This window comes from Flavobacterium aquatile LMG 4008 = ATCC 11947 (genome assembly GCF_000757385.1).
GTDB classification, from domain to species: Bacteria; Bacteroidota; Bacteroidia; order Flavobacteriales; family Flavobacteriaceae; genus Flavobacterium; species Flavobacterium aquatile.
The window spans coordinates 230,686-288,356 of record NZ_JRHH01000002.1; the positions used below are offsets into that span (position 1 = coordinate 230,686).

Genomic DNA, 57,671 nt, shown 5'->3' on the forward strand with positions numbered 1-57,671 from the left:
TGCTTTCGATGAATTAGGTTTGAAAACACTTCAAATTATGGCGCACAAAACCAATTTTGGAAGCATAAAAGTGGCAGAAAACAACGGATTTGTTTGGCAAAGAACCTCGGTAAACGAATTTACACCAGTTAATGAAGAACCATTAGACATGGAATTATATGAATTATACAATGAAAAATAAATTCTACCAATACATACAAAATCTTCAAGACCAAATTGTTGCCGGATTGGAAGCAGTCGAAGGTCAAGCCAAATTTCGTGAAGATATTTGGGAACGTCCAGAAGGTGGCGGTGGAAGAACTCGTGTAATAGAAAACGGAAAAATAATCGAAAAAGGTGGTGTAAACATTTCGGCAGTACACGGAAAATTACCAGAAGCCATGCAAAAAATGTTCAACGTTGGTGAAGCCGATTTCTTTGCCTGCGGATTGAGTTTGGTAATTCATCCGAGAAATCCTATGGCACCAACGGTTCATGCCAATTGGCGTTATTTCGAAATGTATAATGAAAATGGAGAAATTATAAATTCATGGTTTGGAGGCGGACAAGATTTAACTCCATATTATTTATTTGAAGAAGACGGAAAGCACTTTCATCAAACTTGTAAAACAGCTTGCGATAAACACAATCCAGAGTTTTATCCAAAATATAAAAAACAATGTGATGCCTATTTTTGGAACGCACACAGAAACGAAGCTCGTGGACTTGGAGGATTATTCTTCGATTACTGCAAAGAAACCGAAACTATGAAAATGGAAGATTGGTACAATTTTGTAACCGAAGTTGGAAACAGTTTCCTAGAAGCCTATATTCCAATTCTTGAAAGGAGAAAAGATTTGCCTTATAATGAAGAGCAACGAACTTGGCAGGAAATACGTCGTGGTCGCTATGTAGAATTCAATTTAGTTCACGATAAAGGCACGTTATTCGGACTAAAAACCAACGGAAGAATCGAAAGTATTTTGATGAGTTTACCACCAAATGTGCAATGGGTTTACGACCATCACCCAGAAGTGGGAAGCGAAGAAGAAAAATTAATTAAAGTATTAGAAACACCAATTGATTGGATTTAGATCGCAAAATATCTAATATCTAATATCTAAAATCTAAAATAATATGTTCCCATTACAAAGAGGCAGAAGATTACGAGTAAACGAATCTATAAGAAGTTTAGTTCGCGAAACAACATTAAGTCCGAGTGATTTTATGTTTCCAATGTTCATTGCAGAAGGCGAAAATTATAAAGTTGAAATCCCATCAATGCCAGGAATCTTTCGTCGCTCGATAGATTTAACCGTTGAAGAAGTAAAAGAACTTTTTGCCTTAGGAATTCGTGCCGTAAACATCTACGTAAAAGTAGACGAATCGTTAAAAGACAACACGGGAAAAGAAGCTTGGAACGAAAACGGATTAATGCAAAAAGCTATCAAAGCAATCAAATCGGCGTGCCCAGAAATGATTGTGATACCAGATGTTGCACTAGATCCATATTCAATTTACGGTCACGACGGAATCATTGAAAACGGTGATATCGCCAACGATGCAACCAACGAAGCCTTGGTAAAAATGGCGGTTTCTCACGCTAATGCTGGAGCCGATTTTGTAGCGCCAAGTGACATGATGGACGGAAGAGTTTTAAGATTGCGACAAGGTTTAGACGCCGCTGGTTTCCAAAATGTGGGAATTATGAGCTATTCTGCCAAATATGCCTCCGCTTTTTACGGTCCATTTCGCGACGCTTTAGACTCTGCACCAGTGGATAATATTGAAATACCGAAAGATAAAAAAACATACCAAATGGATTATGCCAACCGCATCGAAGCCATAAAAGAAGCCTTGATGGATGTAGAAGAAGGCGCCGATATGGTAATGGTAAAACCCGGAATTGCTTATCTCGATATTGTTCGCGAGGTTAAAAACGCCGTGAATGTTCCAGTTACCGTTTTCCATGTTTCGGGCGAATATGCCATGATAAAAGCCGCAGCCGAAAGAGGTTGGCTCGATCATGACAAAATCATGATGGAACAGTTAATGTGTATCAAACGTGCAGGAGCAAGTCTAATTTCGACTTATTTTGCTAAAGAAGCTGCGATTATTCTCAATAAATAGTAGGAGCGAATCGTTCGGGATTTATCAGTAATGGCAATTCCTGCTGCCTTTCCAAAATCCCGATAAAAAATCGGGAGTTTTTCCCTTGCATCAGGGCTAAATAGCAATTGTATTGAATTTCTATTATCTGATAAAAATCATATTTAGTATAAACCATCAGAAGTATCTTTAAACATATTTTAAATAAAAGGTAAAATGAAAACAATTTTAAAATCACTATTCGTAGTAGTTGGGCTAATTATGGTAAGTTGTGGCGGAGACAAAAAAGTTGATAAATTCGGAAATCCAGTTTCAGAGGATAAAACAACAACCGAAACAGCCAAATCTGAAACATCAGCATTTCCGCTTGCTGAAAAAGGTAAAGAAATTTTCGAAGGCAAAGGAACTTGCGCAACTTGTCACAAACCCGATATTAAATTAGTTGGTCCAAGCATAATTGATATTGCCAAAATCTACAAAGAGAAAAATGCCAATATGATCACATTTCTAAAAGGTGAAGGCGAACCAATTGTTGATCCAACCCAATACGAAGTGATGAAAGCCAATTTTGCTTTAACAAAAACATTTTCCGACGAAGAATTGCAATCTTTAGAACAATACATTTACAGTCAAGTAAAATAAAATTTCATGTTTAATTTGAAATCACAAAGTGAGGAGTTTTTACTTTTTGCTTTGTGATTTTTTTTATATTTAAACTTTCTTAAAAAAATGTCAAAAACTGCTTTTATAAATTCACCACTTGGAATCACCAAAATTGTTGGCGATGAAAATGGAATTTCTGTAATTTCGGTTTTGTCTGAAGGTACTATTTCTACAATAGTCCCAAATCATTTGCAAGAAGCAGTTTTACAGCTTCAAGAATATTTTGAAGGAAAAAGAACTGAATTCACTTTTAAATTAAACCCAAAAGGAACCGATTTTCAACAAAAAGTTTGGCAAGAATTGCGCAACATTCCTTTTGGGAAAACAATATCCTACATGGATTTATCTAAAAAACTTGGCGATGTTAAAGCCATTCGTGCTGCAGCTTCAGCAAATGGTAAAAATCCACTTTGGATTGTAGTTCCATGTCACAGAGTTATTGGAACTGATGGTTCATTAACAGGTTACGCTGGCGGATTGTGGCGTAAAAAATGGTTGCTAGAACACGAAAATCCTACAACACAACAATCATTATTTTAAAAATAATACAACAAGTTTTATTGTTGATTAACTTGTATAGTTCTAAATCAAAAACTTTCTCATTTTATTTATTTTAAAAGAAACGAAACTGCATTTTCCCACACAATTCATTCTTCAATAGCTCTTTTTGCCTTCAATTTTCTTTAAAATCAGTAATTATAACGTTTTCGTTAACTAAACATTACCACAACATCACACAAAATTACATTTTAGGAGATAGTTATTTTATCAAGCCAATCATTGGCTAAATAACTCTTAATAACATCAAATGTTAAAGTCGCATATTGTATAGTTTCTATAACAGGTCATTTTCAAAATCAGAAAAAATATAAGTTATTTTTATGAAATATGAAATTTTACACTTATGAAAATATACTACTCGTTTTTTTTTAAGAAAATTCAAATTTTACTTTGTTTAGTGATTTTTGGAAAATTTTCTGTAAATAGTCAAATTTTAACTAATGGTAATTTCGAAACAGGTGGAAGTGGCGTTGGTTTTTTTGTGCACGATTACACTTTAATAAATCCGTTAACAGGAACAAGCAATCCCGGATTTTATGCTCGTACTACCAATCCTACTTTAATGAATTCTAATTATATTTCTGGAGGCGATCACACAACTGGTTCAGGAAATATGTTAGTAGTTGATGGGTCAACACTTGCCAATAGATTCATTTGGACAACGAGCGATACTGGTGGTGCCATTGGTGGCTTTACTATTGGTTCAACCTATACTTTTAGTTATTGGATAAAATCAGTTTCTAACGATGTGACTTCTGTAGAAGCGACTCGAGCCAATATTGGTTTGACATTTGTAAATACGAGCAATATTAGTCCAACAGCATTAAACAATCTCGCACCTTTGCCATCTCAAGGCTGGCAACAAGTAAGTTACTCATTCGTAGCAACAGCAAATAATGTTTTAATACGTTTAAGAACAATTAATAATGGAACAATAGGAAACGATTTTGCACTTGATGATTTTTCAATTACTGAAGGTGGATTACCTTTTGTAGGAAGTTATACGTCAATAAATCCTGCATGTCCTAACTCAACCGATGGTTCAATTAATGTGAATTTATCTGGTGGTTCTTTACCTTACGGAACATTTACTTTATCGGGAACGGCAAATCAAACCAATACTACTGGAATTTTTTCTGGATTAACTGAAGGCACTTATTCGATTTCGGTTACCGATGCAGCAGGTCAAGTCTATTCTCAATCAAATATAGTTTTAGTAGCTCCGAATAATTTGATATTGAGCAATCCGATTACTATTTGCGAAGGCGAAGCGACACCATTAAGCGTATCAGGCGGAAACGGAACGTATACTTGGACTGCGAATCCAACAGATAATTCGATTACAAATCCAAATAGTGCCACACAAAATGTTAGTCCATCCGTTACAACTACTTATACAGTAACATCGGGAGTGGCTTCTTCTACAACAAATTTAGTTTTTAACGGTGATTTTTCTTTGGGAAATACTGGCTTTACAACAGAGTACAATCAGATAGCAGACCCAAATCCGTTTGGAGTACAATCATCTTATGATATTGTTACTAATCCGAATTCATGGTTTACTGCTTTTGCCTCTTTTGGAGATCACACTTCTGGAACCGGAAATCTCATGGTTTTTGATGGTTCAACAGATCCAACAGGTACAATAAAAGCTTGGTGCTCTGGAACTCCCATTGCTGTTTTACCAAATAAAAGTTATACGTTCTCCTATTATGTAGCTTCTGCTGCGCCACAAAATCCGGCTAAACTTGAAGTTCTAATTAATGGTATTTCTTTAGCGCCACCAGTTACAGCGCCTTCAACAACTGGTGTTTGGACATTAGTTTCGCACGTTTGGAATTCTGGAACAAGCACAACAGCCGATATTTGTATTTATGATAGAGAATTTGTCGATTTTGGAAATGACTTTGCTTTAGACGATATTTCATTGGTTGAAACGCTAACTTGCTTGTATGAAAAAACGGTTACAGTAACTGTAAATCCGCAAGTGATTCCAACATTTAACGCTGTGAATCCAATTTGCGTAGGCGAAACTTTAAATGCATTACCAACAACTTCTTTAAACGGATACATTGGTTCATGGTCACCAGCGCTAAATAATTCGGCAACAACAACATATACTTTTACACCAAATGCAGGTCAATGTGCTACAACTGCAACACTAACAATTGATGTAAGTCCAGTACCAGAATTTTCTATTATCGAAGGTTGTAATGGTACCAACTACACATTGTCTGCAGTAGAAAATAATGCATCAAATTCGAGTTATGAGTGGTTTAATCCTTCTAATAATTTAATTTCAAATGAAGCTTCAGTAATAATTTCGACACCAGGAATCTACAGATTAATAGTTACAGATGATGGCTGTAGCGTAGAAGAAACCATCAATGTACTTGCACCATTTTGTACTATTCAAAAAGGGATTTCTCCAAATAATGACGGGCGAAATGACAATTTTGACTTGGCTTCGTACAATGTAAATAATCTAAAAATATTCAATAGATACGGAACCATTGCTTACAATAAATCGGGTTATCGAGACGAATGGTTTGGTCAATCCAATAAAGGTGATGAGTTGCCAGACGGAACGTATTATTACGTAATTGATTTTGCCGATTTAGAAACAAAAACAGGTTGGATTTACATCAGCAGAGAACAATAAAATTTAAATAAATTGCCCCAATGAATCATTTAAAGAAAATAGTCACACTGATACTTTTATTTATTTCTACTTACAATTATTCTCAATTAGGATTTTGTACAGGAAGTAAAGGCGATGCTATTTTTAGTGAAAAATTTGGTAACGGAACAACTTACGGTCCAGCTTTACCAGCAGGAATTACCAATTACACCTATATTTCTGGAAATCCAAACGATGGTTTTTACACACTTTTTTATAGAACAAATCTATATAGTACATGGCATTATTCTTTAGATCACACTCCAGACGCAACCGATGGTGTAAATGGAAAAGCCTTAATTGTTAATGCAAATGCAAGTACATCTGGTGATTTTTACAAAAGAACTGTGACAGGATTATGTATCAATACAACATTTGAATTCTCAGCTTGGGTGATGAATGTGTACAATCCGGGTTCTGGTTTTTGTGGTGCAAGTGAAATTCCGATAAATGTTCGATTTGAAATATGGAACGACACCGAAACCGTTCTTTTAGGTTCTGGAAATACTGGAAATATTATTGGAACATCTACACCTATTTGGCAGCAATTTGCATTGGTTTTTACTACAACCAATCAAACTTCGGTAGTTTTAAAAATGAAAAATAATGGTTTGGGTGGATGCGGAAATGACCTAGCAATTGACGATATCGAGTTTAGATCTTGTGGAGATTTAACTACAATTTCAAGTCCGTCAACTGTGGGAAGTATTTTTAGCACTTGTGACGCAACAGCTTCGATTCAACTTCAAGCAACAACATCGGGAACTTCAACTTATTTTTATCAATGGCAAACCAGTACCAATGGATTTACCTGGACTGACATTGCTGGAGCAAATGCTTCAACTTACACAACTCCAAGTTTATCATCTACAACCTATTTTAGAACTAAAGTTGCGCAAGATGCAGCCAATTTAAGTAACGATTTTTGTTCTGCTTTATCCGATGTTTTTACGGTTTCCTTTTTGCCTGGACCGAGTAATTCTGTAAATAACGGAGATGTAACTATTTGTAGCAATCAAGGAATTCCTTCATTATCAGTTTCATCTGAGCCTGGTTCAAGTGTAAATTGGTACGATGCACCAACAGGCGGAACTTTATTGCAAGCCAATTCATTAACTTATACGCCAACTGCTGGAGGAACATTCTATGCCGAATCGTATTTTACAGCTTCGAATTGTAAAAGCGCTTCAAGAACGCCAGTGACGTTAACAATAGTTTCTTTACCAACAGTTTCAATAACAGGAACGAATTCTATTTGTTCTGGAAATTCTACTAATATAATCCTCAATGGAACTCCAAACACCGCTGTAACTTACACAATTGATGGTGGAGCTACTCAAACAGTTTTTATAAATTCCCTAGGAAATGCAACGATTCCTACTCCAATCTTAACAGCAAATAGTACGTATAATTTTTTAAATGCAACTTCAAATGCTTTAAGTTCTTGCTCTGCGACTTTAAATATTCCGTTTGTAATTAACGTTAATTCTACGCTTACAGCATTCATAAGTGGTAGTTCAACAATTTGTTCAGGTTCAAATACTGTTTTGACATTTACAGCAACACCAAATACAACCGTCTTTTATAATGTTGATGGCGGTTCAACTCAAAATCTACCAATAGATTCTACAGGAATAGCAACGCTTACAACACCAAATTTAACCTCAAGTTCGACGTATACATTAACAAGTATTTCATCATCTGGAGTCAATTCATGTACCCAAACTTTATCTCAAATTTTTACAATTTCGATAACTGGATTACCAACAGCATCGGTTACAGCCAATCCAGTTTCGGTTTGTTCAGGTGGTTCAAGTACCTTGAATTTTAGCGGAACTCCAAATGCAATTATCACTTATTCGCAAAATGGCGGAACTAGTCAAACAACAACTTTAAATGCTTCTGGAGTAGCATCGGTATTTGTATTAAACATAATTTCCGACACCACTTTTCAATTGATAGAGGCAACTCTTCCGGGTTCATCTTCGTGTAATCAATTAATTTCTGGTTCGGCTTTGGTTAGCATAAATCCAACACCAATGGCAAGTTTTTCAGGTAATTTAAATTATTGTTCGAATGAACCTTTGGATATTACTTTAGCATCAGATATTGTTGGAACAACTTATTCATGGACTGTAACTCAAAACGGAACTATTGGAGCAAGTTCTGGTTCTGGTAATACTATAAATCAAGTTTTATCGGTTATAAATTCTGATGGAAATGCTACTTATTTTGTTACACCTTCTTACAACGGATGTGCTGGAACAACTATTGAAATTGATGTTGTAATTCATGCTTTACCAAATCCAATAGTTAATGATGGTGTAATTTGCTTAAATAATTCGAGCACGCCATCATCCCAATTTTATACTTTAACTACTGGTTTAAATGCGACAGATTATAGTTTCGATTGGTATTTTGGTGGTATTCTAATTCCGACAGCTTCTGGAAATTCCTATAATGCCAATCAAGTTGGAAGTTACTCAGTTATTGCAACAAATAATGCTACAGGTTGTACTTCTGATGAAGTTTTTGCGACAGTTAGCGAGTCAATTCAGGGCGAAAGTTTGATAATTAATCAATCAGGAACTTTTAGTGATAATCCAACAATTTCGGTTACAGTAGTTGGTGGCGATGGTCCGTTTTTATATCAGTTGGATAATTCCGATTTTCAAACGTCTAATGTGTTTTTCCCAGTTTCACCAGGATTTCATACGATAACCGTTGTTGATGAAACGTTTTGTACTAACTTAACGGCAACGGCAACAATCATAAATTATCCGCATTATTTTACTCCAAATGGAGATGGAACGCATGATTATTGGAATATAAGAGGACTTTCTTCAAATTCTGAAATTCTTATTTTTGATCGCTTCGGAAAATTATTGAAACAAATTTTTACAAATCAAGTAGGTTGGGACGGAACGTATAACGGACAAACAATGTTATCTGATGATTATTGGTTTACGGTGAAATATACCGAAAATGGTTCAGAAAAATTATTTCGATCGCATTTTACTTTAAAAAGATAAAATCATTTTTTTAATTTTAATTATCAAACGAAAGCAATATTTATGTAAATTCGTTTTTAGACATTAAAATTAAAAGCCATGATAGAAAAAATTCGCCTAGATAATATTTTATTTCTTGACATAGAAACCGTTCCATTAGAAGAAAATTTCAATTCTCTTGATGATGAAATGAAACATCTTTGGGAACTTAAAACCCAATACCAAAGAAAAGACGACTATACTGCCGAAGAGTTTTATGATAGAGCAGGGATCTGGGCCGAATTTGGAAAAATTATTTGCATTTCGGTGGGTTATTTTGTAACCAAAGGCGATATTCGAAACTTTAGAGTTACTTCTTTTTTTGGTGAAGAGAAAAAAATTTTATTAGACTTCAACAATTTACTTAGTAATCATTTTGATGGTTCTCAACATATTCTTTGTGGTCACAATGCCAAAGAATTTGACTTCCCTTTTATTGCTAGACGAATGATTATCAATCAAGTTTCTATTCCAAACAAACTAAACTTATTTGGAAAAAAACCTTGGGAAATTCAGCATCTAGATACATTGGAATTATGGAAATTTGGCGATTATAAACATTTTACTTCTTTAAAACTACTTACAAAAATCCTCGGAATTCCTTCGCCAAAAGGTGACATCGATGGAAGTCAAGTAGGTCATGTTTTTTATGTCGAAAAGGATATTGATAGAATTGTAACTTATTGCGAAAAAGACGTCATCGCAGTGGCACAAGTTTTCCTTCGCTTTAGAAAAGAAGATTTATTGATTGAAGAAGAGATAATCCATGTTTAGTTTCAGCCACAGATTCACAGATTTCGAAATTTTATTGTTCATTCTCAATTGAATTAAAATTCAATCAAAAATAGGGTCTTCTATTCAAATTAATCTGTGAATCTGTGGCAGATTTTTATAAATAGTTATATTTACAAAAAAAACAAAACATGGTATTAAGTAGATTTTGGCTCGTTATCTTTATTTCATCAATTGTATTTGTGATTTTTAGTTTATTCTCTGGAAACAACTACACGATTGACTTTGTCTTAAATGGAAAAAAAGACGATCCAATTTTAGTTTCTGAAAAGTATCTTCAAGATTTACCTGTTTTTATTAAAGACAGCATCGAAAATGCTCCAGACAAAACTATGATTATCAATCGTGATACTTTGAACGCTGATTCTACATATGTTTTTTCTAATAAAGTGGTAAAAATATACAGTGGAAAACAAAAATCAGATGGATTATTACCGACTTGTAAAAGCACTTTGCTAGATTTGATTTTGCCACTTATGGCCTATTTGGCATTTTTCTGTGGGTTGATGGAACTTTTAATTATATCTGGCGCATCACAAAAATTGGCGAAAATATTAAGTCCAGTTTTTGTAAAAGTCTTTCCAAGTATTCCTAAAAATCATCCTTCAATATCTTACATGACTTTAAATTTTGCTGCAAATTTTCTAGGATTAGATTCTGCTGCAACACCATTTGGATTAAAAGCAATGGAGAGTTTACAAGAAATAAATCCAGAAAAAGACAAAGCCAGCGATGCGCAAATCATGTTCATGTGTTTACACGCTTCTGGACTTACATTAATTGCAACTTCAATTATAGGTTATCGCGCTGCTGCAGGCGCCGCAAATCCTGCAGATGTGATGTTGCCTTGTATAATTACCTCTTTTATCGGGACCATTGCTGCGTTTTTAATTGTAGGAATTAAACAAAAAATCAACTTCAAAAGTGCTTCTTTGGTTGCGGGATTAATGGGAATGATAGGCGCAATTATTGGTTTGTTGATGTATGTAAATCATTTGGATTTAATTGGTAAAAATTATTTTACTTCCAATCTTTCCGCTTTGATTTTGGTTGTAATTATTGTTTTTACATTAATATTATCGTTCGTAAAAGAAAAGAAATTTACAGAAGCAAATACCACCGTTTATGAAGCATTTGTGGTTGGTGCAAATAATGGCGTTAAAACTGGAGTTACAATTTTCCCTTACGTTTTAGGAATGTTAGTTGCTATTTCGTTGTTCAGAAATAGTGGTTTATTTGAAATCATCAGCAATTGGATAGCTTTTATTTTTTCTAATTTAGGTGTGGCAAAAGAAATTACCGATGCTTTACCTGTTGCATTGCTTCGTCCTTTTAGTTCTGCTGGTTCACGTGGATTTTTAATTGATTCAATGAATACATTTGGCGCCGATTCAATGACAGGAAGATTGAGTAGTATTTTTCAGTGTAGTGCCGAAAGTACGTTTTATGTTATTGCAGTTTATTTTGGATCTGTTAATATAAAAAACACTCGATATGCTTTAGGAACAATGCTTATAGTAGATGTTATTTGTGTAATTACTGCCATTTTTGTGGCTAGTTGGTTTTTTTAGAATACACTCTATTATAATTAACAAATCATTTAAAAATTTATCAAAAATTGTACATATATTTGTACAAAATAAATATATTATGGTAATTGCAAATATTTCAGATTTTAGAAAAGATATCAAATCTTATTTTGATAGGGTAGCAAAAAACTTTGAAACACTAATAATAAACCGCGGAAAAGACTCAGGTATTGTTATCATGTCGCTTGAAGAATACAATTCTTTGATGGCAACTAACTATGAGTTATCTACACGTAAAAATGAAAAACGTCTTGATGCTGCAATCGAAAAATTAAGAAATAACGGCTCGTTTTCTAAAGATTTAATCGAAGAGTAAAATGAGATATGTTTTCGTAGACGAATCATGGGAGGATTATTTATACTGGCAAAAAGTTGATAAAAAGAAAGTAAAAAAAATCAATGATTTACTAAAGGATATTTCCAGAACACCTTTTGACGGAATTGGAAAACCTGAGCCATTAAAACACAAATATGCAGGATTTTGGTCGCGAAGAATTGATGACGAACACCGACTAATTTACAGATTTCAAGAGGATGAAATTCAAATTGTAAAGTGTAGACATCACTACGATTAAAGTAAATTATTTAATTAATTCAAATTCAATTTTTCTTCAATCCACCAACTTTCCGTAACTTTACATCACTAAACAAATTTACAATGGACTTTATATATCAAGATCCGTATCCGATATTAAAAGACGATACACAATACAAAAAACTTACTTCTGATTACGTAAAAGTAGAGCAATTTGGCGACAGAGAAATTCTAACTGTTGATCCAAAAGCATTGGAATTGATGGCGCAAGAAGCCATGAACGACGTTTCATTTATGTTGCGAACAGCGCATTTACAAAAGCTAAACAATATTTTAAACGATCCAGAAGCGACAGATAATGATCGATTTGTCGCTTACAATTTATTACAAAATGCTTCTGTAGCCGTTGAAGGTCAGTTGCCATCTTGTCAAGATACTGGAACTGCAATTGTTGTAGCAAAAAAAGGTGAAAGTGTTTACACTGGAGTTGATGATGCCGAATGGTTGTCAAAAGGAATTTTCAATACATTTCAAAATAAGAATCTTCGTTACTCACAAATTGTTCCGATTTCGATGTTTGAAGAGAAAAATTCAGGGTCTAATCTTCCTGCACAAATTGATATTTATGCTAAGAAAGGTAATTCATACGAGTTTTTATTTCTAACGAAAGGTGGCGGTTCTGCCAATAAAACTTTTTTATATCAAAAAACAAAATCGCTATTGAATGACAAAGCAATGGAAGAATTTGTTCGCGATAAAATTAAAGATTTAGGAACTTCTGCTTGCCCGCCATACCATTTAGCATTGGTAATTGGTGGAACTTCAGCTGAGGCAAATTTATCGGCAGTGAAAAAAGCATCGGCTGGATATTATGACCATCTTCCAACAACTGGAAATATGGCTGGTCAAGCTTTTCGCGATATCGAATGGGAGAAAAAAGTATTGTTATATTGTCAAGAAAGTGCCATTGGTGCACAATTTGGAGGAAAATATTTTGCGCATGATGTTCGTGTAATTCGTTTGCCACGTCATGCTGCTTCTTGTCCGGTTGGATTAGGAGTTTCATGTTCTGCCGATAGAAATATCAAAGGGAAAATCACAAAAGATGGAGTTTTCTTAGAACAATTAGAGGTCAATCCGCAGCAATTTTTACCTGCTGTTCCGCCACATTTGGAAGCGGCAGTTGATGTAGATTTAAATCGTCCGATGGCTGAAATTTTAGCTGAATTATCTAAATATCCGATAAAAACTCGTTTGAAATTAAACGGAACTTTAATCGTTGCGAGAGATATTGCTCATGCAAAAATTAAAGAATTATTGGATGCAGGAAAACCAATGCCAGAATATTTCAAAAATCATCCAGTATATTATGCCGGACCAGCAAAAACGCCAGACGGAATGCCATCAGGAAGTTTCGGACCAACAACTGCAGGAAGAATGGATGTTTACGTAGAGGAATTCCAAAAAGCAGGAGGAAGTATGATTATGCTAGCCAAAGGAAATCGTACTAAAGAAGTGATGGAAGCGTGCAAGAAATATGGCGGATTCTATTTAGGTTCGATTGGTGGACCAGCAGCTATCTTGGCTCAAGACAATATCCTAAAAGTTGAGGTTGTAGATTTCGAAGAACTCGGAATGGAAGCCGTGAGAAAAATTACAGTTAAAGATTTCCCAGCCTTTATTATTACTGATGATAAAGGAAATGATTTCTTTGCTAACTTATAAAAATCATTAGCCACAGATTCACAGATTACTATATTTAATCTGTGAATCTGTGGCTATCAAAATTAATCAAATGCCATTTAAAGAAACATTTTCAGAATTTTATACCAAAGTTAAATCGAGTTTAGAAGATGGAACTTTTGCCAAATTAACTTTAGCAAAAACCATCGGAAATACCGATTTGATGAATATTTATGTTCGTCCGATATTGGAGGAAAATGAGTTGAAATTAGAGTTAAAGTTCAAACATCAACAAGAAGAATTATTTGAAATTCACGAAATTGAAAATGCTTTTCCACGATTATTAGAGTTTATTAATAATCCGTTTATGTCTGCCATTTTATTTACTACCGAATTTGATTTAACTTACAAATTGAATAAAAAACGTGCGGTAAGTATAGTAGAACAATTTCCTAGTTTTACACATGCTTCGCCGGTGATCATTGAATATTTAGAAAGTAAAAAGTAAGGATTTCAACTAAAAAAATAAAACCCACAAAATTTAATTGATTTTTGTGGGTTTTATTTTTTTTATTAATCAATAACCATTTCAGGAATTTCGCCTTCAATAATTAAAGTTGCTTCTGTTGATGCAATGATGTGTTCTACAGAAACTCCTGGTGCGCGTTCTAATAATTTGAAACCTTGAGGTGTTATTTCTAGAACAGCTAATTCGGTAACTACTTTTTTAACACAAGCAACTCCAGTTAAAGGTAAAGTACATTTCTTTAGAATTTTACTTTCGCCTGCTTTATTTACGTGCATCATGGCAACGATAATATTTTCTGCAGAAGCTACTAAATCCATTGCACCGCCCATTCCTTTTACCATTTTTCCTGGGATTTTCCAGTTGGCGATATCACCATTTTCTGAAACTTCCATGGCGCCAAGAATTGTTAAATCTACGTGTTGTCCACGAATCATTCCGAAGCTGAAAGCTGAATCGAAGAAACTTGCTCCAGGCAAAGTTGTTATTGTTTGTTTTCCTGCGTTGATTAAATCGGCATCTTCATCGCCTTCAAAAGGAAATGGTCCCATTCCTAGAATTCCGTTTTCGCTTTGAAATTCAACATCAATTCCTTCTGGAATGTAATTGGCAACTAGTGTTGGAATTCCGATTCCGAGATTTACGTAGTAATTGTGTTTTAATTCTTTTGCAATGCGTTTTGCAATTTGATTTTTATCTAACATATTAGAAAATTTTTCTTACTGTACGTTGTTCTATTCTTTTCTCGTATTTTTCGCCTTGAAAAATTCTGCTAACCAATATTCCTGGAATATGAATTTCGTTTGGATCTAAACTTCCTGCTGGTAAAAGTTCTTCAACTTCGGCAATCGTTATTTTTCCAGCGCCACACATTGATGGATTGAAATTTCTAGCTGTTCCTTTAAAAATTAAGTTTCCTGCTTCGTCACCTTTCCAAGCTTTTACTATGGCAAAATCGGCTTTGAAGGCGTGTTCCATCACGTGCATTTTTCCGTTGAACTCGCGTGTTTCTTTACCAATTGCGACTTCTGTACCAAAACCTGCTGGAGTGAAAAAAGCTGGAATTCCGGCTTGAGCTGCACGACAACGTTCTGCTAAAGTTCCTTGCGGAATTAACTCAACATCCAATTCTCCTGAAAGCATTTGACGTTCGAACTCGGCATTTTCTCCAACGTAGGACGAAATCATTTTTTTGATTTGTTTTTGTTGTAATAACAATCCCAATCCGAAATCGTCTACTCCTGCATTGTTGGAAATACAAGTTAGGTTTTTAGTTCCTTTTTTCACTAGTTCGGCGATGCTGTTTTCTGGAATTCCACACAGGCCAAAACCTCCGAGCATTATGGTCATGTCGTCTTCAATTCCTTGAAGTGCTTCTTTAACCGAATTTACTTTTTTATTAATCATATCTTAGCAATGAATTATACTAATTTTCTATAAGTTTTATTTTGTTACCAAACCTTTAAATAGGCTTAGCCCTGATAGAAGTGGAAATCCTTTTTTAGGATTATCCTGTAGCGTTAGCGAAAGGAAAATCCTAAAAAAGATTGCAACGTATAGCAGGAATAGCTTCTAAAGATCGAACTCTTCTGTGTTTTGTTGTTCGTTACTGAGTGAATCTACCGCAGTTGTGTCCTTGGGTTTGGAATAACCACCACCGGTATAACAGTCGATTTTAATGGACATGTTTTCTGGTTTTTCAAACTTATCTTTAGAGATTTGAAGATCTGGATCTTCGTAACATTTTTTCATAAAATAACCCCAAATTGGTAAGGCAGCCGTTGCTCCTTGACCATAAGTGATGCTTTTGAAACGTGCAGAACGGTCTTCGCAACCTACCCAAACGCCAGTTACAAGATTGGGAACCATGCCGATAAACCAACCGTCGGACTGGTTTTGTGTTGTTCCAGTTTTTCCTGCAATGGAGTTGGTGAACATGTATGGATAGCCTGTCCAGCGTTTATCGCCGTTTCCGCCACCTTGAGTTCGTAATCGTTCTCCAGATCCACCTTCAGTAACGCCTTCTAGAAGTTTGATTACAGCAAATGCGATGTCTTTGTTGAGAACGTCGTGCGATTCTGGAATGGGTTCGTAAATTACGGCTCCGTTTTTATCTTCGATTCTAGAAATAAATTGTGGTTTTATGTAAACACCTTGATTGGCAAATGTGCTGTATGCGGCAACCATGTCGTGAACGGTAATATCTACCGCGCCAAGAGCAATTGCTGGTTGTGCAGGAATATCTGAAGTTACGCCAAGCTTGTGTGTTAAAGCTACTACGGCTTCTGGACCAGTTTTGTCTATTAATTTGGCAGAAACGGTGTTTATAGATTGCGCTAATGCTTTGGTTAAGCGTACCATTCCGCGGTATTTTTGGTCAGAATTTCTTGGTTCCCAATCTTCGGTTACGTTGTGACGACCTTTTCTAATTACAAATGGTCCGTCAATTATGGTATCGCAAGGAGACATTCCTAATTGTTCGATTGCAGTTGCATAAACGAACGGCTTGAAGGTAGAACCAACTTGGCGCGCGCCTTGACCAACGTGATCGTATTGGAAATACTTGTAGTTTATTCCGCCAACCCAAGCTTTAACTTGACCCGTTTGTGGTTCCATTGACATTAATCCCGATTGTAGAAAATGTTTGTAATATCTTATGGAATCTAATGGTGTCATTACAGTATCACGTTCGCCTTTCCAAGTGAAAACAGTCATTTTTGTTTTTACGCTAAATGATGCTATGATTTCTTCATCCGATTTATCGTCGGCTTTTAGAATGCGCCATCTTTCGGAATTTTTCATCGCTTGTTTGATGATTTTATCCGTTTCCTCTGGTGTTATACTGATGAAAGGAGCGTTTTTATTGCCTTTTTGTTGAATCCAAAATTCTTCTTGAAGGTTTTTCATGTGTGCCAAAACCGCTTCTTCTGCATGTTCCTGAATTTTTGAATCGATTGTAGTGTAAATTTTTAAACCATCGCCGTAGATGTCATATTCTTCTCCGTCTGGTTTTTTATTTTCTTTAACCCATTTTTTCATGTAATCTCGAAGGTATTCTCTAAAATAAGTAGCCGTTCCGTCAAGGTGACTTTCTGGATGAAAATCAAGTTTAATTGGTTTTTTTTCTAAAATTAATTTAGCCGATTCTTCAAGATGATTATTTCTAACTAATTGACCCAAAACAATATTTCTTCTTTTGATGGCTCTTTCTGGAAAACGATTTGGGTTAAAACGAGAAGGATTGGTTAACATTCCTACCAATAACGCGCTTTCTTCTACATTTAAATCGCGTGGTTCTTTACTGAAATATACTTTGGATGCTGATCGAATTCCGACTGCACCATTCACAAAATCAACCTGATTTAGATACAAAGCGATGATTTCTTGTTTGGTATATTGTCTTTCTAATCGGATAGCAATAATCCATTCTTTGGCTTTTTGTACAATTCTAAAAGGAAGAAATTTAGAACCTTCGCCATGAAATAAATTCTTTGCTAATTGTTGGGTTATGGTACTTGCTCCACCATCTTTTCCTAGTTTTAAAGCTGCACCAAATGTTCTACGAGCATCAATTCCTGAATGTTCATAAAATCGTTCATCTTCGGTAGAAACTAGTGCATCGACTAATGATTTTGGTAAATCTTTGTACTTGATTGCAGTTCTATTTTCGTTATAAAATTTACCTAACGTTACACCATCAGAAGAGATGATTTCGGTTGCTAAATTAGAATCTGGATTTTCTAAATCTTCAAAGGATGGCATTGCGCCAAATAAACCCCAAGATGCAAATAGAAAGAATAGAAAAATTCCGCCAAGTGTGTAAAGAAATAGTCTCCAAAACTTGTTTGAATAATATTTTACGTCTCTTGCAGGAGTAGTTCCTTTGGATTGAGAATTATTTTTTTGTGCCATAATTTTTTATTCTAATGATTCTACTCTAAAACCTATTTCAGTGATGCCTTTTAAATTGTCAACACCAGCGACTTTGCCTGTTTGACGAACGGCTTGCTGAATTTTAATGGTATAATCGCCTTTCAAATTGAACTTAACATTGGGTTTGTAAAACAGTTTACTTTCTTTCACGTCAGAAAAACCGTCGCCCATTAAACTTCCGTCTGGATTTGCCATTTCATATTCTAATGTGTCAACTAAAACTTTTTTATTTGGTTGAACTAATGAAACTATTAGAAACAAATTACTAAACGGATAATCGTTGTTGGCTCTAGTATTTACGTACAAATTGTAATTTTTTAAACTATCCAATTTTGGTAATTTAAATTTAATAATACTGTCTTTATGCCAAGAATTTCCAACGGATTTGTATTCGTCAAAAACACGTTTTTCATCGCATGAAATTATTAAAAACGCTACTAAAAGAAACAGTATGCTATTTTTTATCTTCATTCTTTTTAATAATTATTGGTCTTTTATTTTGTGGTTTTGCATTCGGATTTTGTCCTTGTGCTTGTGGTTGTTTTTGATTTGGATTTTGTCCTTGTCCTTGTTTTTGATTAGGATTAGCGTTTTGATTCGGATTGGTATTCTGGTTTGGGTTTTGAACTTTGCTTTTGTTCTTATTTTTATTTTTGCTTTTGCTCTTTTTTGGTTGGTCAAAACGCGTCAAACTTTCTTGACCCATCGCGTTATTGAAGTTGGCTTCTTGCTCAACAACGATTTCTATAGCATAATCTTCCAGTGCAGAAACTCTGATTTTTTGTTTGTTTTGAACTACAATTTCTCTAACCTGATCGATTTTTAAAACATGCCAGTTCGCGAAATTATCGGTGTAAGCAAACCACATTAATCCTTTAAAAATGTCTTGTTTTTGGCAAATTGCATCGCCTTTTTCGGTGTAAAGTTTGGTTTCAAAATCTGGAAAATCTTTTAAAGCATCAAGATAAGTGTCTAATTCATAGTTTAAACAGCATTTTAATTTGCCACATTGACCTGCTAATTTCTGCGGATTTAGTGACAATTGTTGGTATCGAGCTGCCGATGTATTTACACTTCTAAAATCGGTTAGCCATGTTGAACAACACAATTCTCGTCCACAAGAACCAATTCCTCCAAGACGCGCTGCTTCTTGTCGAAAACCTACTTGTTTCATCTCAATTCTGGTCTTGAATGATTGAGCAAATTCTTTAATCAACTGACGAAAATCGACTCTGTCATTGGCTGTATAATAGAAAATAGCTTTCGATCCGTCGCCTTGAAATTCAATATCAGAAATCTTCATTTCTAATTTTAAAGAAATTGCAATTTCACGCGCTTTCACTTTCATTGGTTCCTCTTTATCGCGTGCTTCACTCCAGATATCGATGTCTTTTTGTGATGCTTTTCGGTAAACTTTGGCTACATCTTCGCTTTTATGATCGACGCCTTTTTTCTTCATTTGTACTTTTACCAATTCGCCAGTAAGCGTTACAATTCCGACGTCATGACCTGGTGAAGCTTCTGTAGCTACAATATCGCCAATGCTTAACGTAAGTTTTTCGGTGTTTCTATAAAATTCTTTTCTTCCGTTTTTAAAACGTACTTCAACACAATCAAAAGGAGCTTCGCCATTAGGCAAATTCATATTTCCTAACCAGTCAAAAACAGTCAATTTATTGCAGCTATCGGTGCCGCAAGTCCCATTATTTTTACAACCCTTTGGTGCACCACCATCAGAAGTTGAACAACTTGTACATGCCATAATTATATATGTAGTATCGCCAAAAAGCGATTTAAGTTTATAAAACGATTAATTGGTAAAGATAGTATTTTTAGAAATTATATTCCAATAAAAAAATCCCAAATTCCAATGGCCAAATTAGGCATTGAAATTTGAAATTTAAGTAGTTTGCAATCTATTGATTTTAAGTTTCTTTTATTGTAATGATATTTACAGGACAAGCTTTTACAGCCAATTCACAATTTTCTGTGATAGAATAATCTGTAGACTTCAAGGTAAAAAACCCTTTTGCATTGACCGATTTAAGCAACACTGATTTTCCGTCTTTTTTTGACATTTGAAATTGTGCTGGTGCCATTTCTACACAGTAATTGCAACCGATGCATTTGTCCCTTTGCAGTGTTACAACGACCATTAGTTTTCTACAATTTTATAAATTTTGTCCGATAAACGAATTCGGAACGGCACTTTCATTGTACAACTATCGCCTTTGGTAGCTTTTTCCGAATTGATGTCATTTACAAATATTTCTTCTAAAACCAGTTCTTGTGCACCAGTTGACGGACCAGTAATTAAAATTTTATCACCTTTTTTGATATCGTAAGCTTCAATTTTGAATTCGGCAATTTTGGATTTTGGAAAGTAGTGAATTCCTTTTCCAACATATACTTTCTTTTGTGTAGCACTCGAACCTGGATTATCTGACCATTCGCCTAACTTTTGCCCCAAATAATAACCACTCCAGAAACCGCGATTGTAAACCGTTGCCAAAGTTTCCATCCAAGTAGTGACTTTTTCTTTGGTAAAAGTTCCTTCGTAATATGAATCGATTGCATCATGATAGGTTTTGATAACTGTTGCTACATAATCTGCAGCACGTCCACGACCTTCAATTTTTAAAACTTTTATACCTGAATCGATTACTTGGTCTAGGAAATCTAAGGTGCATAAATCTTTTGGCGACATTAGATATTCATTATCCACTTCAATTTCGAAACCGCTTTCTTGATCAATTACTGTGTATTTTTTACGACAATTTTGCTTGCAAGCACCTCGATTTGCAGAAGAATTATGCGAATGCAAACTTAAATAGCATTTACCTGAAACAGCCATACATAAAGCTCCGTGACCGAAAATCTCAATTTCAACTAAATTACCACTTGGGCCTTTTATTTGTTCTTTTTCAATAGCATCAGTGATTTTTTTCACTTGACGTAAACTCAATTCGCGAGAAAGTACAATGGTATCTGCAAACATTGAATAAAATTTTACTGTTTCAATGTTGGTTACGTTTAGTTGAGTAGAAATATGAACTTCAATCCCAACAGTTCTTGCCGTCATGATAACCGCTTGATCGGATGCTATTACGGCTGTAATTCCTGCTTCTTTGGCTTTGGTTAAAAGTGTTTTTACAATGGATAAATCGTGATCGTAAATAATTGTATTTAAAGTTAGATAAGTTCTAACGTTTTTCTCTTTGCATCGTCGAGCAATTTCGGGTAAATCATCTAAAACGAAATTTACTGTTGCTCTTGCACGCATGTTCAATTGTTCTACACCAAAATAAATCGAATCGCAACCATTATCTAAAGCTGCTTGCATGGATTCAAAATTCCCGGCTGGAGCCATTAATTCTATTCTTCCAGAAGTTGTCATTAAGTGATAATTTTAAATAATTTATCAGATAATCGAACTCTAAAAGGCAAAATAAAAGTCACTTTATCTCCGACTTTTGCAACAGAATTTTCGCTTCCATTGACCATCATTTTGTCTAAAATTACTTCTTCGTTTCCAGTGGTTGGTCCAGAAATTAGTATTTTATCGCCTACATTCAATTCGTTATTTTCGATAATAAATAATCCAACTTGTGGTTTTGGATAATAATGTTCGGCTTTACCAACAAGTACTTTTTTTATTTTTATTTTTTGACGAATGTCTTGAGATTTTTGAGCCGTTGCCAAAGGTTTATCAGATAATTCTCCAGAATGCTTGAATAACAATTTATCAGATTTTCCTTTGCGAAAAACTTTATTACCTACTTGAATACCTCTACGAAGTTTGACTTGTTCTACCAATGGCAAATGAATAGTATCTAAACATTCGGTTGAACAACAATTTTCCATTGCGGCTTTACATTCATCACATTGAATGAACAATAAATGACATCCGTCGTTTTCGCAATTGGTGTGATTGTCACATGGTTTTCCGCATTGATGGCATTGTGAAACGATATCGTCGGTAATTCTTTCGCCAAGTCTGTGGTCAAAAACGAAGTTCTTTCCTATGAATTTACTTTCGATATTTTCTTCCTTGATTTGTTTGGCATAATTGATAATTCCGCCTTCCAATTGGAACACGTTTTTAAAACCTTGGTGTTTAAAATAAGCAGAAGCTTTCTCACATCGAATTCCACCAGTGCAATACATCACTAGGTTTTTATCTTCTTTAAAATCTTTTAATTGTTCGTTGATGATTGGCAGACTTTCTCTAAAAGTTTCCACATCTGGAGTAATGGCACCTTTAAAATGACCAATTTCACTTTCGTAATGATTTCTAAAATCAACTACAATAGTATTTGGATCTTCTAAAATTTGGTTGAATTCTTGAGCTTTCAAATGAACTCCGATATTGGTCACGTCAAATGTTTCGTCGTTCAATCCGTCTGCAACAATTTTGTCACGAACTTTTACGGTTAGCTTTAAAAACGAATGATCATCATGTTCTACAGCGACATTCAAACGAATGCCTCTCATAAAATCGTAAGTTTCTAGAGTTTCTCGAAATGCTTCGATATTCTCGGCTGGAACACTCATTTGAGCATTGATTCCTTCTTTGGCAACGTAAGTTCGACCAAGAGCATCGAGTTTGTTCCATTGGATAAATAAGTCGTCGCGAAATTTTTTCGGATCTTCAATTTTGGCATACGCATAGAATGACAAAGTAAGTCTTTGTTTGCCAGCTTGATCTATAAGCTCGGCTCTTTCTTCTGCGCTTAAGGTGTTATACAGTTGCATGCTATAAACGTTTAAGTGAGAACTATTTTTTGAATTCTAAATGGAAGAATTCGGGTGCAAATGTAAAAATAATTTATGAAAAAACCCTGTCAGAGTTCAAAACTCTGACAGGGTTGTAATTCTAAAAGTAAAAAGTCTTAACAGAATTCTGCGTAAGCGTCTTTCAAGTTTTCAGCAATCATTTCAGCTGGACGACCTTCAATGTGGTGACGTTCTAGCATGTGAACTAACTCTCCGTTTTTGAATAAAGCCATACTTGGAGATGATGGAGGAAACGGAAACATTTCTTCTCTTGCAGCATCAACCGCTTCTTTGTCAACACCAGCGAAAACTGTTACTAAATGATCTGGTTTTTTTGCTCCGTCCAAACTCATTTTTGCTCCTGGACGAGCGTTTCTTGCAGCGCAACCACAAACTGAATTTACAACTACAAGTGTCGTTCCTTCTGCTTTGATAGCATTTTTTACTTCTTCTGCATTATATAAATCTTGAAAACCAGCGTCAGAAAGTTCTGCTCTCATTGGTTTTACCATTTCTTCTGGATACATATTCTTGATATTAAATATTTGATATTAAATTTTAGATATAAAATCTTTTGCAAAGATAGTGAGAATTGCAATTTTATAATAATTTTGATTATAAAGTTTTGTTATAGTTTGATAGATTTTATATCAAAGTGTTTCCCATTTTTTTTGATAAGGATACGTTTCATAAATTACATTATCTTCATTGAGTCTATAACCTTGTTTATAATCTTCTTTTGATTGTTTTATTAATGAATCTACATCTTCTGTTTTACCTAATCGTGCTAAACATATAGCTTTATAAAATTTCACATCTGAAAAATTAGGATATATTTTTAAGGCTTTATCAAATTCGGCAATTGCTTCTTCATATTTTTTTAATTCATATTTAGCAATTCCTAAATAAAAAAAAGCTGTGTGGTGTTCAAAACCATCACGTTTCTCATACAATTCTTTGACATAGTTTTGCAATAATTGTTCTGCTTTTTCAAATTCATTCAATTGCAAATAAGAAATGGCAATATAAAAATCATAAGTATGATCCATAACATATTGATTACCATATTTTTTCTTGCAATCTTCTAAATCTTCAATAGCATCTTTATATGATTTTGAAAAAATGCATTTCATAAAACCGCGGTAAGGTTGCCATCTTTCTCCGTTATATTTTACGGCATTATCAAGAAATGGCATTCCGATTTCGTACTTTCTAGCTTTAAAATAGGGCATCGCTTTTTGTTGCCATAAATAGGCTATAGTACTGTCTTTTTTTAAACCATTATCAAGACAGTTTTGCCATTCTGCCATTTGATAAATGTAGTTGTATTGCTGCGCACAGTTGGTCAAAAATTCTTCAATAATTTTTTCTTGTTCCTGAGTTTTGCCTTCTTGGGAATAAAAAATAGTCGTGAAAAATAGTGTAATTAATAAAATAATTTTCTTCATCTTTATGTAAATTTTGATAAAGATAAAAAAGTTGATTATTTAAAAATCCGCATTAACAACGCGTTAACAAACAAACCTTTCGGGCATTTCCAAATCACTTGTAAATCTTCCCAAAATGTGGTTTCTTCGTCAAGAAATTTGAAAATTAGTGTAGGATTTCCTTTTTTGAATAATGACGAAAATACTTTGGAACCCAAATCATTTCTTCGATATAAAACATCTAAAAACAACAAATCGTAGAACCAAAATTTATCCGTTTTATGAAATTTTCTGAAGTCAGATTCTTTGGATAAAAAGTTGATTAATGCTTTCGATTTTTTGATAGTATTTTTAAAAGTATAACCTGTACTTGCCTTTGTCCATCCGCCAACTGAACCAATATTTATGATATTTTTGGTGTTGTGTTTCCAAAATTTATAACTCGTCATCGGAATATTTCCTTGTTCTTTTTCTACTATTTCGTAGTCTGTAATTCCAAGTTTTTGGATGTAATTCTGAATTTCATTTTCGTATTCTTCTTTAGAAAGTAAATCTTTTGAAAACAGAGTATATTCTAATAAAGCTTCGGTTGAAGAAGTTGGAAGAACGTACATAAATCGAGTATTTCCTCTTTGTTCAACAGAAAAATCCATGAAAGTTGCTCTGTTTTTATCAAATACTTCTTCTTTCGATTTTATAAACCAACCAATAAAATGTTGTTGCAATAATGGATATTTCGATTGACTTTTTACAATAGTTGGATTGTAAATCGAATTAAAAATTTTGTTGCAAGTGTAGTTCTGAGTTTCAGTTTTTACAATGCAATGATTTCCTAACTCTTCGAAATCAATCACTTTTTGATTTGCAAAATGAATATTTTCTTGTTTAGCAATTAAATCGAAAACCAGATTGTAAAAATCCAATCCACGAATCATTTTATATTGATACGGATTCAAATCTAAATCTCTTCTAAAGTTTTCATCTGCAAAAAGCGCAACATCCCATTTTTTAGAAATTATCGTATCAAAATGAGAAGAATTATCCCAAAAACACCACGTTCTATCGTTGGCATTTTTAGGATTTTCATCAATAAGTAATATATTTTTATCATTAAATTTTCCAGATAAAATCATTTCATAAACGGTCATTAAAGCCGATAATCCTGAGCCTGTAAAAATGTAGTGATAGTGTTGCATTTATTTGTAGAAATTTCATCAAAAATAAGCAATTTATTTGATGGTTTTCTCCAACAACAATTTAAAATCTTTGGTATTTAAAAAACCATTGTGCTGAAAAATGATTTCGTTGTTTTCATTTAGAAAACATAAAGCTGGATAATTGATTTTATCGTTTATTGTTGCTAATTGAATGGCGAGTTCGTGTGTTCCAGAGTTAATTCCTGTTGGTTTGAATTGGAATTTTTGATTGTTGAAAGCAATCTTTCGTTTTTCTTCGGCATTAAAATCGATGAAGTAAAACTTCTTATTTAATAGTGTAATTATTGCTTCATTTTTCAATGTTTTCGATTGAAACGCTGCACAAAATTTGCACCAATCGGTATGAATGAAAACAATAATTTTTCGTTTTTCTATTTTTTGTAAACTATCAATTTCCTCAAATTTTCTCAGATTTAATTGAGCAAAACCAGTTTGAATTGCCAATAGAAAACAAGTTATGTAAATAATTTTTTTCATTAATTTAAAGTATATCGAATTCCAAAAAAACCACGAATTCCTTGATTTTGAGCATAAACATAAGTCGTATCAAAAGTTAAACCATACGGATTTTGCGGTGTTGCCAATACAGTTCCATTCGAATCATATTCAACGTTTTGGTCAAATGGATCATCGGTTCTTGAAATTAAAAATGGATTGTTTTGTTTGGGTAAAAAATTTAAAAGATTTTTAAAACCAGCATATATTTCAAAATTTTTAAACTTCGAATAAGTAAATTGGATGTTCTGAATGCTGTGTGTCGGTGAAGTTGGTGCTCTCGGATCTAAATCACTCAGCAAAGGTAATTTCATTTTTCCGTACAAATTTCCGGTGTAATCTATTGTTAAATGGATTTGTTTTATTTTATAAGAAACATTCCAAGTTGCTGTAAAACGCTCGGTTAAAAATGGTCTTTCGCTCTTTCCATTTTCAACATTTCTGTTGTCTAGAAAGGAAATTCCGGTAATAATTTTCAACCCATTTGTAAAATTCACATCAATATTTGAAGTAATTCCTTGACTTATTGCATAACCATTTATATTATCATAAATAATTTTGTTAGGATCACTTTCGTAATCGGTTACAATTTTGTTACTAAATCTTGTGTAAAATACCGAAGTTTCTATTCCTATAAAAGTGCCGTTTTCAAAATTAAATTTCCGAATGTAGTTCAGATTTACATTTAAAGATTGTTCGGGTTTTAAATCATTTTTAATTTCTACTTCTCGTGAACCAGTCAATGCCGCATGATCTTCGGTAAATAAATTAACCACTCTAAAACCAGTTCCAGCATTCAATCGGATGATATTATTGTCATTTATTTTTAATTTATAGGCAACTCGAGGTGTAAAAATGGAACCATGAATGGAGTTATAATCGTATCGTAATCCTAATAATGATTTGTTTTTTTCATCGAATGTTATTTCATCTTGAAGAAAAATTCCGGGTAAATAAGTACTTTCGGCTTTATTGCCAGTTGAATTGGATGTTGCAGGCGTATTATCATCATAATAATTGTAACGTAAAGCTGTTCCAAAAAGGAGGTCGTGCTGCTCAATTTTCTTATCCCAAGTTAGTTGTCCAAAAGCTATTTTTTGATTGGCAATGTAACTCGTTGTTCCGTATCGGCTGTCTTGAAAATGTACATTTCCTGAAAACGAAAACATAATTTTTTCGGCAGTTGGCAATTGATAACTTCCTAAAAGTTCACCGCGTTTTGTGTAAATGCTTTCGCCATAAATTTCGTTTCCGCCACGGTATTTTCGTTCCCATCGCATGTCGCCACCAAATCGATCTTCATAAACACCACGAGCTGCAATGGTAAATATTCTATTTTCTGGCCGACTAAAACTCCATTTTTGAAAGAGCGAAATTCGATCAGATAAGGTTACATCTGTAAAATTATCGTTGTCGTTGTCAACGCGATTTCCATATTTGAAATAATTCAGTCCAATAATGGATGTTGTTTTTTCACCAATTTTAAATTTCATCCCTAAATCTAAATTATTTTCTAAATAGGAAGTAGTAAAAAAATCTGCTGAAAATAATGGTGCATTTATTGGGTTTTTAGTAATAATATTGATCAATCCGCCAACAGCTTCGCTACCATATAATGATGATGCTGGACCTTTTACAATTTCGATACGTTCTACAAGCGAATTTGGGATTCCAGATAATCCATAAACCGTTGAAAGGCTACTCACAATAGGCATTCCATCAATTAAAACCAGCGTATACGGGCCTTCTAAACCATTGATGTGAATGTCGCCAGTGTTACAAACGCCGCAGTTTAGTTGTGGACGAACGCCATTTACATTTTGTAAGGCTTCATAAATACTTGGAGTTGGATTTTTTTTGAAAAAAACTGGTGAATATACTTCGACTGGAACCGGACTTTCTAATCGTTTTACGGCTTTTAGTGTTCCCGAAATTACTACTTCATTCAATTGATTTTCAATTCTTTTTAATTCGAAATTTAGTATAAGATTTTCATTTTTCTTTATCACAATTGTTTTTCTGATCGGTTCAAAACCCATTGCTGAAATTTGAATTTTATAGGATGATTCTTCTAGATTTTCTATTTTATAATTTCCTAAACTATCAGATATAGTTGCTTTTTCTGTATTTAGCATTACGATGTTAGCCGAAGAGACAACTTCAGAATTGGATCGAATTTCACCAGAAAGTGTTCCGCTTTCTTGTGCTAGATTTTTAACGCTTATTAAAGCAAGTAGTATTATAAATATTTTTTTCACTATTATTTAAATAAATTTTTAGACAAAACTAAAAATAATATTTATTAAAACAAAAATATAATTCTATATTTGCCTTAAATAAATTTTACGATGACCATTTCAGAAGAGAATTATATTAAAGTTATTTATCATTTATCGTTGGTTTCTCCTAAAGGTGTAAACACAAATGCTATTGCCGGAATGCTGGATACAAAAGCTTCGTCAGTGACCGATATGCTAAAGAAATTATCTGATAAAGAATTGGTTTCCTATCAAAAATACCAAGGTGTAACGTTGACTGAAAGCGGATTTCAATCGGCTAAAATGATTGTAAGAAAACACCGATTGTGGGAAGTTTTTTTGGTAGAGAAATTAAATTTTGCTTGGGATGAAGTACATGAAATTGCAGAAGAATTAGAACATATTAAATCGGAAGCGCTCATCAATAAACTAGATGAATTTTTAGAATTTCCAGATTTTGATCCGCATGGAGATCCAATTCCGAATGCAAATGGCGAAATTAAAAAGGTAAATAAGTTACTTTTATCGGAAGCAGCATTAAATACAGAATACAAATGTGTAGGTGTAAAAGATTCATCTTCAGATTTTTTAAAATATTTAGACAAGCAAAAAATTGCTTTAGGTTCTAAAATAAAAGTAAAAGAAAAAGAAAGTTTTGACGACACATTATTGGTCGAAATCGATTCGAGAGAGTTGACATTATCCAATAAAATTGCTAATAATTTATACGTAAAATAATATGTTTCAATCTGTTTTAGATTATTTCGAAAGTATAGATCCAATTTTGGCTGCTTTGTATGCTACTTTATTTACTTGGTTTTTAACAGCATTTGGTGCATCGTTTGTATTCTTTTTTAAGAATATGAATCGTGTTGTACTTGATGGAATGCTCGGTTTTACTGGAGGCGTTATGGTTGCTGCAAGTTTTTGGAGTTTATTGGCACCAGCCATCGAAATGAGTGAAGGTGAAGGTTTTATAAAAGTTATTCCTGCAGCAGTTGGATTTGCTTTGGGAGCGCTTTTTATATTTGGTTTGGATAAAGTACTACCGCATTTGCATATCAATTTTAAAGAAACTGAAGGTGTAAAATCGCCTTGGCAACGAACTACTTTGTTGGTTTTGGCAATAACATTGCACAATATTCCAGAAGGTTTAGCGGTTGGAGTTTTATTTGGTGGCGTTGCAGCTGGAATTCCAGAAGCATCCATTGCTGGTGCTGTGACATTGGCAATCGGAATTGGAATACAAAATTTTCCAGAAGGAATTGCGGTTTCAATGCCGTTAAGACGAATGGGAATGAGCCGTTGGAAAAGTTTCATGTACGGACAATCGTCTGCATTAGTGGAACCAATTGCTGGAGTTTTAGGTGCGGTTGCTGTAACTTTTTTTACACCACTTTTGCCTTATGCTTTGGCATTTGCTGCCGGTGCGATGATATTTGTAGTTGTTGAAGAAGTAATTCCTGAAACGCAGCAAGATAAAAACACCGATATTGCAACACTAGGTTTTATAGGCGGATTTATTGTGATGATGACGCTTGATGTTGCTTTGGGATAAAAAAATTTGACTATGAAAAAGCTTTTAATTGTACTATTTTTTCTTAATTTCTTTTTTGCATTTGCCCAATCAGAAATAAAAATCACACCAAAGAAATGTATTCCTAAAAAAGGATATCATCTCAAATTGAAAAGCGTTTTAAATGATTCACGTTGTCCAGAAGGAACAACATGTATCTGGGCTGGCGAAGTTTCTGCTGTGGTTGAAGTTTATAACGATAAAAAATTTGTTGAAGAAAAAACGCTGACTTTCAATTCGAAAAATAGAGAAGAAAATAATTTTTGGTTTTCTAAATATTATTCCAAAAAAATTAAATCGATTAGTGTTTTGCCTTATCCTAAAGAAGGTGTTGTTGTGAAAGATAAAAAGAAATACATCAAGATTGTCTTTGAAAATTAATGACAACCACAATCGTCACCACAATCTTTTTTAGGTTTTTTCTTGCCGAAAAACTTTTGATATAAAAAAGCTACAGCAATAACTAAAACTACGTAAACCAATATTTCTTGAATGTTCATAGCTTTTTATTTTAAAATTTGATACGCCGATAATGCCACTAAATAAGCAAATCCGCTCATGAAAATCAGCTGAATTATTGGCCATTTCCACGAGTTGGTTTCTTTTTTTACAATTGCCAAAGTAGAAATACATTGCATCGCAAAAGCATAAAATAAAAGCAACGAAACACCTGTTGCAAAGTTAAAAATCTTGGTTCCATCAGGTTTTATTTCGGCAGCCATTTTGTTTTTTATGGTTGTTTCATCATCGCTATTTCCTACGCTGTAAATGGTTGCTAATGTTCCAACAAAAACTTCTCTTGCAGCAAATGAAGTTACTACTGCAATTCCAATTTTCCAATCGTAACCTAATGGTTTTATTACCGGTTCGATGCTTCTTCCGATAATTCCGATATAAGAATTCTCTAATTTATAGGCAGCAACATTATCCTCAATTACTGATGGATTTATTTTTAATTTACTTGAATAAACCTCGTTTTCAACAATTTGTTGTGCATTTCCAAATGTTTCTTTTGGCCCGTGAGAACCTAAAAACCAAAGGATAATCGATATAGCTAAAATGATTTTCCCAGCACCAAACACAAACGCTTTCGTTTTTTCAAGAACATTAATTCCAACATTTTTAAACATCGGAATTTTATAACTTGGCATTTCTACAACAAAGTAGGATTTGCTTTTAAATTGTAAAACTTTGTTCAAAATTATAGCCGAAACAATCGCCATAAAAAATCCTAAAAGATACAAAACCATCAAGGTTAAACCTTGTAAATTAAAGAAACCAAGAATTTTTTCGTCTGGAATTATTAGTGAAATTAAAATTGCATAAACCGGTAATCTCGCCGAACATGTGGTGAAAGGTGTAACTAAAATTGTAATCAAACGTTCTTTCCAGTTTTCAATATTTCGAGCGCTCATAATTGCCGGAATGGCACATGCTGTTCCAGATATTAATGGCACAACACTTTTGCCTGAAAGTCCGTAACGACGCATTATTTTATCCATTAAAAAAACCACACGACTCATGTAACCACTTTCTTCTAGAACCGAAATAAACAAAAACAAAAACGCAATTTGTGGAACAAAAATTACAATTCCGCCAATTCCTGGAATAATTCCTTCTGCAATTAAATTGGTAAATTCTCCAGCTGGCAAATGCGATTTTGCATACGATGCTAAACTAGTAAAAGTCTCGTCAATAAAATCCATTGGAACACTCGACCAATTAAAAATCGACTGAAAAATTAGCATTAAAATTCCGAAGAAAATTACATAGCCAAAAAATTTATGGGTTAAAACTCGGTCCAATTTTGCTCGAATATCGGTCGCTTTTGAAACATCTATTTTTTGACCAATTTTTAAAGTATCATTTATAAATTGATATCTTTTGATGGTTTCTTTTTGCTGCAAACGTTTTAATTCGGTTTTCGATTTAGTGAAATTACTTTGCACTTCATTCCTGTCCAAATTCAAGAAATTCACATCTTGAGTAATCACCAACCACAGTTTATATAGCAATTGATTTGGGAAGGCGCGTCTTAATTTATCAAAATAATCAACATCGATAACCGACGCATTCAAGCAAGGTTCTGTTGAAAGCGATTCATAATTTAGAATCAAATTTTTAATTGAATCAATTCCAATATTTTTTCGAGAACTTACCAAAGCAATTTTGGTTTTCAATTCTTTTTCAAGAAACGGAATGTCCAAATCAATTCCTTTTTTTGCCATTCGGTCGCTCATGTTGATGACCAAAATAGTCGGAATTTCTAAATCTTTTATTTGGGTAAAAAGCAGTAAATTTCGTTTCAAATTTTCAACTTCAGTCACCACAACAGCAACATCAGGAAAATATTCATCGTTTTTATTCATCAACAATTCAATCACTACATTTTCGTCAATTGAACTTGCATTTAAACTGTAAGTTCCTGGTAAATCTAGGATTGTTGCTTTTACATTTTCAGATAATTTACAAGAACCAATCTTTTTTTCAACGGTAATTCCAGGATAATTTCCCACTTGTTGACGCAAACCAGTAAGCTGATTAAAAACCGAAGTTTTACCAGTATTTGGGTTTCCAATTAACGCAACTTTTATAGTTTTATGAGTCATTAATTTGTAGTATTTTCCAATGTAATTTCAATTTCTTTCGCAGTTTCTAATCGGATAGCCACATGCGAATCATTAAAAATAAAATACAAAGGATCGCCAAAAGGCGCAATTTGAACCAACTCTACAACATTGCCAGGCAAGCAACCCATTTCCAATAATTTCAACGGAATCTCGTCAATGTTTACATCGGCGATAATTCCTTTTTGACCTTTTTTAAGTTGGGCGAGTGTTAGTTTCAAAAGCTTATTTAGATTGAATTAAAATACAAAAGTAACTATTTACAATCTAAAAACTATGATATTTATCAATTTTAAGTTTTTTTTAGAAGCGAATGGCTTGCGAATTATTTGTAATCCATTTTCCTGCTGCCTTTCCAAAGTCCCGATAAAAATCGGGAGCTTTTCCCTTGCATCAGGGCTAGTTAGCAATTGTCTTTTGTGCTATTTATCGTTTTCACACAACCATAAAATATCTTCAAGCAATTGTTTAACGTTTTTTATTCCGGGTTCAGTCGGTTGATCTAGATTAGTTCCGTCATAAAATCCACGAACTCGCTTTTTAGAATCTACCAAAACAAAGTTTTCAGTGTGAACCATATCATACATTTCTTCTGGTTTTCCAGTTTTTACAGCCAAGTATGATTTTCTAGCGATGTAATAAATATCCTTTTTATCACCAGTTACCAAATTCCACTTAGCATCAAGTACACCTTTTTCTAATGCATATTTCTTCAATACAGGAACACTATCAATATCAGGTGTTACCGAATGTGAAAGCAACATCACTTTAGGATTATTCTTAATTTGATTCTGCAACCATACCATATTATCCGTCATTTTCGGACAAATAGTTGGGCAAGTTGTAAAGAAAAAATCAGCTACATAAATCTTACCTTCGTAATCTTTTTGGGTTATAATTTTTCCGTTTTGGTTGGTAAATTTAAAATCGGCGATTCTATGATTATTAGCAATGTATTGTACAGTAGAATCCACCAATTCTGGATTTACATCACTCGGATTATATATAGGTAATGATTTACTAGGTTTTAAAACGCTGTAAAACAACGAAATAGTTACCATAGAGAAAACGACAAAAAATCCGATTAGAATTTTATATTTTTTAAAAACAGATGTCATTGTATTTTTTTACAAAAGTAATTAATCGTTTAGTAATTATCATTGAACTATTGTTAAAGAGGTGTTTTATTGTTATTTTTTTATCTACATTTGGGGAAATTTATTAAAAATGAAAAAAATTATACTTTTTGTTGCGTTATTAAGTTGTTTTGTTGGAAAAGCACAATACAATTCTTTGGCGCCATGGAATACAACAAATTCTAGCGCAAAATCTGAAAGAGTTTCTATAGATGAGGTTGTACAATCTTTCAATCAATATTGGGAAAATAGAGATCATTCTAAAAGAGGTAGTGGTTTCAAACCATTTTTGCGTTGGGAAAATCATTGGAGAAATAAAACAAACGATCAAGGTTATTTAATCACACCACAAGAAATGTGGGATGCATTCAATCAAAAAAAGGCAGCAAAAGCAAATAAATCTAGTAATCTTTTAATGCTTCCAACAAGTAATTGGGAACCAGTTGGTCCGTTTACACATTCTAATACTGGCTCTTGGTCTTCTGGTCAAGGAAGAGTAAATATTGTTTATGTTGACCCATCAAATCCAAATACTATATATATTGGTGCACCAGCTGGAGGAATTTGGAAATCTCTAGATGCAGGAACTACTTGGGCTCCGTTGTCAGATAATTTACCTCAAATAGGTGTGTCTGGAATTGCAGTTGATCCTAATAATTCGAATGTAATTTACGTAGCCACTGGAGATTGTGATGCTTCTGATACTTATTCTATAGGGGTTTTAAAAACGACAAATGGAGGCGCAACTTGGAACACCACTGGCCTTACTTTTACAGGAACAAATAAATTGGCAGGAGATATTTTAATGAATCCATCAAATTCTAATATGCTTTGGGCTGCAACAACCGATGGTATTTACAGAACATTAAATGGTGGAACAACATGGACATTAGAACAAGCAGGTAATTTCTCACAAGGAAGAATAAGACTAAAACCTGGCGATCCAAATACTGTTTACGCAGTAAGCACAAACCGATTTTATAAATCTACAAATGCAGGAGATACCTTTTCTTCTTTAGCTACTGGGTTACCATTTTCTTCAGGTAGAATGTTAATGGATGTAACCGCAGCAGACTCTAATTATATTTACATATTAAGCACAACAACATCTGGTGCGATGCAAGGCGTTTATCGTTCTACAAATGGAGGAACAAACTGGACTCTAACATCTGGAACCAATGATACATTTAATGGTTCTGGTCAATCAGGTTATGACTTAGCTTTTGCTGTTTCTCAAACCAATGCAAATGAAATTTATACAGGATGTTTAAACGTATGGAAATCACTTGATGCTGGAGCAACATTTAATCAATTAAATAGTTGGAGTGCACCAACACAAGCAACATATACTCATGCAGATATTCATTATCTCCAGTTTTTTGGAACAAAATTATATTGTGGAAGTGATGGAGGTGTTTATGTGTCAGAAAATAATGGTACTTCTTTTACTGATAAGACGGCTGGCGCACAAATTAGTCAGTTTTACAAAATAGCGGTTTCTAAACAATCAGCTTCTAAAATGGTTGGTGGACTTCAAGATAACGGAGGTCATGCTTACAGTGGAAGTCAGTGGAAAAATTATTATGGAGCTGACGGAATGGATACTGCAATTGATCCAACAAACAGTAATCTTTATTATGGTTTTATTCAATTTGGAAGTAACTTATATATCAGTACTAATTCTGGTAATTCTCTTTCTTCTGGTGTTGGTGCTCCAGCTGCAGAAACTGGAACTAATGATGATGGCGGAAATTGGATTACGCCTTTAGTTGCCAATAATACAGGTGAATTATTTGCTGGATATTCTAATTTATATAAGCTTGTTGGTGGTGCTTGGCAATTACAAAATGCTGGTTCTCCTACAGGAAGCGGAAACATTGAATTGGTTGCAGTCGATCCTTCTAACGATGACAATATGTATGTAGTAAATGGTTCGGGACTACATAAAAGCACTAATAGAGGTCTAACATTTACACAAGTTTATTCTGCTCCAGGAAATATTACTTCTATTGACGTTCATTCGTCAAATAGCAACATCATTTACATAACAACGCAAGGAACTTCTGGTCAAGCTTTAAAATCTATTAATGGAGGTACTTCTTTTACCTCTTTTAGTTCAGGTTTACCAGCAATTGGTAAAAATGTAATTGTTCATCAAGGAAGAGATACAAACAATCCTTTATATCTTGGAACTAGCTTGGGTGTTTATTACACAGATGATACCATGTCACAATGGGAGCCATTTGATACTAATTTACCAAATGTATCTGTAACGGATTTAGAAATAAACCTTGAAGATGAGAAAATCATTGCAGCTACTTACGGAAGAGGTATTTGGCAATCAGCTATTCAAATTCAAACGCCACTAAATGATATTAAATTTAATGAGATTCAAAACCCATCTTCAGTAAATATTAATTGTGCTAATGCTGTTACACCACAAGTTTCGGTGAAAAATAATGGTTCTAACACAATTAATTCTGTGAATTTCAATTATACAGTAAATGCTGTTACGTATACTTTTACTTGGACTGGAACTATTAATTCAGAACAAACACAAGTAATTAGTTTGCCAGCAGTAACATTACCTAAAGGAATATATACTATGAATGTTGTTTCAACAATTGCTGGTGATGCTTACAGTGATAATAATTCGGGATCAACTAATTTCTATTTAAATAATTCAGGAACAGTTAATGTAACCAATACTTTTGAAACGGCTACGGATGAATTAATTGAATATAATGAATCAAGTACTACTGGAATTTGGACAAGAGGAGTTAGAACTGGTGGAGCGTTAGCCTCTGGTTTAAATAACGTTTATAGTACCAATTTAACTGGTAATTATCCAGATTTAACCAAATCATACCTTGTTTCTCAATGTTACGATTTATCTTCTTTAGCTGGGCCACAAATTAGTTTTAAAATGGCTTTCGACCTAGAAAATAATTGGGATTTAACTTACGTAGAATACTCAACAAATTTTGGGCAAACTTGGCAAGTTCTTGGAACACAAGGACCAAACTGGTATAATAGTAATAGAACTCCAGAATCATCAGGAACAGATTGTTTCAATTGTGTTGGTGCTCAATGGACAGGAACTAATGCTGCATTAACTACCTATTTTTACTCTTTAGCAGCATTAAGTACAGAAACTAATGTGATTTTTAGAATTGTTTTCCATTCAGACGAAGCCGAAAATAATCTTGGAGTTGTAGTAGATGATTTCTTAATTAGCGGAACTTTGGCAAATGAGTCATTTAACCTAAATAACATTCAAATTTATCCAAATCCATCTACTGGAATTTATAATATCTCTGCAGGAAATGCTACAATAGATGAAATTGTAGTATATGATGTCATGGGTAAAATTATAAATTCAAATAAAAATATTCAGACAAATGGAAGTAATTCAACAATTGATTTAACCTCTATTTCAAGCGGAATTTATTTTGTGAAAATTACAGCTAACGAGCAATCTACAGTTAAAAGAATTATAAAAAAATAATACTATGCAATCAAAAATAAGATCAATTTCGTTATTTGCTACAGTAGCTTTTTTTGGTGTTTGCCAAATGAATGCGCAACAAAAAAATCCGGGAATTAATCTTGATTTTATGGATAAATCTGTAAAACCAGGAGACGACTTTTTTAGATATGTAAACGGAACTTGGGTAGACAAAACAGAAATCCCAAGTGATCGAGTACGTTGGGGAAGTTTTGATGAATTACGTCAAAATACCGATAGAGATGCACTTGACATTTTAAAAGAAGCTGCAGCAAATAAAAAACTAGATCCAAATTCAGATCAAGCAAAAGCCGTTAATGTTTTTCAAACGTATATGGACACCATTTCAAGAAACAAACTTGGAATAAATCCTATAAAAGAGACTTTAGCTAAAATTAATGCCATCAAATCGGTCAACGATTTAAACAAATTAATTACCGAAATGCAACCAGAAGGCGGATTAGGTTTTTACGGAATTGGTGTTGGTCCCGATGCAAAAAACAGTAATAGAAATGTTGTAAACATTGGTCTTGGAAGTTTAGGTTTAGCCGACAGAGATTATTATGTATCGGATGAAGCTGATTCTAAAGAAAAAAGAGAAAAATATGTACTCCATGTTGCCAAAATGCTGCAATTCCTTGGTGATAAACCAGATGTAGCTTTAGCAAATGCCAAAAAAGTTTTAGCTATTGAAACTGCAATGGCAACACCAAGATTGGATAGAGTTGAAAGAAGAGACAGACGTAAAACTTACAATCCGATGTCGGTTGCCGATTTACAAAAGTTAACGCCATCGGTAAATTGGAACAATTACATTAAAGGAGTTGGTCTTCCAGCAGTTGATTCTGTTATTGTATCGCAACCTAAATACATGACGTCATTAGAAACGGTTTTTAAAGAGAATAAAATCGAAGAATGGAAAGCATATTTACGTTGGACTTTATTAAATAATTCATCAAATGTTTTAACAACTGAAATCGAAAAAGCAAATTGGGATTTTTATAGTAAAACATTGCAAGGTGCCAAAGCGCAACGTCCAAGAGAAGAACGCGCACTTCAAGTGGTAAACGGAACGGTTGGTGAAGCTTTAGGGAAATTATATGTTGAGAAAAAATTCCCAGCCGAAGCTAAAGAAAAAGCCAAAAAAATGATTGAAAATGTTTTCTTAGCATTTGAAAACAGAATCAATAATTTACCTTGGATGACACCAGAAACTAGAAAAGGCGCTATCGAAAAACTTAAAAAATCTAAAGTAAAAATTGGTTATCCAGACAAGTGGAAAGATTATTCTAAACTGGTTATAAAAAGTAAAGAAAACGGCGGAAGCTATTATGAAAACATGAAAAATGTTTCTAAATGGGGTTTCCAAGAAAATATTGCCGACTTAAATAAACCAGTAGATAAAACACGTTGGGGAATGTCGCCACAAACGGTGAACGCATATTACAATGCATCGTATAACGAAATTGTATTTCCAGCAGCAATTTTACAACCACCATTTTACGATTATAAAGCCGATGAAGCTGTAAATTATGGCGGAATTGGAGCAGTAATCGGTCACGAAATCTCACACGGATTTGACGATTCGGGTTCAAGATATAACGCAGATGGAAACCTAGTAAACTGGTGGACAGAAGACGATTTAAAACAATTTACTGGTCTTGGTGGAGCACTTGCAGCACAATACAGTGCATTAGAACCAATTCCAGGAACTTTCGTTGACGGTAAATTTACACTTGGTGAAAACATTGGAGATTTAGGCGGAATCAACGCAGCTTATGATGGTTTACAAATACATTTAAAGCAAAATGGAAATCCTGGTTTAATTGACGGTTACACACCAGAACAACGATTATTTATTTCTTGGGCAACCATTTGGAGAACCAAAATAAGAGATGAAGCCATCAAGAATTTTGTTAAAACCGATACGCATTCACCAGGAATGTATCGCGCTTATGTACCACTTCAAAATGTTGATTCTTTCTACAAAGCATTCGATATTAAAGAAACAGATAAGTTGTATGTAAAGCCAGAAAACAGAGTTAAAATCTGGTAAGAAATTATAAAAAACTAATCATTGAGGCGCAAAATTTTGCGCCTCTTTTCATACTAATTTAAATTTATGAAGAAACTATTTTTATTGATTTTGTTGTCAAGTTTTTTTGGGTTTTCTCAAGAAAAGATGGAACTTATTTATAAAGTAAAAAGTAGTGAATCTATGTTTGATCCAACAGATGAAAATTCAAAATCTATTAAAGAGTACATCCTCAAAATGGAAGCTCAATTAGAAGATTTGACTTATTCATTAAGGTTAAAAGGAAATGAATCATTATGGTTCTTACACAATAAAGAGTCTTATTCTATGGCACACATGGGAAAAGCTTTTGGTGGCGATAATAGTTATTTTTTTGATGATTTATCTAAAAATTATATCGAGCAAAGACTTTTTCTTGATAATTATTTCATTGTAAACAAAAAACAAAAGGACTTTAAATGGGAATTATTTAACGAAACTAAAGAAATACTAGGCTATACATGTTATAAAGCAGTTTCTAAAGAGGTCAAATTAATTAACGGAAAAGACAAAACATTTTATACAATTGCTTGGTATGCACCAGCATTAAAATATCAAGTTGGTCCACAAGATTTTGGTGGATTGGATGGTTTGATTTTAGAATTAATAGATAAAAAAAGAAAGTACTATTGCACTGAAATCCTCTCTCCAGATAAAATGCCAATGTTTATTTTAGAAAAACCAATTAGAGGAAAGGTAGTAAATGAAGAAGAATATTTGACAGAAATGAATAAACTAGCAGAGGAAAGAGGATTTCCTACTTCTAAGTAATTTCTTAACCTAACAATCAATTCCTTAATTTAATATCGTTTTATTTCAAATTTATAATTCAAAACTGTTTCAACCTTATCACTCAAAATCGTCTTCCCGACAGAAGGTTTACTTTCGTCAAATTCTGGTAAAGATAAATCAAGATCAATTGCTTTTTTAGTATAGTATTTTTTTCGAGTTGGATGAAATGGCGCAACCGCATTAAAGACTTCATTGGATTTGTCATTTTGTCCCGACGTTTCGGAATGTTTCAGAATCGCTTCAATAATTCCAATGCAATCTATTTGATGGATTAAATTTATTGGTCCGATTGGGTTTTCAATATTTTTTCTTCCTGCCAAAAACTTTATTGGATGTCTATCATCACCAATCAATCCACCAAAACGAACAATTGTTGTTTGGAAATTTTTATTGCTTTGCAAAATATGTTCAGCTTCCAGTAATTGCCTTCCGCTTTCAGTATCAGGATTTGGTTTTGTTTCTTCAGTTATTATCGAATTGTCGTCTGCATAAACCGAAGTTGAACTAACAAAAATCACTTTGTCAACCGATGATTTTTCAATAAACGGAATTATATTTTGGATTTTTGCAACAAAGTTTTCGGTAGAATTTCCTCTCAATTTCGGTGGAATATCGATTATTAAAATATCTGAATTTGATAAAAATAAATCAATATTTCCCTCAATTCTATCTTCAAATAAATTAATCTGAAAAGGTAAAATTCCAGCTTTTTCTAAAACAGCAATTTTTTCCACGGAAGTTGTAGAACCATTTATTGAAAATCCTTTTTCCAACAACGTTTTTGCTAATGGTAATCCCAGCCAACCACAACCTAAAATACTAATTTGTTTCATAGTAAAGAATCAAAGTTTTGCCACAAAGCCACAAAGGCACAAAGTTTTTATCAGTGAAAATTTATTCTGTTACCGATTGTTTTAAAGTATCAATTACTACTTTTGTCGGGTTTTTTGGAGGCAAATATCCAACCATAATTTCAAGTTTTTCGCTCGCTTTCACTTTCCCTTTTACTATTACGGCATCCGTTAAAACAAATGGAGTTGGAATCATCCAATCGCGTCTTTTTGCCATACTAAATAATGGATTCGTCATCAAATCGAAAGAACTTTCCACAAAATTCATATCCAATTTATCGTTACTCGAAATCGAAAATTCTAATTCCAAAGGTAAATTATCCACCACATAATAACTCAAAATTTTATTGCTTATTTTCCCCGAAATTTTACTTTCTAAGTCAATCGATTTTACTCCATTGGCTCTCAAATTGTTGATTTTTGTATTTGAAAAAATGTCATATCGGTTTACTTTTCTATTTGGCGAAAGCTTAATTTTCAAATAGCGTTGCGAGCCAATTACAGAATCTTTTAAAAATTCAATAGTTGGTTTTGCAATATTTTTCAAAGGCGCATCACTCATAAAAGTAAATTCTGAACCATATTTGCTGTACAATTTATTAGTATTTAATGATTTGGCATCTTTGGGATTTTCGCCCAAATAGCCTTTAGTAAATTCGTCTAAGTTCGTGTCGTAAGTTGCCCAATTCGCTTTATTTGTATCAGCATTTAAAACATAAACTAAACTATTAGGTTTTGCTTTTCCATAAACATAATCGCTCGATTGATGTGCTTTTATAAAAAACGCAATCGCTACTAAAAAGAATAAAGTTGCCCAGAGTTTCTTTTGTGTAAACGAACCAAAAATTGGCAACAATAAAACAAAACTTAAAACGGTTAAAACCGAACTTCCAACCAATATTTTCAATCCCAAACCAATTGGAAACATTTGAATAAATGGCGCTAAAATTACCAAAGTTGGAACTGCCAAAATCAGATTTAAAACCGAATTTGTTTTTTGAGTAATCACATAATAGCCCAACATGAATGTGCTAAAAATTACTGGAATTATTAAAAATCCAGCGCCTTTGAGTTTCAAGAAAATTCCAATATTTAATAGTAACCAAATAAATAAAGGAGCAATCATCTGATTCATTTCTAGATATTTTTTAGCAGTTTTCGCATAAAATAAAAAGCAAATTGCTAACGTCAAACATACAAATCCATAAATGTAATCGTGACCATTATAAGTAAATCCGTGAAGAACATCATTGTATTGTGGATAAATGGCAAGCAAAGTTTTCCATCCTAAAAAAGTGATTCCACCACCAATAATTAATGAGCCTAATATTGGAATAAATCCTTTTATAATCTCGTCTACGCGTAAGAGTTGTTTGCCTAATCCGATGAAAATAAAAATTAGAAACAGTCCAAAAGCAATAATCAACATTGGTAAAACCCATTCAAATGGATAACTCAAAAATGAAAACGGAATTGAAAAGTAAACTTTGTCTTGTTTAGAATTCAAATTAGACAAATCAGAATTAGAGAAATGTTTCAACAAAGGAAACAAATACGTTCCTTGATGCGCCAAGGTTTTTGGATCTAAATGTTCATATTTATCTTGTGAAGTATGGTAATCAAAATGGTCGTCAATAAAAGCGAAATTGAATCCTTGAATTTTACCACTTTCTCTAAAAACAGTTAAATCGGTATCATTAGGCAACATTTTATAAATGCTATACATCAACGAATTTGAAACCGAATAGTGCAATTTTCCATCAGAAAAACCATCTACCATTTTGGCATTTCCTTTGTTGGTTTCCATCAGCATATAACTTGGTCCGCCACTTCCACGAGCTTCAAAATTTAAAACTAAACCGACTTCTTTCGCCCATTTATGCTGAGTTACAAAAAGCGCCGCACCATTCAATCCCAATTCCTCAGCATCCGAAAATAGGATGATAATATCATTTTTGTGTTTTGTTTTAGTATGTAAAAAAGCACGAACGCTTTCAAGAATAGTTGCCACTCCAGAAGCATCGTCACTCGCGCCATGAGAATAAGAATGTGGTGCCGAATCATAATGAGAAAGTAACAATAAAGCTTTAGAATTTGCCGAACCTTTTATTCTTGCCAAAACATTTTTAGATTTTACCAAAGTACCTTTTTCGGTCATCGTAAAACCTTCTTGAAAAGTAGCATCCAAACCTAAATTTTGCAATTCTTTGACCAAATATTGCGCAACAACTTCATGGTTTTCCGAACCTACGTAATGTGGTTTGGCTGTCATTTCTTTCACTTTTACCAAAGCACGATTTGTAGAAAATTCCGAAAGAGGTGCTTCGGTTGCGTCATACTTTTGAGGCATCATAAAATAAAAAATGCCCGTCAATAGTGCCACAAGCACCAACATGGAATAAAGAGAAGTGTAGTTTTTTTTCATTTATACTGAACTAGTTTCTGTATCTTTTTTTAGATACTTTATTATTTTTATAACTTCGTACTTTGAATTTCGTACCTCGTACTTTCTAATATTCCTTCTTCACCAACATATAAAAATCATTTTCAAGAAAACGATACCCTTGATCGTATACAAAATGATAAGTATTCCCAGTATTGGTGTTTAAAATATTGGTAAAATACTCAAAGTCAAATCCCTTACTCAACAATTTTGTCTTTGTAATTTTCGATTTTCCTTCGGTATTGGCTTCACTCAAAATGCGGTAATTTTTGCGCAATTTGTTGTTCACATTACGCATATAATTGTTGCTGTCTTTGTTAATTTTATTGTTGTATGCATTTCGGCAACCATCGCTACAGAACTTTTTGTCCTCGCGACCAACAATTTTTTCGTTACATTCTAAACAATTTTTACTCATAGTTTTGTCATTGCGAAGAATGAAGCAATCTCATCATTCTCTGTTATTTTTAAGGAGCGAATGGCTCGGGCATTTTTGGTTTCCTTATTCCTGCTTTTCGTTCTACTTCGTGCCACTACAATCAGGGCTAGATTGGTTTTGTCTTTTGTAAATGTCAAACTTAACTAAAACATCTATCCAAACAATGTTGCGTTAGGGACTGAAGCGGCATCCTTTTTTTGCAAAAAAAAGATACAGCGGAAAGCCCGACCTGAAAGGGAACGCCCAAATTATTTCAGTTTTTTAAGTTGGTACAAATCTTTTCTTCTGTCTCTCATCGTTCGCACACTTCCGTTTTGATGCAGTTCTTTTAACAAATTAATATCCACGTCAACTATTAATGTCATTTCTGTATTTGGCGTTGCCTCAGCTTTAATGCCATTACTCGGAAATGCAAAATCCGATGGTGTAAAAACCGCAGCTTGCGCATATTGAATATCCATATTATTTACTTTCGGCAAGTTTCCAACGCAACCTGTAATGGCAACATAACATTCGTTTTCAATTGCTCTTGCTTGCGCGCAATGTTTTACACGTGTATAACCATTTTGAGTATCGGTAAGGAAAGGAACAAATAAAATATTCATGCCTTCATCTGCCATAAGTCGGGATAATTCTGGAAATTCTACATCGTAACATATTACAATTCCGATTTTTCCGCAATCGGTATCAAATGTTTGAATGGTATCGCCGCCAGTAATTCCCCAATAGAAAATCTCATTTGGAGTGATGTGAATTTTGCGATACATTTCGTTGGTTCCATCGCGTTTGCATAGAAATCCAACATTGTAAACATGACCATTTTCAATCAACGGCATGCTTCCAGTAATGATATTGATGTTGTAGGAGATGGCAAATTCTTGAAATTTTAATTTTACAGCTTCGGTGTGTTTGGCCAATTCTTTTATGGCTTCAGCTTCCGATAAATGGTTAAAATCGGCCATTAATGGTGCGGTAAAAAGTTCGGGAAATAAAGCAAAATCACAACCATAACCCGAAACGGTATCGATAAAAAATTCGGCTTGTTCGAACAATGCTTCTAAATTGCTCAAGGAACGCATTTGCCACTGAATTAAACCCAATCGAACTACACTTTTTTGAGTGTTTATTAATTTCGGACTGTCATCATAATACACATTATTCCATTCTAATAAAACAGCGTATTCTTGCGATTCTATATCGCCTTCTAAATAATTTTTAAGAACTCGAACTTCATGAAAATCATTACTCAATTGAAAAGACAATACTGGATCGTAAATCTCTTTTCGCTTTACCTTTTCGATGTAAATTTTCGGAGTTATTTCATCTTTATAGTTAACATAATTCGGAATTCTTCCAGCAAATATGATTGATTTTAAATTTAATTGATCGCACAATTCTTTTCTAGCATCATACAATCGTCTGCCTAATCGAAGTCCGCGGTATTTTGGATTTATAAAAACATCAATACCATAAATAACTTCACCATCTGGATTGTGAGTAGAAAAGGTATAATTTCCGGTTATTGCTTTATAATTTCTTGTTTTAAAGGCAAAATCTTCAGTCACCAAAATTGATAATGCCGAACCAACTACAACACCATCCACAACAATTACAAGTTGACCTTCTGGAAATTTTTCTAATAAATTTTGTAATTGATGTTCTTTCCAAAAAGATTCTGCCATCTCTGGATAGGATTCAATCATTGATTTAATGAGCTCTTTGTAGTCTTCTATTAGTAGATTTCGTAATTCTACAGATTGTATCGCTTTTGGCATAAAATATTGATTTTCAACAAATATAGTAAAAATATTTCCGTTTACAAACGCTTACAAACATTTACAACCGATTTTAAATGGTAATCAACCGAATAATTTTTGACAGTCACCACAACTTTGCATCGTCGGAAATGAGAAACAAATTTTTACTAACGACAAAACAAAAATTAATTAATAACAATTTAAATTTTAAACGCCATGAGAAACAAGGTACAATTAATCGGACATGTAGGTCAAGAACCAGAAATCAAAAATTTTGAAGGAGGAAAAAAATTAGCAAGCTTAAGCATCGCTACAAATGAAGTCTATTACAAAGAAAACGGAGAAAAAGCCGAAAAAACAGAATGGCATCGAGTAAGCGCTTGGGGAAAAACAGCAGAAATCATCGAAAAGTATGTGACGAAAGGAAAAGAAATTGCTATTGAAGGTAAACTTACTCACAGAAGTTACGACGACAAAGACGGTAACAAACGCTATGTAACCGAAGTGATTATAAACGAACTAGTTTTAATGAGCAAGTAGTTTTAGTTTCAAAAATCAATTTCAAAAATCAATTTCAAAATAACAATAACAATTTAAAATTTAAACGCCATGAATGCAATTAAAAACAAAGTACAATTAATAGGACATGTAGGTCAAGAACCTGAAATCAAAACATTTGATGGAGGTAAAAAAGTTGCCAATATTACAATTGCCACCAATGAAAGCTATACCAATAGCAAAGGTGAAAAAGTAGAAAACACCGAATGGCACCGAATCACCGCTTGGGGAAAAGTTGCAGACATCATTGAAAAATATGTTATTAAAGGTAAAGAAATCGCTATTGAAGGAAAATTAACGCACAGAAGCTATGACGACAAAGATGGAAATAAGCGTTACATCACAGAGATTGTTGCCAGTGAGTTATTGCTTTTAGGAAAATAGTCTAACGTAAAAAATAGCACGATGAACATCAAAGTATTTAATATTCGTTTAGACAAAGATAACTGCGACAATGACCAAAATCTAATGAATGCATTTTTAGACTCGGTAGAGGTGAAGTTTACTTCAACAAATTTTGTTACCACTGGAACAGTAGACTTTTGGTCGGCCGTAGTTTTCTATGATTTAAGAAAAGACATTTCAAAGCAAACAGAAACTATCGAACTTAATGAAAAAGAAAACGCAATCTTTACAGCATTAAAATTGTGGCGTAATGATTTGGCTCAAAAGAAAGGTTGGTCGTCATTTAGAATTTGTCACAATTCACATTTAATTTCAATTGCAAAAGAGAATCCTCAAAGCATTGACGAACTTAAAAAAGTAAAAGGTTTTGGCGAATCAAGAACTATAAATTATGGCGAAGATATAATTGCAGTATTGAACTCTTTTTAAAACCATCTATTTAGATTTTGCAAAAGCGACAAATTTTTTTGTCGCTTTTTTTGTAGCATTATTTCTACAATTAGATATAAGTTTTTAACACGAAAACGTTTTCGAAACACAAGAAAAACATCAATTGTTATTTTTTTCTAATTTTAATTAAGTAATTAACAATAAATCATTAATAAATTTAAACCCCATGTTAAAAATTACTAAGTTTTTTACAATTATTATTTTGGTTTTGTTGTCAGTAGATAGTTATTCACAAGTAAATGGTGTTGGGATAAATACAATTGACCCTAAAAGCACTCTTGATATTAATGGAAATTTATCCATAAAAGTCGCAACTATTCCTGGCGGCCCAAGTGGCGCAGCTGCTCAAATTACAGATCAAGGAGTTTATTTAAGTTTGGATGCAAATGGTAGTAATAATGACTTTCAACTTCCTAACCCAGTCACAGTTCCTGGTAGAATTTATATTCTCAGAAATATCTCTACAACAAATACAGCTTACTTGCTAACAACAGGTACAACTGGCTCAACAGGAAAATTTTTTGCTAAAGATTCATCAAATCCTACAGAAACATCTGGAACCGCTGTAATAAATATGCCGGCAAATGGTAATTCAAAAAGTATTATTATTGTGAGTGATGGCGCAAATTGGACTTACTTTTAATACATAAAAAAGCCTTCAATTACGAAGGCTTTTTTTATGCAATTTTCTTAATCAAATCATACATCGGACATCGAGAACAACGTTTAGATTCGCTTTTCATATATTTTTCGCAACAACTCGATTTACAGTTGTCGGAGATGTTTAATTTTTTAATAAGCTTTTTCTTCTCTTTCTTTTTAAGCTTTTTTTCTTCTGATTTTTCCTTTTTGCCCAAAACTTAACGTATTAAATAACAGGACAAATATACATTATTTTTATAAGTTCTAAATAAAAATAACAATTATTTTGGATTCGTTGCAGCTGCGCTTGTCACAGATAGAATTTGAATATCTCTATCAAATAAATACAATCCGCCACGATCTTCACCAATTAAGTTTATCTTGTCTAAAATAGTTTTGGCTTGTGCTTCTTCTTCAATTTGTTCTGCAACATACCATTGTAAGAAATTATGTGTAGCATAGTCTTTTTCTTCAAAGGTAATATGAACTAATTTATTGATAGAATCTGAAACAAAAAGTTCGTGTTTGTATAATTCTTCAAACATTTCTTTAAAATTTCCAAAGCTAGTTTTTGGCGCTTTAAGGTCGGTTACAATAGCATGTCCGCCACGTTCGTTAACGTATTTAATTAATTTAAGCATGTGCTGACGTTCTTCGTCTGATTGTGCATACATAAATTGTGCTACACCTTCAAGTCCTTGGATTTCTGCCCAGCATGCCATTGATAAATAGGTTTGAGAAGATTCTGCTTCAATACGTATTTGTTTATTTAATGCGGCTTCAATATTTTTTGATAACATAATAAGTAGTTTTTTTGTAAAGTTAAGAAATTTATTGATTCATTAATTCTTCAAAAAACGTTAAAAATTTGCCGACATGGTATCCGTCCATCAATCCATGATGTACATGAATTGACATTGCCATGGTTTTTTTACCGTTTTCATCCATCATTTTTCCAAAGGATATTTTCGGACAACTATCGGGCCAAGTAAAACTTCTAGCGTGCGAAAGTGATGTAAAATTCACCCAAGGTAAAGCCGAAAAATGGATTAAATTTTCTGGATATTCTCTTGTAATAAGTCCGGTTGTGGTTTGAATTCTATCAATTTCTGTTTTAGCAATAGTTTCAAAAGTTTTCAAATTTTCATCAAATTCAATTAATGAAAAGCCAAACGTTTTATCTTCGCGCATAATAGTTGCTGAAGCGTCAATTCGATCAAAAATGTAAATCTCATCTTCAATTATTCGATATCGGAAACATTTAAATTCATTAATTGCTTGTAACGTTTTATGAAGGTAATAAATGAAAAACGAAATGCCTAATTCTTTTGATTTTGAATAAGCTTTCGTGCAATCTATTGTTGTTGTAACTCCAAAAAATGGCTCTTGCATTTGCTTAAAAAACAAGAAGTGTTCTTTTCTGTTCCAAGTATCGAGGTTTAGTTTTTGTTTCATTTTTTTGCCGCTAAGACTCTAAGTCGCAAAGTTTTTAAATCAATAATTATAAAATTATGTAATTACAAAAAATTACTGTTATTGTAACAAAATAGGTAAAACGTCAGTGATTTTTTCTAAAGATTTAAAGTTATCGTGTTGGATTTCGAAATCAATCTTTTCGTATTCCCAAGTGGTGTGATAAGGAATATGATAGCCATGACCACCAATATTTAAAACAGGCAAAACATCCGATTTTAAAGAGTTTCCAATCATAATAAAATCTTCTGGTTTGATATCAAGACGCGATAACATTTTTTCGTAATCTAATTCTTTCTTGTCGCTCATTACTTCAATATGGTGAAAATAATGTCCAATTCCAGAATCATGTAATTTTCTATGTTGGTCTTTTAAATCACCTTTAGTTGCTACAACCAATTTATATTTTCCTTTTAGTTGTTTTAAAACTTCTTCCACTTCGGGTAAAAGTTCTACCGGTTTTTGAAGTAAATCTCTACCAATATCAATAATTTTTTTAATGCCTTGTCCCGAAATTTGGTCACTGGTCAATTCCAATGCAGAGTCAATCATAGAAAGTGTAAAGGCTTTAATTCCAAACCCATACAACGGAAGATTTTTTACTTGATGACTTAAAATCAGTTGTAAAATTTCTTGCTTGGAAGCGTAATCGGCAAAAAGTTCACAAAATTTGGCTTGCGCTTCGTCAAAGTAAGGTTCGTTGTGCCAAAGTGTATCGTCGGCATCGAAAGCAATTATTTTTGGGATCATGTTTTTAAATTAGTCTGTGAATGAAAAAAACTTATATGACTTTTCTTGTTTGTCATATCCACCAAAATAGAGTTTTGAGTTAAATTTGAATACACTTTGACTGATAAGATCATCTTTGTTTTCTGATAAAGCTCGAAGTTTGTCAAACGCTAATTTATTTACTTCGCCATCAACATGATTGAACTCTTTATCAAACAAACAATTTATATAAACTACTTTTCTATTTTTATATGAATTTAAGTTTGCAATAGAATAATTAGAGGTTATTGCCGTTGCAATTAATACACCTGCCAGTCCAAACATAGCGCCATACATTGCTCCATTTCCATTTTTTTCTAAAGAAACGCTTCCAATAGTAAGGTACACAATGTCGTTAAAATAATAGCATGACATTGATGGATACTCAAAATAAATTTTTCGCAACAATTGATTTGATTTGTCTAAAATTCTAGTTTTATTGATGCTTCCGTTTTCTTGAATGATGTCTGAGTTTTTGAAAGTTACTTCTTTATCTTTTAGAATTTCATAGGTTTTAAGTTCGTTTCCTTCCATATCTTTAACTGATAAGGCAAGACGATTTTCATTCAATTTCATCTGAATTAATTTACCGTTTACGTAAAACGAATTGGATTCATCCTCAACATAATTCACAGATAGTAAGTAAGGTTGGTTATATCCTTTACTAATTGCCGAAAAATCATTTAAATTTATTGTTACGGTTTGAGTAAAATTTTTGTTGTTATCAAACGTAAAGAATAACTTGTTACCATTGGTATAAACTTTTCTTTTATTAGCACTGAAAGTTAGTGACGGCGGTGTATCATTAGATATATTTTGTATAGATAATGAACCATCCAATCCAGTATCAGAATTTAAAAGAGACCATAAAGTACACGTTTTAGTGTCATAAGATAAAAATCGATTTGTCGATAAGTCCACAGTTTTCTTGGTTAAATTTCCATCATCGAAAACGTAAAAATTTAAAATACTTGTAGATTTTACAACTGTGATTAAGTAAAAAATAGAATTTACTGTAATGGTCTTCACAGGTTTTTCCTTTTCAAAATCTAAATTGAAGGTTTTTAGCGAAACTTTCTTTGTGTCAAAATCAAAACATTGCGTTGTAATTTCTTTATTATTTGGCGTTGACCAATACGAGTAATATTTGTTGTTTGTAATGCTGTATCCAATTATATCATCATAATTTTTTGGTGGTCTAGTTGACGATATGGAGTCAAGAACTTCAAACTTATCGTTAAATTTCACAGTTAAAACTCGGTTTTTATCCCTAAAGAAAAGTAAAACCTGTTTTTTATCTTCCTCAACAACTTGAAAAAGATCATTTGTGTTTTTAAAATTTAGAGGCAAAACTTTTTCGAGTTGTTGCGAAAATAAAAAGGATGACTGAACAAATAATAAAAGGCATAAAAACTTTTTCATAGGATTTTTTAAATTATTAATTAGGAAATTAAAGCACCATTTTGAACTCCATCACCATCCGGATTTACAAAAACCAATTTTCCATCAGGTAAATTCGTCATCAAAATCATTCCTTGACTTTCAACGCCACGCAATGCTCTTGGTGCTAAATTCACTAAAACCGTAACTCGTTTTCCAACCACTTCTTCTGGTGAAAAATGTTCTGCAATTCCAGAAACTATTGTTCTTACATCAATTCCGGTATCGACTTTTAAAACTAAAAGTTTGTTAGCTTTTGGCATTTTCTCAGCTTCAATAATCGTTCCAACACGCAAATCTAATTTCGAAAAATCGTCAAATGTTGACGCCTCTTTTTGTGGTTCTATCACGGCGTTTTCTGCTTTATTGGCAGCTTTTGTCGCTTCCAGTTTGTCTATTTGTTTTTGAATTTCAATATCTTCTATTTGAGAAAATAATATTTCGGCTTGTCCTATTTTATGTCCAGGTTTCAATAATTCTGATGTTTCCGAAACCGAACTCCAACTTAATTTATCCAAATTCAAAATTTTAGATAATTTATTTGATGTAAAAGGTAAAAATGGTTCGCACAAAATTTGTAACGCAGCAGCAATTTGCAATGCCACATACATTTGTGTTTGAACTCTAGCTGGATCAGTTTTTACCATTTTCCACGGTTCTTCATCTGCCAAATATTTATTTCCCAATCGGGCAACATTCATCATTTCGCCTTGCGCTTCTCTAAATCGGTATCTTTCAATTGAAGAAGAAATTACTGCTGGATAGGCTTTTAATTCGGCTAATGTTTGATTGTCAACATCACTAAACTCGTTTGGAGCAGGAACAATTCCTTCGTAATATTTGTTGGTCAAAACCACAACTCTATTAATGAAGTTTCCAAAAATAGAAGCCAATTCGTTATTGTTTCTCGCCTGAAAATCTTTCCAAGTAAAGTCGTTATCTTTTGTTTCTGGAGCGTTCGAAGTCAATGCATAACGCAAAGAATCTTGCTTATCCGGAAAATCTTGTAAATATTCGTGCAACCAAACGGCCCAGTTTTTTGAAGTAGAAAGTTTGTTCCCTTCCAAATTTAAGAACTCATTCGCTGGAACATTATCTGGTAAAATAAAACTTCCTTCGGCCTTCAACATCGCAGGAAAAATAATGCAATGAAAAACGATATTGTCTTTACCTATAAAATGAACCAGTTTTGTATCGTCTTTTTTCCAGTAATCTTCCCAGTTTTTTCCTTCTCTTGCAGCCCATTCTTTGGTTGCAGAAATGTATCCAATTGGCGCGTCAAACCATACGTAAAGTTTCTTTCCTTCTGCGCCATCAACCGGAACATCAATTCCCCAATCTAAGTCACGCGTTACTGCACGAGGTTTCAATCCGTCGTCCAACCACGATTTTACTTGTCCAAGAACATTTGTTTTCCAATCTTTTGCATGATCTTGCAAAATCCATTTTTGTAAAAAATCTTGGTATCTATCCAAAGGTAAAAACCAATGTTTTGTAGATTTTAAAATCGGAGTATCACCAGTAATTGTCGATTTCGGGTTTATTAAATCAGTCGCATTTAAAGTCGAACCACAACGTTCACACTGATCACCGTAAGCTTCTGGATTTTCACATTTCGGACAAGTTCCAGTAACAAATCTATCTGCTAGAAACTGATCGGCTTTGGCATCATACAATTGCTCGGTAACTTCTTCAATAAAATCGTTGTTATCATACAATTTTCTGAAAAATTCTTGCGCCGTATCATGATGAATTTTAGAAGAAGTTCGAGAATAATTATCAAACGAAATTCCGAAATCTAAAAACGATTTTCTAATTATTCCGTCGTATTTATCAATTACTTCTTGCGGCGTAATACCTTCTTTTTTGGCCTTCATCGATATTGCTACGCCGTGTTCATCGCTGCCGCACATAAACGCAACATCTTTTCCTTGCAGTCGCAAATAGCGCGCATAAATATCAGACGGAACATAAACGCCAGCCAAATGACCAATATGAATCGGACCATTTGTATAAGGCAACGCAGCTGTAATTGTATATCTTTTCGGATTTTCTAACATGGTAATTTTTCGTATATAAGTTGCAAAAATAAGCAATAGATTTTTTATTTGAAGCTATTTCCAGCTTTACACTGCAATCTTTTCATTTTTAAAGAAAAAATGAAAAGGATTTCCGTTGCAATCTGGGCTAGGACAATAGTTTTCAAAAGAACTTTTCGGTAAAATTCTAAATTAATTTTCAAAATAAATCTGCGCAAATCCGTAAAATCCGTGTCATCCGCGTTCCAATAAAGAGAACTTTTATACATTTGCTACTTAGACCAAGATTTTAAATGAAAAAGGCACAAATAATTTTATTGCTTCTTATTACAATTTCAACAATTCATGCTCAAAAAAAGATGATTACACCACCATATCTAAAAAAAGGCGACACAATCGCAATAGTTGCAACTGCCAGAAAAAATATTGATGACAATTTAAAACCAGCTATTTCTTGGTTAAAAAACTGGGGAATTGAAGTTGTAATTGGTTCAACAATAGGTTTAGACAATAACCAACTTGCTGGAACAGACGAACAACGCGCAGCCGATTTTCAAGCACAACTTGACAATCCAAATATCAAAGCAATTTGGTGTGTTCGTGGCGGTTATGGAACAGTAAGAATGATTGATTTATTAGATTTTACAAAATTCAAGCAATCGCCAAAATGGATTGTAGGTTTTAGTGACGTCACCGTTTTACACAGTCATTTAAATACCATGGGTTATCAATCTATTCACGGAATTATGCCAGTAAGTTCTAAAGCATCAGAAGAAGCAAAAGAAACGTTGCGAAAAGCATTATTTGGAGAGCATTTGGAATATAAAGTCCCATGCGAAAACATGAACCGTTTAGGGACTGCAAAAGGCGAATTAGTTGGCGGAAATTTATCAATTTTATATAGTTTGTTTGGTTCACCATCGGCAATAGATTGTTCAGATAAAATTTTGTTTATAGAAGATTTAGACGAATATTTATATCATATCGATAGAATGATGATGAACTTAAAACGCAACGGTTGTCTAGAAAGTTTAAAAGGAATAATCGTTGGCGGAATGACCAAAATGAACGACAACGAAGTTCCATGGGGGAAAAATGCATTAGAAATTATTGATGACGTGACTAAGAACTACAATATTCCAATAATTTATAATTTCCCAGCCGGACACATGGCAGACAATCGCGCTCTTATATTTGGAAAGCAAGTGTCAATGGAAGTGAATGATTTGGAGAGTAAAGTAGTTTTTGAGTAAGCTTTGTCAAGCTAAATTTATTTCAGCTTCTTCGATTTACAACATTAAAAGATTCTGAAATAAATTCAGAATGACAAATAGTAACTATGGCAGATCACAATGATTTAGGAAAACTCGGAGAAGAATTGGCTGTAGATTTTCTGCAACAAAACGGTTATGAGATTCTAGAAACCAATTGGGTTTTTCAAAAAGCCGAAATCGACATCATTGCCCAAAAAGGCAATATACTTGCCGTCGTTGAGGTAAAAACGCGTTCGTCAATAGAATTTGGATTGCCACAAGATTTTGTGAAGCCTAAGAAAATTCAGCTTTTAGTGAAAGCTATAAATGAATATGTTATTGCTAATGATTTAGATGTTGAAGTTAGGTTTGACATAGTTGCAATTCATAAAGACGCTAAAGATTTTAGTATTGATCATATCGAAGAAGCATTTTACTATTTTTAAAACTATACATGATGGCGCAAAAAATACTTTTACTTCACGGCGCATTAGGAAGTGCTGCAAGTTTAAATCCGTTAAAAGAAGTTCTTCAAAAAGATTTTGATGTTTTTACTTACACATTTCAAGGCCATGGTGGAACTGAAATACCATCAGAAGATTTTACAATTTCTAATTTTGCAAATGAAGTTCTAGTTTTTTTGGAAGAGAATTCTTTGGATAAAATAATCATTTTTGGATACAGTATGGGCGGCTATGTCGGACTTTATTTGGCAAAATATTTTCCAGAAAAAGTAGAAAAATTGTACACATTAGCGACCAAATTAGATTGGACTATTGAAGGTTCAATTAAAGAAGCAGCAATGCTAAATCCTATAAAAATTAAAGAAAAAGTTCCAAAATATGCTTTGGCTTTAGAACAACTTCATGGAAGCAATTGGGAAATTTTGATGGAAAAAACAGCCTTGATGATGCTTAATTTAGGTAAAAATCCTGCAATAAACGAATCTGATTTTGAGAAAATTACTGTTCCAGTTTTAATTACAGTTGGAGACAAAGACACAATGGTTAGCATTGAAGAAAGTGTCTTTGCTTTTAGAAAAATTCCAAATTGCATGTTTTGTGTAATGCCAAATACAATTCATCCAATAGAAAAAGTTGATGTTAACCAAGCTGTACATCAGATTAAAAATTTTATCAAAATTATAATTTAACTACCATTCCAAAACCGATATTACAAATAAGACGTAATTAATTATGTAACTTTTTAATAAACAGTTCTTAGGAGTTTAATAAACTAATTGTTAAACTTATTAAGTATTCAAAGGTTTTTACTATTTTTGTTGGCTAAAATTAACTTACTATTAAACTACAATGAAAAAATTATTACTACTTTTTTCTTTATTCTTTTTCATTTTCGGATTTTCACAAAACGAAATTGCTAAAAAAATTAAAGAATATGAAAACACAAAAGAATATTTTCAACCTATTTCTGTGTTGACTCCAGACCAAACTATTTCTAACGTTGATGTGATAAAAGCTGTTGATAATGCAACTTTAGCAAAAATTAACCTTACTGCTGTAAATGATATTGTGATAAATAAATATGACTTTATCGAATTGTCTGTTCCTTACAATGGAAGCATAGTTTTGGTTAGTCTTTATAAAGTGAATTTATTTACTGAAGATTTTCAAATTGATACTGATAAATTTAAAAATATCTCTTATGAAAAAGGTGTTTACTATCGCGGAATTGTGAAAGGCGATTACACATCTGTTGCTTCTTTCAACTTCTTTAACAACGAATTTAATGGAGTTTTATCAACTAATGAACTATCTAATGTAGTTGTTGGTAAACTGGATAAACCAAACAATATTAATGATTATGTTGTTTATTCAGATGCGAATTACAAAGGTCCAATTGAAAATCTATGTTCATTTAAAGATGAAGCAGGAAAACCAATGGACTTAACAAATAAAGGAGATCAAAGCAGAGATATTGCAACAACTAGATGCGTTACTATGTATTTTGAAATTGATTATGATGTATTTACTTCAAATTCAAGCAGTACAACTACAACTACCAATTGGATGACTTCTGTTTTCAATAATGTTCAAACTTTGTATAGTAACGATGCCATTTCTACAGCTTTAAAATCTATGTTTATTTGGACCACACAAGATCCTTATTCTGGTACAGGTTCTTCAGATTATTTATATCAATTTAATGAAGTTAGACCAGTTTTTAACGGCGATCTTGGACAGTTAGTTGGTATTGATCCAGGTGGACTTGGTGGTGTTGCAGTAACAATTGACGGAATGTGTTCTCAAGAAAATTTCTGTTATTCTGATGTGAATTTTAGTTATAGCACAGTTCCAACTTATTCATGGACAGTAATGGTTGTAACACATGAATTCGGACATTTATTAGGTTCTAGACATACACATTCTTGTTCATGGAACGGAAACAATACTGCTATTGACAATTGTGGACCAGTTGGAGGCGGAACAGGCGAAGGTAGTAATTGTGTAACATCACCACCAACAATTCCTACACCAGCAGTTAGGGGAACAATAATGAGTTATTGTCATTTAACATCATCTGGTATTGGTTTTAATAATGGATTTGGTGCGCAACCTAGAACAGCAATTCAGAATGCCGTAGATGCTGGAACTTGTTTAAGTTTTGACTGTGTAAATACTTGTATAAATCTTGTACAAAACGTAACGACTTCAAATGTAACAAATAATAGCGCAACCATTAACTTTACGGATAATAGCGCTACTGCATGGCAAAGAATTGTTAGGCTGTTTACTTCAAATTCTAATTTTTGGATTAATATTAATTCTAATACTTTTAATGCTACAGGCTTATTACCTAATACTTATTATTCTGCAAAAATAAGACCAACTTGTCCTGTCGGAGTAACTGGAGGAAGTAGAGATGCGATTTTTGCTACTTCTGCCAATTTCTGTGACGGAATAACAATTACAGATACAGGTGGTACAACAGGTCAATACACAGATAATCAATCATTCGTAAGGGTAATTGCTCCAAATGTTGCAGGACAAAAAATAACATTAACTTTTTCGGTATTCTCTTTAGAAGCTGATTATGATTACATGTACATTTATGACGGAAATTCAACAGCAGCCCCAATCTTTGAATCAAATGGCTATACTGGAAACACTATTCCTGGTCCATTTACTTCAACAGCAGCAGATGGA

Annotated in this window: 53 protein-coding genes (2 of these 53 only partly in view); 27 read left to right on the forward strand and 26 right to left on the reverse strand. The window is 33.3% G+C overall.

Annotated features, from left to right (window positions below):
• From LG45_RS04000 to LG45_RS04060, 13 genes are all read left to right on the forward strand, one after another.
• On the forward strand, positions 1–181 hold the final stretch of the coding sequence (locus LG45_RS04000; protein WP_035124644.1) for a GNAT family N-acetyltransferase. It extends 353 nt beyond the left edge of the window; only the last 181 of its 534 coding nucleotides appear in the window; the start codon falls outside the window, past its left edge; its stop codon occupies positions 179–181.
• On the forward strand, positions 171–1,073 hold the full coding sequence (gene hemF, locus LG45_RS04005) for an oxygen-dependent coproporphyrinogen oxidase (protein ID WP_035125356.1): 903 nt from the start codon (positions 171–173) through the stop codon (positions 1,071–1,073). Before LG45_RS04000 ends, hemF begins: the two co-directional genes overlap by 11 nt.
• A gap of 43 nt (positions 1,074–1,116) precedes the next feature.
• A complete protein-coding gene (gene hemB / locus LG45_RS04010) occupies positions 1,117–2,109 on the forward strand; it encodes a porphobilinogen synthase (protein WP_035124646.1) in 993 nt (330 codons plus the stop codon).
• 195 nt (positions 2,110–2,304) lie between these two features.
• Complete coding sequence (locus LG45_RS04015; protein ID WP_035124649.1) at positions 2,305–2,730, forward strand: c-type cytochrome; 426 nt, start codon at positions 2,305–2,307, stop codon at positions 2,728–2,730.
• Positions 2,731–2,817: 87 nt separating this feature from the next.
• Positions 2,818–3,291: a methylated-DNA--[protein]-cysteine S-methyltransferase gene (locus LG45_RS04020; RefSeq protein ID WP_035124651.1), complete on the forward strand. Its 474-nt coding sequence runs from the start codon at positions 2,818–2,820 to the stop codon at positions 3,289–3,291.
• A 364-nt stretch (positions 3,292–3,655) separates the two neighbouring features.
• Positions 3,656–5,974, forward strand: coding sequence for a T9SS type B sorting domain-containing protein (locus LG45_RS16630; protein ID WP_035124654.1), 2,319 nt, complete (start codon positions 3,656–3,658; stop codon positions 5,972–5,974).
• A 20-nt stretch (positions 5,975–5,994) separates the two neighbouring features.
• The gene (locus LG45_RS15995) at positions 5,995–9,024 is read left to right on the forward strand and encodes a T9SS type B sorting domain-containing protein (RefSeq protein ID WP_052087475.1); all 3,030 of its coding nucleotides are present in this window, start codon (positions 5,995–5,997) and stop codon (positions 9,022–9,024) included.
• A gap of 78 nt (positions 9,025–9,102) precedes the next feature.
• Complete coding sequence (locus tag LG45_RS04035) at positions 9,103–9,816, forward strand: 3'-5' exonuclease (RefSeq protein ID WP_035124656.1); 714 nt, start codon at positions 9,103–9,105, stop codon at positions 9,814–9,816.
• Positions 9,817–9,965: 149 nt separating this feature from the next.
• Positions 9,966–11,405, forward strand: a complete 1,440-nt coding sequence (locus LG45_RS04040; protein ID WP_035124659.1) for a nucleoside recognition domain-containing protein — start codon at positions 9,966–9,968, stop codon at positions 11,403–11,405.
• Between the two features lie 79 nt (positions 11,406–11,484).
• The gene (locus LG45_RS04045) at positions 11,485–11,739 is read left to right on the forward strand and encodes a type II toxin-antitoxin system Phd/YefM family antitoxin (RefSeq protein ID WP_035124661.1); all 255 of its coding nucleotides are present in this window, start codon (positions 11,485–11,487) and stop codon (positions 11,737–11,739) included.
• A gap of 1 nt (position 11,740) precedes the next feature.
• Complete coding sequence (locus LG45_RS04050) at positions 11,741–11,998, forward strand: Txe/YoeB family addiction module toxin (RefSeq protein ID WP_035124664.1); 258 nt, start codon at positions 11,741–11,743, stop codon at positions 11,996–11,998.
• Between the two features lie 83 nt (positions 11,999–12,081).
• Complete coding sequence (locus tag LG45_RS04055; RefSeq protein WP_035124666.1) at positions 12,082–13,683, forward strand: fumarate hydratase; 1,602 nt, start codon at positions 12,082–12,084, stop codon at positions 13,681–13,683.
• 70 nt (positions 13,684–13,753) lie between these two features.
• Positions 13,754–14,149, forward strand: coding sequence for a hypothetical protein (locus tag LG45_RS04060; protein WP_035125360.1), 396 nt, complete (start codon positions 13,754–13,756; stop codon positions 14,147–14,149).
• A 65-nt stretch (positions 14,150–14,214) separates the two neighbouring features.
• On the opposite strand, the gene LG45_RS04065 is transcribed toward LG45_RS04060, so the two are convergent.
• The 13 genes from LG45_RS04065 to LG45_RS04125 all read right to left on the reverse strand — a co-directional run bounded on the left by LG45_RS04065 (position 14,215) and on the right by LG45_RS04125 (position 28,273).
• Positions 14,215–14,871, reverse strand: coding sequence for a CoA transferase subunit B (locus LG45_RS04065; RefSeq protein ID WP_035124668.1), 657 nt, complete (start codon positions 14,869–14,871; stop codon positions 14,215–14,217).
• A 1-nt stretch (position 14,872) separates the two neighbouring features.
• Positions 14,873–15,574, reverse strand: coding sequence for a CoA transferase subunit A (locus tag LG45_RS04070; protein ID WP_035124671.1), 702 nt, complete (start codon positions 15,572–15,574; stop codon positions 14,873–14,875).
• A gap of 165 nt (positions 15,575–15,739) precedes the next feature.
• A complete protein-coding gene (locus tag LG45_RS04075) occupies positions 15,740–18,079 on the reverse strand; it encodes a penicillin-binding protein 1A (protein WP_035124673.1) in 2,340 nt (779 codons plus the stop codon).
• Between the two features lie 6 nt (positions 18,080–18,085).
• Entirely contained in the window at positions 18,086–18,571 is a 486-nt protein-coding gene (locus tag LG45_RS04080; protein ID WP_035124674.1) for a gliding motility lipoprotein GldH, read from the reverse strand.
• Positions 18,555–19,862 carry a PSP1 domain-containing protein gene (locus tag LG45_RS04085; protein WP_035124675.1) on the reverse strand — a complete coding sequence of 436 codons (1,308 nt, stop codon included), beginning with the start codon at positions 19,860–19,862 and terminating at the stop codon, positions 18,555–18,557. The genes LG45_RS04080 and LG45_RS04085 overlap by 17 nt, the downstream gene beginning before the upstream one ends.
• A gap of 163 nt (positions 19,863–20,025) precedes the next feature.
• Entirely contained in the window at positions 20,026–20,256 is a 231-nt protein-coding gene (locus LG45_RS04090; protein WP_035124677.1) for a ferredoxin, read from the reverse strand.
• Positions 20,256–21,497 carry a peptidase U32 family protein gene (locus tag LG45_RS04095; RefSeq protein WP_035124679.1) on the reverse strand — a complete coding sequence of 414 codons (1,242 nt, stop codon included), beginning with the start codon at positions 21,495–21,497 and terminating at the stop codon, positions 20,256–20,258. The genes LG45_RS04090 and LG45_RS04095 overlap by 1 nt, the downstream gene beginning before the upstream one ends.
• Positions 21,497–22,855 carry an oxygen-dependent tRNA uridine(34) hydroxylase TrhO gene (trhO, locus tag LG45_RS04100; protein WP_035124681.1) on the reverse strand — a complete coding sequence of 453 codons (1,359 nt, stop codon included), beginning with the start codon at positions 22,853–22,855 and terminating at the stop codon, positions 21,497–21,499. The genes LG45_RS04095 and trhO overlap by 1 nt, the downstream gene beginning before the upstream one ends.
• A 137-nt stretch (positions 22,856–22,992) precedes the next feature.
• Positions 22,993–23,403: a BrxA/BrxB family bacilliredoxin gene (locus tag LG45_RS04105; RefSeq protein WP_035124683.1), complete on the reverse strand. Its 411-nt coding sequence runs from the start codon at positions 23,401–23,403 to the stop codon at positions 22,993–22,995.
• Positions 23,404–23,526: 123 nt separating this feature from the next.
• A complete protein-coding gene (locus LG45_RS04110; RefSeq protein WP_035124684.1) occupies positions 23,527–24,324 on the reverse strand; it encodes a tetratricopeptide repeat protein in 798 nt (265 codons plus the stop codon).
• Positions 24,325–24,359: 35 nt separating this feature from the next.
• The gene (locus LG45_RS04115; protein ID WP_035124686.1) at positions 24,360–25,499 is read right to left on the reverse strand and encodes a lycopene cyclase family protein; all 1,140 of its coding nucleotides are present in this window, start codon (positions 25,497–25,499) and stop codon (positions 24,360–24,362) included.
• A 33-nt stretch (positions 25,500–25,532) separates the two neighbouring features.
• Positions 25,533–25,997 (reverse strand): thioredoxin family protein, encoded by a 465-nt coding sequence (locus LG45_RS04120; protein WP_035124688.1) that lies wholly within the window; start codon positions 25,995–25,997, stop codon positions 25,533–25,535.
• Positions 25,997–28,273, reverse strand: coding sequence for a TonB-dependent receptor (locus LG45_RS04125; protein WP_035124691.1), 2,277 nt, complete (start codon positions 28,271–28,273; stop codon positions 25,997–25,999). Before LG45_RS04125 ends, LG45_RS04120 begins: the two co-directional genes overlap by 1 nt.
• A 90-nt stretch (positions 28,274–28,363) precedes the next feature.
• Between LG45_RS04125 and LG45_RS04130 the strand changes: the two genes are divergently transcribed.
• From LG45_RS04130 to LG45_RS04140, 3 genes are read left to right on the forward strand one after another with little or no spacing between them, the layout of a single operon-like run.
• Entirely contained in the window at positions 28,364–29,011 is a 648-nt protein-coding gene (locus tag LG45_RS04130) for a metal-dependent transcriptional regulator (protein ID WP_035124694.1), read from the forward strand.
• Between the two features lies 1 nt (position 29,012).
• On the forward strand, positions 29,013–29,831 hold the full coding sequence (locus LG45_RS04135) for a ZIP family metal transporter (RefSeq protein WP_035124697.1): 819 nt from the start codon (positions 29,013–29,015) through the stop codon (positions 29,829–29,831).
• Positions 29,832–29,843: 12 nt separating this feature from the next.
• Complete coding sequence (locus LG45_RS04140) at positions 29,844–30,230, forward strand: hypothetical protein (RefSeq protein ID WP_035124699.1); 387 nt, start codon at positions 29,844–29,846, stop codon at positions 30,228–30,230.
• On the opposite strand, the gene LG45_RS16340 is transcribed toward LG45_RS04140, so the two are convergent.
• The 4 genes from LG45_RS16340 to LG45_RS04155 all read right to left on the reverse strand — a co-directional run bounded on the left by LG45_RS16340 (position 30,227) and on the right by LG45_RS04155 (position 33,594).
• A complete protein-coding gene (locus LG45_RS16340; protein WP_089046903.1) occupies positions 30,227–30,349 on the reverse strand; it encodes a FeoB-associated Cys-rich membrane protein in 123 nt (40 codons plus the stop codon). The genes LG45_RS04140 and LG45_RS16340 overlap by 4 nt on opposite strands.
• Positions 30,350–30,355: 6 nt before the next feature.
• Positions 30,356–32,458 carry a ferrous iron transport protein B gene (feoB, locus tag LG45_RS04145; protein WP_035124702.1) on the reverse strand — a complete coding sequence of 701 codons (2,103 nt, stop codon included), beginning with the start codon at positions 32,456–32,458 and terminating at the stop codon, positions 30,356–30,358.
• Positions 32,458–32,697 (reverse strand): FeoA family protein, encoded by a 240-nt coding sequence (locus LG45_RS04150; protein WP_035124704.1) that lies wholly within the window; start codon positions 32,695–32,697, stop codon positions 32,458–32,460. The genes feoB and LG45_RS04150 overlap by 1 nt, the downstream gene beginning before the upstream one ends.
• Before the next feature lie 201 nt (positions 32,698–32,898).
• Positions 32,899–33,594, reverse strand: a complete 696-nt coding sequence (locus LG45_RS04155) for an SCO family protein (RefSeq protein ID WP_035124707.1) — start codon at positions 33,592–33,594, stop codon at positions 32,899–32,901.
• 109 nt (positions 33,595–33,703) lie between these two features.
• Here LG45_RS04155 and LG45_RS04160 point away from each other — a divergent pair, with 109 nt between their 5' ends.
• The 3 genes from LG45_RS04160 (at position 33,704) to LG45_RS16000 (ending at position 39,965) form a co-directional block, all read left to right on the forward strand.
• Positions 33,704–37,120 (forward strand): T9SS type A sorting domain-containing protein, encoded by a 3,417-nt coding sequence (locus tag LG45_RS04160; protein WP_035124709.1) that lies wholly within the window; start codon positions 33,704–33,706, stop codon positions 37,118–37,120.
• Between the two features lie 4 nt (positions 37,121–37,124).
• Entirely contained in the window at positions 37,125–39,176 is a 2,052-nt protein-coding gene (locus LG45_RS04165) for a M13 family metallopeptidase (protein WP_035124713.1), read from the forward strand.
• A gap of 66 nt (positions 39,177–39,242) precedes the next feature.
• A complete protein-coding gene (locus tag LG45_RS16000; protein ID WP_052087476.1) occupies positions 39,243–39,965 on the forward strand; it encodes a GLPGLI family protein in 723 nt (240 codons plus the stop codon).
• A 29-nt stretch (positions 39,966–39,994) separates the two neighbouring features.
• Here the strand turns inward: LG45_RS16000 and LG45_RS04175 are convergent, their stop codons facing one another.
• The 4 genes from LG45_RS04175 to LG45_RS04190 all read right to left on the reverse strand — a co-directional run bounded on the left by LG45_RS04175 (position 39,995) and on the right by LG45_RS04190 (position 45,494).
• Positions 39,995–40,819: an SDR family oxidoreductase gene (locus LG45_RS04175; RefSeq protein WP_035124715.1), complete on the reverse strand. Its 825-nt coding sequence runs from the start codon at positions 40,817–40,819 to the stop codon at positions 39,995–39,997.
• Positions 40,820–40,880: 61 nt separating this feature from the next.
• Positions 40,881–43,262 carry a M20/M25/M40 family metallo-hydrolase gene (locus LG45_RS04180; protein ID WP_035124720.1) on the reverse strand — a complete coding sequence of 794 codons (2,382 nt, stop codon included), beginning with the start codon at positions 43,260–43,262 and terminating at the stop codon, positions 40,881–40,883.
• 85 nt (positions 43,263–43,347) lie between these two features.
• Positions 43,348–43,698, reverse strand: coding sequence for a hypothetical protein (locus tag LG45_RS04185; protein WP_035124723.1), 351 nt, complete (start codon positions 43,696–43,698; stop codon positions 43,348–43,350).
• Between the two features lie 269 nt (positions 43,699–43,967).
• Positions 43,968–45,494 (reverse strand): carbon-nitrogen hydrolase family protein, encoded by a 1,527-nt coding sequence (locus tag LG45_RS04190; RefSeq protein ID WP_035124726.1) that lies wholly within the window; start codon positions 45,492–45,494, stop codon positions 43,968–43,970.
• A 198-nt stretch (positions 45,495–45,692) separates the two neighbouring features.
• Here LG45_RS04190 and LG45_RS04195 point away from each other — a divergent pair, with 198 nt between their 5' ends.
• From LG45_RS04195 to LG45_RS04210, 4 genes are all read left to right on the forward strand, one after another.
• Entirely contained in the window at positions 45,693–46,016 is a 324-nt protein-coding gene (locus tag LG45_RS04195; RefSeq protein WP_035124728.1) for a single-stranded DNA-binding protein, read from the forward strand.
• A gap of 69 nt (positions 46,017–46,085) precedes the next feature.
• Positions 46,086–46,418, forward strand: a complete 333-nt coding sequence (locus LG45_RS04200; RefSeq protein ID WP_035124731.1) for a single-stranded DNA-binding protein — start codon at positions 46,086–46,088, stop codon at positions 46,416–46,418.
• Positions 46,419–46,439: 21 nt separating this feature from the next.
• Positions 46,440–46,868 carry an HRDC domain-containing protein gene (locus tag LG45_RS04205; protein WP_035124735.1) on the forward strand — a complete coding sequence of 143 codons (429 nt, stop codon included), beginning with the start codon at positions 46,440–46,442 and terminating at the stop codon, positions 46,866–46,868.
• Between the two features lie 187 nt (positions 46,869–47,055).
• Positions 47,056–47,532, forward strand: coding sequence for a hypothetical protein (locus tag LG45_RS04210; RefSeq protein WP_035124738.1), 477 nt, complete (start codon positions 47,056–47,058; stop codon positions 47,530–47,532).
• Positions 47,533–47,812: 280 nt separating this feature from the next.
• Here the strand turns inward: LG45_RS04210 and LG45_RS04215 are convergent, their stop codons facing one another.
• The 5 genes from LG45_RS04215 to metG all read right to left on the reverse strand — a co-directional run bounded on the left by LG45_RS04215 (position 47,813) and on the right by metG (position 53,272).
• On the reverse strand, positions 47,813–48,331 hold the full coding sequence (locus tag LG45_RS04215) for a ferritin (protein ID WP_035124742.1): 519 nt from the start codon (positions 48,329–48,331) through the stop codon (positions 47,813–47,815).
• Positions 48,332–48,362: 31 nt separating this feature from the next.
• On the reverse strand, positions 48,363–48,986 hold the full coding sequence (locus tag LG45_RS04220; RefSeq protein WP_035124743.1) for a chloramphenicol acetyltransferase: 624 nt from the start codon (positions 48,984–48,986) through the stop codon (positions 48,363–48,365).
• A 78-nt stretch (positions 48,987–49,064) separates the two neighbouring features.
• On the reverse strand, positions 49,065–49,754 hold the full coding sequence (locus LG45_RS04225) for an HAD family hydrolase (protein ID WP_035124745.1): 690 nt from the start codon (positions 49,752–49,754) through the stop codon (positions 49,065–49,067).
• Positions 49,755–49,763: 9 nt separating this feature from the next.
• Positions 49,764–51,194, reverse strand: coding sequence for a hypothetical protein (locus LG45_RS04230; RefSeq protein WP_035124746.1), 1,431 nt, complete (start codon positions 51,192–51,194; stop codon positions 49,764–49,766).
• Between the two features lie 20 nt (positions 51,195–51,214).
• The gene (metG, locus tag LG45_RS04235; RefSeq protein WP_035124748.1) at positions 51,215–53,272 is read right to left on the reverse strand and encodes a methionine--tRNA ligase; all 2,058 of its coding nucleotides are present in this window, start codon (positions 53,270–53,272) and stop codon (positions 51,215–51,217) included.
• Positions 53,273–53,544: 272 nt separating this feature from the next.
• Between metG and LG45_RS04245 the strand changes: the two genes are divergently transcribed.
• The 4 genes from LG45_RS04245 to LG45_RS04260 all read left to right on the forward strand — a co-directional run.
• Positions 53,545–54,504, forward strand: coding sequence for a S66 peptidase family protein (locus LG45_RS04245; RefSeq protein WP_052087477.1), 960 nt, complete (start codon positions 53,545–53,547; stop codon positions 54,502–54,504).
• Between the two features lie 86 nt (positions 54,505–54,590).
• Positions 54,591–54,950: a YraN family protein gene (locus tag LG45_RS04250; protein WP_035124754.1), complete on the forward strand. Its 360-nt coding sequence runs from the start codon at positions 54,591–54,593 to the stop codon at positions 54,948–54,950.
• An 11-nt stretch (positions 54,951–54,961) separates the two neighbouring features.
• Positions 54,962–55,657, forward strand: coding sequence for an alpha/beta fold hydrolase (locus LG45_RS04255; protein WP_035125367.1), 696 nt, complete (start codon positions 54,962–54,964; stop codon positions 55,655–55,657).
• A 160-nt stretch (positions 55,658–55,817) separates the two neighbouring features.
• Positions 55,818–57,671 carry the 5' portion of a M12 family metallo-peptidase gene (locus tag LG45_RS04260; RefSeq protein ID WP_035124757.1) on the forward strand. 330 nt of this gene lie beyond the right edge of the window, so the window shows 1,854 of its 2,184 coding nt (coding positions 1–1,854); it begins with the start codon at positions 55,818–55,820; the stop codon falls past the right edge of the window.

Bases quoted from the DNA above. Each gene is read 5' to 3' on its own strand.
- hemF (WP_035125356.1), top strand. From the start codon at position 171: ATGAAAAATAAATTCTACCAATACATACAAAATCTTCAAGACCAAATT.
- hemB (WP_035124646.1), top strand. From the start codon at position 1,117: ATGTTCCCATTACAAAGAGGCAGAAGATTACGAGTAAACGAATCTATA.
- LG45_RS04015 (WP_035124649.1), top strand. From the start codon at position 2,305: ATGAAAACAATTTTAAAATCACTATTCGTAGTAGTTGGGCTAATTATG.
- LG45_RS04020 (WP_035124651.1), top strand. From the start codon at position 2,818: ATGTCAAAAACTGCTTTTATAAATTCACCACTTGGAATCACCAAAATT.
- LG45_RS16630 (WP_035124654.1), top strand. From the start codon at position 3,656: ATGAAAATATACTACTCGTTTTTTTTTAAGAAAATTCAAATTTTACTT.
- LG45_RS15995 (WP_052087475.1), top strand. From the start codon at position 5,995: ATGAATCATTTAAAGAAAATAGTCACACTGATACTTTTATTTATTTCT.
- LG45_RS04035 (WP_035124656.1), top strand. From the start codon at position 9,103: ATGATAGAAAAAATTCGCCTAGATAATATTTTATTTCTTGACATAGAA.
- LG45_RS04040 (WP_035124659.1), top strand. From the start codon at position 9,966: ATGGTATTAAGTAGATTTTGGCTCGTTATCTTTATTTCATCAATTGTA.
- LG45_RS04045 (WP_035124661.1), top strand. From the start codon at position 11,485: ATGGTAATTGCAAATATTTCAGATTTTAGAAAAGATATCAAATCTTAT.
- LG45_RS04050 (WP_035124664.1), top strand. From the start codon at position 11,741: ATGAGATATGTTTTCGTAGACGAATCATGGGAGGATTATTTATACTGG.
- LG45_RS04055 (WP_035124666.1), top strand. From the start codon at position 12,082: ATGGACTTTATATATCAAGATCCGTATCCGATATTAAAAGACGATACA.
- LG45_RS04060 (WP_035125360.1), top strand. From the start codon at position 13,754: ATGCCATTTAAAGAAACATTTTCAGAATTTTATACCAAAGTTAAATCG.
- LG45_RS04065 (WP_035124668.1), bottom strand. From the start codon at position 14,871: ATGTTAGATAAAAATCAAATTGCAAAACGCATTGCAAAAGAATTAAAA.
- LG45_RS04070 (WP_035124671.1), bottom strand. From the start codon at position 15,574: ATGATTAATAAAAAAGTAAATTCGGTTAAAGAAGCACTTCAAGGAATT.
- LG45_RS04075 (WP_035124673.1), bottom strand. From the start codon at position 18,079: ATGGCACAAAAAAATAATTCTCAATCCAAAGGAACTACTCCTGCAAGA.
- LG45_RS04080 (WP_035124674.1), bottom strand. From the start codon at position 18,571: ATGAAGATAAAAAATAGCATACTGTTTCTTTTAGTAGCGTTTTTAATA.
- LG45_RS04085 (WP_035124675.1), bottom strand. From the start codon at position 19,862: ATGGCATGTACAAGTTGTTCAACTTCTGATGGTGGTGCACCAAAGGGT.
- LG45_RS04090 (WP_035124677.1), bottom strand. From the start codon at position 20,256: ATGGTCGTTGTAACACTGCAAAGGGACAAATGCATCGGTTGCAATTAC.
- LG45_RS04095 (WP_035124679.1), bottom strand. From the start codon at position 21,497: ATGACAACTTCTGGAAGAATAGAATTAATGGCTCCAGCCGGGAATTTT.
- trhO (WP_035124681.1), bottom strand. From the start codon at position 22,855: ATGCAACTGTATAACACCTTAAGCGCAGAAGAAAGAGCCGAGCTTATA.
- LG45_RS04105 (WP_035124683.1), bottom strand. From the start codon at position 23,403: ATGTATCCAGAAGAAATGGTAAAACCAATGAGAGCAGAACTTTCTGAC.
- LG45_RS04110 (WP_035124684.1), bottom strand. From the start codon at position 24,324: ATGAAGAAAATTATTTTATTAATTACACTATTTTTCACGACTATTTTT.
- LG45_RS04115 (WP_035124686.1), bottom strand. From the start codon at position 25,499: ATGCAACACTATCACTACATTTTTACAGGCTCAGGATTATCGGCTTTA.
- LG45_RS04120 (WP_035124688.1), bottom strand. From the start codon at position 25,997: ATGAAAAAAATTATTTACATAACTTGTTTTCTATTGGCAATTCAAACT.
- LG45_RS04130 (WP_035124694.1), top strand. From the start codon at position 28,364: ATGACCATTTCAGAAGAGAATTATATTAAAGTTATTTATCATTTATCG.
- LG45_RS04135 (WP_035124697.1), top strand. From the start codon at position 29,013: ATGTTTCAATCTGTTTTAGATTATTTCGAAAGTATAGATCCAATTTTG.
- LG45_RS04140 (WP_035124699.1), top strand. From the start codon at position 29,844: ATGAAAAAGCTTTTAATTGTACTATTTTTTCTTAATTTCTTTTTTGCA.
- LG45_RS16340 (WP_089046903.1), bottom strand. From the start codon at position 30,349: ATGAACATTCAAGAAATATTGGTTTACGTAGTTTTAGTTATTGCTGTA.
- feoB (WP_035124702.1), bottom strand. From the start codon at position 32,458: ATGACTCATAAAACTATAAAAGTTGCGTTAATTGGAAACCCAAATACT.
- LG45_RS04155 (WP_035124707.1), bottom strand. From the start codon at position 33,594: ATGACATCTGTTTTTAAAAAATATAAAATTCTAATCGGATTTTTTGTC.
- LG45_RS04160 (WP_035124709.1), top strand. From the start codon at position 33,704: ATGAAAAAAATTATACTTTTTGTTGCGTTATTAAGTTGTTTTGTTGGA.
- LG45_RS04165 (WP_035124713.1), top strand. From the start codon at position 37,125: ATGCAATCAAAAATAAGATCAATTTCGTTATTTGCTACAGTAGCTTTT.
- LG45_RS16000 (WP_052087476.1), top strand. From the start codon at position 39,243: ATGAAGAAACTATTTTTATTGATTTTGTTGTCAAGTTTTTTTGGGTTT.
- LG45_RS04175 (WP_035124715.1), bottom strand. From the start codon at position 40,819: ATGAAACAAATTAGTATTTTAGGTTGTGGTTGGCTGGGATTACCATTA.
- LG45_RS04180 (WP_035124720.1), bottom strand. From the start codon at position 43,262: ATGAAAAAAAACTACACTTCTCTTTATTCCATGTTGGTGCTTGTGGCA.
- LG45_RS04185 (WP_035124723.1), bottom strand. From the start codon at position 43,698: ATGAGTAAAAATTGTTTAGAATGTAACGAAAAAATTGTTGGTCGCGAG.
- LG45_RS04190 (WP_035124726.1), bottom strand. From the start codon at position 45,494: ATGCCAAAAGCGATACAATCTGTAGAATTACGAAATCTACTAATAGAA.
- LG45_RS04195 (WP_035124728.1), top strand. From the start codon at position 45,693: ATGAGAAACAAGGTACAATTAATCGGACATGTAGGTCAAGAACCAGAA.
- LG45_RS04200 (WP_035124731.1), top strand. From the start codon at position 46,086: ATGAATGCAATTAAAAACAAAGTACAATTAATAGGACATGTAGGTCAA.
- LG45_RS04205 (WP_035124735.1), top strand. From the start codon at position 46,440: ATGAACATCAAAGTATTTAATATTCGTTTAGACAAAGATAACTGCGAC.
- LG45_RS04210 (WP_035124738.1), top strand. From the start codon at position 47,056: ATGTTAAAAATTACTAAGTTTTTTACAATTATTATTTTGGTTTTGTTG.
- LG45_RS04215 (WP_035124742.1), bottom strand. From the start codon at position 48,331: ATGTTATCAAAAAATATTGAAGCCGCATTAAATAAACAAATACGTATT.
- LG45_RS04220 (WP_035124743.1), bottom strand. From the start codon at position 48,986: ATGAAACAAAAACTAAACCTCGATACTTGGAACAGAAAAGAACACTTC.
- LG45_RS04225 (WP_035124745.1), bottom strand. From the start codon at position 49,754: ATGATCCCAAAAATAATTGCTTTCGATGCCGACGATACACTTTGGCAC.
- LG45_RS04230 (WP_035124746.1), bottom strand. From the start codon at position 51,194: ATGAAAAAGTTTTTATGCCTTTTATTATTTGTTCAGTCATCCTTTTTA.
- metG (WP_035124748.1), bottom strand. From the start codon at position 53,272: ATGTTAGAAAATCCGAAAAGATATACAATTACAGCTGCGTTGCCTTAT.
- LG45_RS04245 (WP_052087477.1), top strand. From the start codon at position 53,545: ATGAAAAAGGCACAAATAATTTTATTGCTTCTTATTACAATTTCAACA.
- LG45_RS04250 (WP_035124754.1), top strand. From the start codon at position 54,591: ATGGCAGATCACAATGATTTAGGAAAACTCGGAGAAGAATTGGCTGTA.
- LG45_RS04255 (WP_035125367.1), top strand. From the start codon at position 54,962: ATGGCGCAAAAAATACTTTTACTTCACGGCGCATTAGGAAGTGCTGCA.